Below are 57671 nucleotides of genomic sequence, written 5' to 3' on the forward strand. Positions count from 1 at the left end.
AGCGCTTCCACTATGTGCGCGTCGCCGGCCTGCAGCCTGTGGTGCGCAAGTGCGATGGGGCAATAGAGATCATCTTCCTGTTCCGGCGTCCGGTGCCGGAACTCGCCGATGTGGCGGTGGCCGATTTCGAGCTGTTCGCAACGCCGATCATCAATCTCTTCGAACGCGAGTGCAACGTCATCGAGATCGACCCGCGCCGGACGCGCCAGGTGCTGCATGCCGACCGCACCCGGGCACGGGACTTCGAGATCTTCCGGGTCACCCGGGTGGAAGACGCCGACGCTGAAGGCAGCGAGGCGATCATCCCGGAATTGTTCAGCCTGGGGCAGAACCGCGGCAGCGGCTGGGTCTATTCGACCGAGCGGCGCCCCCGCCGGGCCACGGAGGACGAGCGGCGCGAGGGCCTGACCCGCACCTCCTACACTGGCGACGACGTGTTTCTCGCCGTCTCGCGTCCGGCCGGAAGCCAGCCCAACCGGCCGCTGAAACGGCTCGACGTGATGGCACTCTGCACCAACCGCGACCTGCCGATCCTGGACGATACGCCGGCGCTGACGCTGGAGACCGCCGATCCAGTGGAAGCGGTACGGCTGCTCGGCGCGCTGCGGCCGCCGCAGCCGGCGATCCCGGCAGCGCTGCCGGCCGGCGCCGAAGGCGAATCTCGCGCCGACAATCTCGCCTGGCGGCTGGTGGCGCAGCTCTCGCTCAATTTCCTCAGCCTCGCCAAGGAAGGTCGCGGCGTCGATCCGCTGCATGCCTTGCTCGACCTCTACGCCGATCGCGGCGATCCGAGCCTTGCCCGCAACGTGCATTCGATCACCCGCATCGACTCGCGGCCGGTGATTGAGCGGCTCAAGATCGACGGGCCGATGTGTTTCGGCCGCGGCACCGAGGTGACGCTGCATGTCGACCAGTCGGTGCTGGCGGGCCAGAGCACGCTGCTGCTTTCGGCCCTGCTTGCGCGGTTGTTCGCCCGCCATGCCGGGATAAACGGTTTCGTGCGGACGCGTACGCGGTTGCTGCAGAAGCAGGAGGATGTGCCATGGCCGATGACGCCCGGCAATCGCTACCTGATCTAGCGCGGCTGGCCCCAACTGAAGCGGAGCCGCTGTCGGAGGGGTACGATTTCTTCGAGCTGCTGCGCCGCCTGGAGCAGCGGCGCGGCCTGTTCGGGCATTCCGGAACCGCGGACCGTGAGCCGGCAAGGATCGGCCAGCATGTGCGGCTGAGCTTCTCGGCCCGGGACGTGATCAAATTCCAGGATGTGGGCGAAAAGGCTCCGGCGCGGGTGACCGTCGCCAATCTCGGCCTGCTCGGGCCGGAAGGGCCGATGCCGCTGCATCTGACGCGCTGGGTGCTCGACCGGCTGTCGCAGCGCTGGTTCACCGGCGCCGATGCCGAGCAGACCAGCGACACGACCTTCGTCGACTTCGTCAACATCCTGCAGCATCGCATGATCGCGCTCTATTACCGCGCATGGGCGGACGCGCATCCGGCGGTGCAGGTCGAACGTTCGGTCGGCGGGCGCGTCCGCGCCATGCTGGAAGCCATGGCCGGGATCGGCCTTCCCGGCACGCAGGATCCCGAGCTCGACACGGTGCGGCTACGGCAGGCCGGATCGCTGGCAAACCAGGTCGACGGCGCGGAGCGGCTGACGCTGTTTCTCGCCATCGCCTTCAAGGTGCCGGTGCGGATCAAGGAATTCGTCGCCGCCTGGATCACCATTCCGGCGGCGCTGCAGAGCCGTATCGGCAAGGCCTATGCGACGCTCGGCGGCGGCGCGACGATCGGGCCGCGCGTCTTCAGCCGGCAGAGCCGGATCGAATTGCGCGTCGGACCGCTGAGCCTCGACGACTTCAAGTCCTTCCTGTCCGGAGAACGGCGCCTTGCCCTGTTCAAGAAGGCAGTGCGCGACATGATCGGCGAAGCGCTCGATGTCGATCTCAGGATCGTGCTCGCGCGTGAAGCCGTGCCTTCGCCGAAGATGGGAACCATCCAGCTCGGCCGAACCTCCTGGCTTTCACGCCCCGCCGAAAGGGGGGACGCCGACGATCTCAGGTTGCGCACCATCGTCGGCTGGCGACCGGAAATGGCGGAGGCAGCCGCATGAGCCTGCTGCTGACGCTGGAACAAGGCCCGCGCTCGCAGGCGGTCAGGCAGACCCGGCTGGACGAGGGCGAACTGGTGATCGGCCGCAGCGCCGATGCTGGCTGGCAGATCGACGATCCGGACATGTTCGTTTCACGCGCCCACTGCAAGATCAGCGGCGGCCGCGACGGCTATTACGTCACCGACACGTCGAGCAGCGGATTGTTCATCGACGATTCCGACAGCCCGCTCGGCACCGGCAGGTCGACGCGCCTGCAAAGCGGCATGCGGCTGCGCCTGGGCGACTATGTGCTGCATGTCGAGGTTCAACCCAGCGCTGGCCACACCTCGATCGGTCAGGCGCCGATCTCCAACGCCGCGCCGGCATGGTCGCCGCCGCAATCGCGGACGCCCCCCAGCATCGGCGGCGACGATTTCTTCTCGGCCAAGGTCGAAGAAGAGCCGCAGCGGCCGCGCCCGGCAGGGCTGCCCGATCCGTTCGAACAGCCTGTGCCCGGGGCTTACGATCGCGCCGCGAACCAACGCAGCTCGCCCGCCTTCGACGACCCGTTCAGCCTCGATCCGGTGGCGACGCCGGCCTTGAGCGAAGAACCTGACGCCGCCCGGGCGGACCCCTTCGGCTTCGGCGAGATGCCATCGCGCAACGATATGCCCGAGCCCGCGCCGAAACCGTCCGGCTTCGACGATTTCAGCTTCGGACCAGCCGCGACGCCCGCTTCCGGCAGCAACGCCGACGCAACCGGTCGCGACGGGCGGCCCGCCGAGAAGCCGAAGGCCGCCCGTCCATGGGAGATACCGGCGCAGGCGGCCGACCCCTCAGCGCCACCACCTCGCCCTGTTCCCGTGCCCAAGCCATCGCGTCCGGCGCAACCGGCGTCCAGCGACATGGCGTTGCGCGCCGCGTTCTTGCGCGGCATGGGCGTCGAGGAGGCCGATTTTCCGGGGCGCGATGCGATTGCCGAAATGGAACAGTTCGGGCGGGAATACCGGCTGATGCTCGATGGCCTGATGCAGCTCCTGCGCAAGCGCGCCGAAGAGAAGGGAAGCGCGCGTGTCGCCCAAACCATGGTCGGCGCCTCCGAGGTCAACCCGCTCAAATTCCTGCCGACGGTCGAGGATGTCATCGTCACCATCATCGCGGAACGCAGCCCCGGCTTTCTCTCCGGCGAGGCGGCGATCGGCGACGCGGTCAAGGATCTCGCGCAGCATCACGTGCGCGCCTGGCGCGGCGTGCAGGCGGCGCTGCGGCGCATGATCGACCGTTTCGATCCGGCCGCGATCGAGGAAGAGCTCAAGTCCAATTCCGCGATCGGCAATCTGCTCGCCGGCGGGCGCAATGCCAAGCTGTGGGAACTTTACCAGAAACGCCATCGCGACATCGCCCAGAGCGCGGAATCGAGCTTCCTGGGCGAGATCGGCGCAGACTTCAGGGATGCATATGAAGAGGAGTAGGGACATGATCGACAGACGCGAATTCATCATTGCCATCGGCGCGACGGGGCTGCTTGCAGCTTGCCAGAGCGGCCCGCCGAAACCATCGGTCATCTCCGTCAACGTGACCGGCGGCGCCGGCATGAATCCGGGACCGGGCGGCGGCGACCGGCCGGTGACGGTGCTGGTGATGCGGCTTGCCAGCACCGGCAAGTTCAACTCGGCGGATTATTTCGCGCTGCAGGGCGATGCCGGCTCGGCGCTCGGCGCCGACCTCATCGGCTCGGACGCGATCTCGGTTGCTCCGGGCAAGACGGCGGCAAAAACCATCACGGTCGAACCGAACGCGACCGCGCTCGGTTTCGTGGCGCTGATCCGCGAGCCTGGCGGACGCAACTGGCGCACGACCAAGTCGGTGTCGCCGGGCTCGAAATTCACCATCAACGTCAGCCTCGGCAAGGGCGGCATCTCCGCTTAGCAACGTGGCAACCAGGCGGCAGGGCAGTGCAGAGAGTAATGGCATGAGCGACGCAAACAGGGTGCTGTGGTCGGAGGGCCTGTTTCTCAGGACCCAGCATTTCCAGCAGCAGGACCGGTTCTTCGAGGGGATGGTGCGCGGCGCCTTGCAGGCCGGCCAGCTCCATACGTTCGGCTTCCAGCAGCTGACGCTCGACCAGTCGCTGCTCGATGCCGGCCAGGTCTCGATCGTGTCCGCCCGGGGCATCTTCCCGGACGGCACGTCCTTCTCCATCCCGGAACTGATGGACGCGCCGAAGCCGCTGCCGGTCACGGCCGACACCGGCGCCGGGCCGGTGCTGGTGGCGTTGCCGCTCGAGCCGCCCGGCGGCGTCGGATTCGATCCGGCGCATGCCGCATCGACGGGCGCGCGCTACCACGGAAAGATCGTCCCGGTGCGCGATGCCGTGCAGGGCGGCGCCGATCCCGAGGAAATCGAAATCGCCCGACCGCAAGCGGTGCTGCTGGCGCCCGGCAAATCGGTCGGCGGCTACACCGCGCTGCCGGTCGCCGACATCACGGGCGTGCGCGCTGATGGCGGCGTCTCGCTCGACCAGTCCTTCCTGCCGCCGACGCTGATCACCGGCGCCGTCCACTGGTATCGGCAATTGCTGCAGGAGGTCGTCACCGGCCTCGACCAGATCGCCGAGGCGCATGGCAAGATGGTGATGGGCGGGGCCGGGCGCAGCGTCGAGGACCTTTTGATGCTGCACCTGGCGAACGCCGCGCGGCCACGCCTTGCCCATATGCTGGCCCAGGATGTCTTCCATCCGGCCGAGCTTTATCTTGAGCTTGCCGGCCTCGCCGGCGAGATGGCCACCTACGGCTCGAGCTCGCGGCGGCTCGGCGAACTGCCGGCCTACGACCACATGGCACCCGGCCCCGCCTATATGGCGCTGGCCGACGCCTTGCGTTCGCTCATCCTCAGCCTGCGCTACATCGAGCCGAAATCGCGCGCGCTGCCGGTCATGCGGCACGCGACCAATGTCTGGAAGGTGCGCATCGACAACCCGAAGCTTTTGGTCGCCAGCCGCATCGTCATCCGCGTCGGCTCCGAGCTTTCGGAAGACGCGCTGCGCAAGATCTTCGTCAACCAGGCGACGGTCGGATCCGCCGACCAGTTCGAAGGCCTATGGAAGTCGCGCCTGCCTGGCATTCCGCTGAAACCGCTTCATTCGCAGCCGCGCGAGATCCCTTATGACGGCGACCGGCTGTGCCTGGAGCTCGACCAGAAGAGCGAGCATTGGGCCTCGCTGCTCGACGCCCCCGGCTTCGTCATCGGCGTTTCCGGTGTGCTGCCGAGCGAGCCGCAGGTCGACTGCTATTCGGTGAACAGGTGAGGCCATGAGCCGGGATGATCCTTTCGGACTGTCGGAGGATCGCGAGCGCACCCGCATCCGGCTGACCGGCGCCGCGCCCCGGCCGATGGCGCCGCTGGCGCCGGGCGCGCCGGTCAAACGGGCGCGCTCCCATCCCAATACGCTCATCAACATCTTCGCGCCGCTGCTCGAATTCGCGCCGGAGCTCGAAAGCGCGCTGGCGCCGGAGAACCCGGAAGTCATGCGCACGCGCCTGCTCGACGAGCTGGTGCGGGCCCGCGATGCAACGGTTGCGGCCGGGTCATCGCTGGAGCGCGCCGACCAGGCCGCATGGGCGGTAGCGGCGCTGCTCGACGATCTCGCGCTCAACACGCCATGGGGCGGCGCCAGCGCCTGGCCGCGCCAACCGCTGGTGGTGATGCTGCGCGGCGACGTCGATGCCGGCACACAGTTCTTCACGCGGCTCGACGAGCTGGAGCGCCATCCCAACCGCGACCGGGAAATGCTGGAGCTGCAATATTATTGCCTCGCGCTCGGCTTCCGCGGCAAGTATCGCGTGCCCGGCCGCGCCGGCGACCGTTCGCTCAATGCCGTGCGCGTGGCGGCGGCGCGCTTCCTGCGCAACGCGGACGCGGAGGACGCGCCACTGTCGCCGAACTGGAAAGGCGTGATCGCTTCCGACGAGCCGCAGCGCTTCATCGTTCCGATCTGGGTGATGGCGCTTGCGGCGATCGTCGTCGCCGCGGCCGCCTATATCGGCCTGTCGATGGGCCTGAGCAGCCAGGCGGTCGAGCTCTCGGCGCTGGTGCGCACGCTGCCGCCGGCCTCGCGCGGCGACGTCACCCGCGCCGCGCCACAGCAAGATGCGCCCGAACCGCCGCAGCCCGTCGATTTCGCGCTGCTGCCCGAATTCAAGGCCGAAGCGCCGGACAACCTCAAGGGGGCGCTGAGCGGCACGGAGAGCGTCTCGCTGGCCAAGCTGATCGTCCAGTCCTCCAATCCCGAGCTCTTCCAGTCCTCCCGGCCGACGCTGACGGAAGGGTACGAGCCGCTGATCGCAGCGATCGCCAAGGTGATCCTGGACAACAAGGAGCTGATCGGGAAAATCACCGTCGTCGGCCATACCGACAATGTGCGCCTGCAAAAGTCCAATCCGTTTGCCAGCAATCAGCGTCTGTCGGAAGCGCGCGCCGAAACCATAGCCAAGCTTCTGGTGCAGGCCGGCGTGCCGCAAGAGAGCATCTCTTCCGAGGGTCGCGCCGAAACCGATCCGGTGGCCGACAACTCGACGCGCGAAGGCCGCGCGCTCAACCGCCGCGTCGAGGTTCTGGTCGAGAAGAGGCTCTGAGATGTTCATCCTGCGCTTCCTCTGGGCCGTCATCACCTCGCGATTCCTATGGACGCTGATCGGCATCGCGCTGCTTTCGCTGTTGATCTGGGTGTTCGGCCCGATCGTGCAGGTCGGCCCTTACGCGCCGTTCGAATCCGACAATGTGCGCATCGCCATCATCGCCGGGCTGATCATCCTGTGGCTGATCTGGCTGATCGTCGCGCAACGCCGCGCGATCCGCGCCAACCGCATGTTCGTCGCCGAGATCGCGGCGCCGGTGGCCGAAAAGCAGCTCACACCCGGCGAGGAGAGCGTCGCGGCCGTCGGCGCCAAGTTCGGCGAGGTGATGGCCGAGCTCAAGCGGCGCAAGCTCGGCGGCAGAAAATTCCTGCGCGAGATGCCCTGGTATGTGATCGTCGGGCCGCCGGCGACGGGCAAAACAACGGCATTGCGTCAATCCGGGCTCAATTTCCCGATCGACCTCACCGACGATCTGCAGGGCGTCGGCGGCACGCGCAACTGCGACTGGTTCTTCTCCGAGAACGCGGTGTTGATCGACACGGCGGGCCGCTACGTCCAGCAGGAAAGCCAGCCGGACGTCGACGCGACGGAATGGCTGGGCTTCCTCGACCTCCTGAAGAAGCATCGGGGCCGCCGCGCGCTCAACGGCGTCATCGTCGCGCTGTCGATCGACGCGCTGTCGGAGGGCGACGAGGCGATCAAGGCGCATGGCAGAAAAATCCGCCGCCGGCTGGCGGAGCTCAACGATCGGCTTGAGATCCGCCTGCCCGTCTACCTGATGCTGACCAAGGCCGACCTGATCAAAGGCTTCGAGGCCTTTTTCGGCGGCCTGTCGACGACCGCGCGCGAGCAGGTGTGGGGAACCACTTTTCCGCTCGACGCACGTGTCAACGCCGGCACGATCCAGACGGAACTCGCCAGGCTGGCCTCCGAGCTGGAGCGGCGGCTGGTGCCGCGGCTCGAGGACGAGGACAAGCTCGGCCAGCGCGCCGAGATCTTCCGTTTCCCGGCGCAGCTGGCGAGCCTCTCCGAGCCGATCCAGGTGCTGGTCGAGGCGATGTTCGGCGAAAGCCGCTACGAGGAGGCCGCCTGGCTGCGCGGCCTCTATCTGACCTCGGCGACGCAGGAAGGCGCGCCGATCGACCGGCTGACCGCCGCCCTTTCCTCATCCTTCGGACTGCCGCCGCGCCGCGCCATGCCGGCGGCGCGCGTCGAGAAACGCAGCTTCTTCCTCAGGAACCTGCTCACCGAAGTGATTTTCAAGGAAGCCGGCCTCGGCACGTTCGATCCGCTGGCGCAGCGCCGCCGCGCCTGGATCTGGCGCGGAGCCGCCGCCGCCTGCGCGCTCGCCGCCTTGCTCGCCGGCGGACTGTTCACCTGGTCCTATCTCGACAACCGCAATGCGATCACCGAGCAGGCCGGCCAGTTCGAGGCGTTGCAGCAGCCCCTGACCGACGTCGCCGCCATGCCGGCCGCGGTCGAGCAGCCGACCATGGACGGCGCGCTGGCGGCGATGGACGCGGTGGCGACGGCCCGCACCGCACCGCCGGACGCGATCCACAACCTGCTCGGCCCGACCGCATCGGCCGAGCTGGTGCGCGCGCAGACCGATACCTACGACCATGCGCTGCGCAACGTGCTGGAGCCGCATATGGTCGCGCTGCTGGAAGCCACGATGTGGCGGCAGATCCGCGATCCGGACTTCATGCTCGGCGCGCTGAAGACCTACCGCATGATGACCGGCCTGTCGCAGATGGACACCGATTTCGTCCAGAACTGGTGGGTGAACAGCCTGCCGCAATTCGCACCTGCCGCCCCCTTCCCAACCGCCGACGCCGAAGAGCACCAGCTTGCCGCGATCCGCCGCATGGCGGTCGACGACAGCTACATCGCGCCGGACAAGGAGTTGGTCGCCGAGGCGCTGAAGACGGTGTGCACAATCTCACTGCCGGAGCGCGCCTATAAGCAGCTCCTGGCCGACCCGGAAGTGGCGGCGGTCAAGGAATGGGTGCCGGCCAATTTCGCCGGACCGAACGGCGCCAAGGTGTTCGCGCGCCGCTCCGACAAAACGCTGCGTGTGGGTGTGCCGGGCCCCTACACCTATGCCGGCTTCCACGACGCGATCCTCGACCGGGTCGAGGATGTCGCCGGACAGGCGGCGCTCGACCGCGTCGTGTTTGCCGGCGGCTGCTCGGAGAATTCGGAGACGTCGGTCTCGGCGCTGTCGGAAGACATCCTGAAGCTCTATTACGACGACTATATCGCGCAGTGGGACTCGTTCCTGCGCGACATGCGGCTGGCGCCGCTGACCGACCTCAACGCCGCGAGCGAGAACCTCAAGGATCTTTCCAGCGCCGACTCCGCGCTGAAGCGCCTGCTGACCGCGGTGGTGCAGGAGACCGACCTGACCCGTTCGGACGATGCGGCGGCCGACGACAAGAGCGGCGGCGCCGCCAAGACCGGCTCGAAGCTACTCAGCAAGCTCGGCAAATTGGGCAAGGTGGTAAAGACCGGCGCAAAATTGCTGCCCCGCGCGGGCTCGGCCGACCAGGTCGACATGACCGGCAGCCTGGTCGCCGAACACTTCAAGCCGCTCAAGGGCACGATCGCCCAGGTCGACGGCCAGCCGCCGGCGCTCGACGCCGCCGTCGTGGCGCTGACGGCGCTGTCCAATGTGCTGCAGACCGTGACCGCCAATCCCGATCCGCAGGACGCCATCAAGAAGCAGGGCGGCCTCGCCGAACTGACAGGCGCGGTTGCGAGACAAGCGCAGATCCTGCCCTCGCCGATCAACGACTGGCTGGGCGGGATTGCCGGCGACACCAGCGGCCTGTCGCAGAAGGCCGTCACCAACGAGCTCAACGCCATCTGGCGGGCGGACATCCTGCCCTTCTGCCAGGCCGCGCTCAACAACCGCTATCCGTTCAGTCCGGAGAGCGCGGTCGACGTCAACGTGCGCGACTTCCAGCGCCTGTTCGGGCCGACCGGGCTGATCGACGCCTTCACCAACGACCACCTGATCAACTACGTCGACACCGCCAGCGAGCCATGGAAATGGCGCGCCGATTTCGGCCTGGACCCGGCGGCGCTGGCGGCCTTCGAACAGGCGCGCCACATCCGCGACGATCTCTTCCCCGGCGGCACCGGCCCTGTGATGAATTTTACGCTGGAGCCGAAGGATCTGTCGCCCAACGTGGCGCGGGTGACGCTCAACCTCGATGGCCAGAACCTCGTCTACTACAACAATGCGACCAGGCCGCAGCCGATGACATGGCCCGGCAAGGACGGCACCGGCGTGATCTCGCTCGCCTTCCAGCCGGTCGACGGCTCGCCTGAGCTAATGCTCAACGAGACCGGCAGCTGGGCGTGGCTGAGAATGCTGCGCGGCGGCCGCTTCAACGCGACCAAGCTCACCGACGTCTACAGCCTGCGGCTCGGCACCAAGGGGATGTGGGCCGATTTCGAGCTCAAGGCGGCCAGCGTCGAGAACCCCTACACGCTCGAAATGTTCAAGAAGTTCACATGTCCGCCACAGATCTGATCCTGCCCGGCTTTTACGGCAAGATGCCCGCCGCCGGCGATTTCGTGACGCGGCGGCTGCCGGGCGATTTCGTGCGCGTGTGGGACCGCTGGCTGGCGCAGCACATCGTGCCGCTGTTCGGGATAGAAACTTGGCCGACAGGCACGGCCTTGCGGTTCCTCAGCGGCCCTGGTGCCTTCGGCGGCTCGGCGGGCATCGTGTTGCAGAGCGCCGATCGGGTCGGCCGGCAATTTCCATTGAGCGTCGTCGCAAGGCTCCCGGACGCGCCGCTGAAGCTGGCCTATTGCGATGGCTGGTTCGATGGCATCGAGAGCGCAGCCTTCGCCGCGCAGCGGGGGGAGCTGACGACCGACGAGCTCGACGCGGCCGTGGCCGCCATGCCGGTTCCGCTTGTCGAAGGCGAGGGCGATGTCGTCGATGACCTGGTTATGTGGACCGCGCATACGGATATTTTCGACGTCGATCAGCTAGCGCCGCACACAACGCTGGAGCAGATCTTCACCGCGAGTTGGGAGACCAGTTGATGCAGGTGAAATTGAGCACAGAGGATGTTTTCCAAAACTGGTTCTTTTGAAGGTGCTTGAGGCTCGGTGGCTACCTAGGGACGCGTTGCCTAAATGTGGATACTGTCCAACGATACGCCATTCGCTGCCCAGGAAAGCTGGACCCGTGACGAGCGCGGCCACGAGGTGTGGCTGATTGCGATCAAGGCGTCGTTCGAGATCGATCAGGATGGCAAGCAACGACTCTTGAAGGGCCAGACGCCGGTGAATTTGGCGCCGGTACATGGTGCTGATCCGAACGAGCTTCTAGACGAGACGGATCTTAATCTTGAGAAAAGACATACCGACATTCTGGTTGAAGGACATGTCTATGCCCCTGGTGGCCGCCCGAACGTCGAGAGCGTAGCGCGATTGAAGATCGGCGATGTGGACAAGACCCTGAGGGTCGTGGGTGATCGCGTGTTCATGCCTAGCCCAGCGTCGGTACGAATGAGCCGGGCCGAGCCATTCACGAAAATGCCGATCAGTTGGCGCCGAACGTATGGTGGCACGGATGCGGAGGCTTCAAAGCCTGACTGGGACCAGCGCAATCCTGTCGGCACAGGATTTGCCGTCGACCCGCAGCGCCTGGTCGGTAAGACCGGACCGAACCTCGAATATCCCGACGCTCCCTATCGCGATCACAGAAGCGGCAAGCCAGCCAGCTTCGGCCCAGTGGCCCGGCACTGGCAGCCGCGCATGAAGTATGCCGGCACTTACGGTGAGGAGTGGGAAAAAACGCGCGATCCGCTTCTGCCCCGCGATTTCAGCCCTATGTACTATCAATGCGCGCCTGAGGACCAGCAGACCAAGGCGCCGCTCATCGGCTACGAAGATGTGCGGCTCGGCAATTTCACCTCCGACGGTTTCCTGCAGTTCCTCCTGCCGCGCATCACCTTCGACATGACGACCGAGTTCTACAATCGCCCGGACCGCAAGAACGGTGAAGCCGTTATCCACACGCTGCGCATCAAGCCCGATCTCAGACAATTCTCGATCACCTGGATGTCGACCCTGCCGGTGCCCTACGACGAAGAGCGCCTGAAGATGACGAGCTTGAGCATCAGAAAGCGTATTGGCATTTCGCCAAGAGTCGCGGCGACAGGTGTTTGGCTGGCGGAAGGACAGCAATGATGGCCAGCCGTGACACAATCGTCGTCGTTGGCGTTGGCGCCCGTACTCCGCTGGGTTTTGACGCGTCATCGAGCGCGGCGGCGGTCCGCGCCGGCATCTCTGCAATTCAGAACCACCCCTACATGATCGACCGCTTCGGCGAACCGATGAAGGTGACGCGTGACATCGGCATCGATGTAGCGCTTGCCGGCGCGGAGCGTGCGGTGGAAATCGCCGTTTCGCCGGCACAGGACGCATTGCGGCCATTAATGGCTTCAACGCGGCCGACCGAGGTTTCGCTCATCCTCTCGGCCGGCGAAGCACGGCCGGGACAGCCCAAGGGTTTCGCCGCGCAGGTCAACACCAAATTGCGCAGCCGGCTGTCCCAGAAAGTCGTCCTCGAAGGTGGTGGATCGACGGCCGGCGGTCACGCCGGCGGCCTGCTCGCGATTTATCATGCGTGTAAAACGCTGCGTGAGGGAAAAGCTCAATTCTGTCTGGCAGGCGGGGTCGATACCTATCTTGAGCCGGAGACTCTGGAGTGGCTGGACGAAAACGAGCAACTCCATTCCGAGGGCAACATCTATGGCTTCTGCCCTGGCGAAGCAGCAGGATTCTGTCTGCTGACGAAGTTGACTACAGCAGGCGCGTATGGGTTGAAGCCTTTGCTTGAAATCGTGGGCGTCTCCACGGCAAGCGAAGAAAACAGGATCAAGACCGAGGCCGTCGTGCTTGGCGAAGGGCTGGGTGCGGCCTTCCGCTTTCTGTTCGAAGACGCGCCAGTCGATCCGGTCGATCGTATCATCTGCGACATGAACGGCGAACGCTATCGCGGCAACGAGTATGGTTTCGCTGTTCTGCGCAATCCGGGCCGCTTCAAGGATGCTGCCGATTTCGAGACGCCGGCCGACTGTTGGGGCGATGTCGGCGCCGCGTCAGGGCCGCTCTTCGTCAGCCTCGTCGCCGAGGCAGAAACGCGCGGCTATCAAACCGGACCGCTGTCCCTGATCTGGGCCAGCTCCGAAAATGGCGCGCGGGCAGCAACCTTGTTGGGTGGTCCGAGAAGGAGTACCTGATGCCCACCCACATCGTCGTCAACAGCCTCGGGCTGACCTATAAAGGGACGATCGGCGTGTCGATCGCAACGATACCGGACGTCTGCAAGACGCCCAGCCCCGGCGGACCAATCCCCTTGCCTTACCCCAACATCGCTGACCAGAGCACGCTCAAGGACGGCACAACGACCGTCTTTGCCAAGGGCGGCAAGATGATCGCTATCAAAGGCTCGCAATACGGAATGAGTTCGGGCGACGAGCCAGGCACGGTTGGCGGCGTCAAATCGAATGTCTTCAAGAAGGCGACGGATTGGATCACCTACTCGTTTGACGTCAAAATGGATGGCAAGAACGCTTGCCGCCACACGGATAAGAAATTCCACAATGACAAGAACACCGTGGATCTGGCGGGAGATCTCGACCCGCTGAATCCGGCCTCCGGCCTCAAAGAGATCGCGGAGAAATGCAACAAGGATGTCAACAACGATGAGAAGAAACCGGACGGGACAAAAAAGTTTTGCCCACCTGCGCCAAGCGGCGCCGACTGCACCGCGCTAGGAACCAAAAAGCATAAATGCTGCGAGAACGAGATCAAAAAATGGAAGGAAAAAAACCCAGACGCTGATCCCACGATCGATAGTGAAGTGCCCTATGATCGCAATGGAAGACCGAGCAGTCCCGAGGCCGACGCAAATGCCCGATCGGCGGCGAACAACGCATACAACGCCGCCAAAGATGCAGGCCAAAGCACTGCCGGCGTGTGGAAAAGCACATATTTCTCGGAAGGCGGCGCAGGCTTCAAGGCCGACGTCGTCGTCAGCAGTCCGCCTCCGCCGCCAGGACCGCACAACGCGGTGGAGGCCTATGATTTCAAATTCAACTGCGAGCCCACCTACGACACGCATAAAAGGGGGCCGCAAAGGGGGAAGCCGAAATCTCTCAGTCGGTTTTTGAGCGACGGGCAAGCAGACAAATATATCAATGCCGTTGGATGCGAGCCGAAGGTAATTCACAAGGACGGTAGAGAATGCTGAACGACGTGATGAAGAACCTATCCTCCTCCGAGAACAACGCGGACTATGTTCGGGTGAATCTTGTGTTTTCACTCTTTTGCAAGGGAAATTCCGAAGACTTGATCGACCCAGGTCTCTGGCTTCTGGAAAAATGGAACGACTACGCCAGCAAGGCGCTGGGGTGGGCGCTGGTCGGCAAGAATGCATCTACAATCGCCAAAGTGAACAAATCCACAATGGAAAGGCTTCAGCGGGAAATTCGTTCGACAGCCGAAGTCGGACTTACAGGCTTCCGATATCAAGGGCCGCAACCCTATGCCCCCGATTATAGAATGCGGTGGCTGGTCAATCGTGAGGCGGCCGATCCCACCAACGCCAAGACGAATTTGATTGAGTTGATGGTGCCGGTACCCGGCGATGCGCAGGGCTGGCAGTCCATGGCGCAGACCTTTCGCGAGATTTCCGAACATTTCCCCTACGATACGGGCTACGCATCTCCCGGATTGGTGTTTGGCGACGACGCGGCAAAAGTCGAGGCCGGCGCGATCATTGGTCCGCTGGCGATGCGGCATAAGGGCTTCGATGTGCCCAACAATGCGACAACAAGTTATTTCGTTGGCAAGAGCAGCCGAGGGGCGCGGTGGCTGACGCTCCTAAGCAGAGAAAAAGCCGCCGAAATTGGACTTTCGACGATCGGGAATCTTCCGCAAGGTGCCATAGTCGCGCCTACCAAGAATGGCTGGATGATCGTCGCCTCCGACATACCGGAGGTAGGAGACACCAATAGAGGGGTCGAGGCCACCAATCTTCAGTGGTTAGCCAGGATACTGGAGCCGATAAGTTTCTTCGGCGACAGAAATCTCAAGATGCTTCTTTCGGACCGACTGGATTTTGTCGATCGCTGGGAGCGCCGCTTCCTAAGTGCGGCTGGTCAAACGGGCCCCCTATGATCGCGACCCCATATGCACTGCCATACGCGGTGTACCACAGCCCGCTGCCCGTGATGAGCCTCGGCCAGAACGTCTTTATCACCGTGTCGTTTGCAGGTGGGATCAACGCCGAGGGGACAAAGAATGCCGAGTCCCTGATAACGACGTTTTTTCACCTGGCCGGCTCGGGGGCGTTGTCCGGGGCCGCCATTGCGCCTTGGGACTCGACAGTCTCCGGTGTCGACTTCTTTGGCGGCACAGGTTCGAACGCGACCTGGAGGCTGTCAAACATCCGCGTGGACGAGCGGTCTATCCCCATTATCTCCCAGCTTTTTCTGGTCACACATTCGGATTTTCCGATCGGTATGGTTACAATCAACGGCGGACCCGACGAACGGACACTGATTGCATTGCCCGCTACCAATGAGGATCGAGGCATTTACCCCGCCATATTTGCCAGCCAGGCTTCAAGGGTAGAAATTTCACCGGACTTATCCGATGATATCGTCGTCATTGCACATTTCGCTTCCGACCCAACTGTTGCCCAAAGAGAAGCCATTCGCCTTAAGATCGAAGACTGGATCGCGGCCTCCGCAATAGGTTGCTATCCTGCGCCGCCGCATCGTCCGGATTTCTGCAGTCTCGAATATGATGGAGCGCTGGACTTTTTCGAAGCAGAACTGCAGATCGGGTTTCGCAATTTCTACTGCCATCGCGAAGCGCTGTACGGGCTCTGCAACTCTCTGTTTTCGGTGAACGACAAAGCGCCGGAACTCGCACGTATCATCATTACGTGAGAAGCTCTTTGCCCTTCATCCATTCTTTCACCTTGTCAGCGAATGGCACCTTCGCGACATCGTCCCCGAAGTGATCCTCGAACACCTTGCCCGCTTGGCTCGGCTCCGTGGTGAACAAATCAGCGTCCCGCGCCTCGGGAAACAGTTCCAGCAGCGCCGCACCCGCCGCGACGGCCAGCGCTGGGTTGCGCATCTGATGCAACAACCAATGAAGGATCGTCCGATCACCCAACATCCCCGCCCCACGCACAGCCAAAGGCGCAGTTTCCGGCGATTTGAGCAATCCGCCCATCCAGCCACGCACATCCTTCTCAGGCGCTGCCTTGATTGCTGCGCGGAGCGCAGTGATTGCGTCAGGACCACCGGCGACCGCCATCTTGCGCAGTTCGGAACTGGCCAGATCGCCGGAACCCAATTCTGCCAGCGCCCAGGCTGCCCAAAACCGCGGCCGCTCTTCGCCATCCTCCAGAGCCATCCGTAGCTCCGGCGTAAGGTCTGAGCGCTTCAACCTGCCGGCAAGACGCAGGCTGGTGGCGCGAACGCGGCCATCTGGATCGCGGACAAGCCGCGCCAGCAACTGCTTCGGGTCGACATCGTGGCCAAGACAGGCCGATACACCCAGAAATCGCTTGAACGCATCATCCGCGCCGATCCAATCGCGGACCAACGGGGCAATCGTTTTCGGCTTGTGCCACGCCAGCGCACCGACGAGCCCGCGTGCTTCCTCACTCTGACGTCCGAATGCGACCGCTTCGGCCAGGCGGCGGCCGTTCCCCTGCTCGATCGCCAGCCATGTGTAGAGGAAGAGTTCGCCCTTTTCGGGGAAATCCTCGTACGATGCTACGACGAACGGCCATGCGGCCGAGCCCGCAATACGCAAACCATCCAGGTTCGCCTCCAAACGCCCGTCGACGGCGGCGATCACAGAAAGGTCTGGTGGATCTTCCATAAACAGTGTGTCGCGCTGCGCCCAGAAGAAGGCGGCTTGCTCGGCATGTTGCCTGACGACGTGGGGAACTATTGGCCGTTCCGGCTTCCCGTCCAATCGCTCATTACGGGCCGCGGCCAACATCAATTGAGATCTATTGAGCCGCCGCGGATGCGGTTGGCGGCACTGGCCTGGCTGGTAACATAGGTGCCGCGAATGGTGATGCGGCCATCCTTTTCCATCAGGATCGTCGCCTTGCCGCAGCGCAGTTCGATGCGCTCGTCGCCGACAATGCGAACGCGCTCGCCGTCACGCACGACCTGCGGCGCATTGGTCTTGCGCGCCGGATCGATGATGCGGCCAACAATCAGCGGCTTCATGGGGTCGCCCTCCTGAAACAGCAAAGCCACCTCCGAGCCGATCATATCGGCTGTCAGTTCGGTCATACTGCGCGAAGGCAGGGCCGCTTCTTGTGGATTGCCGGGGAACACCACCAGCGGCGCCGCATCGTCGTCCAAGCCGAGAAAGATACCAATCACCACACCGTCAATGCGTTCGCGAACGTCGCCCATCGCTGCATCCTTAATTCTCACTAATCTTCGAACCCTTCATGGTGATGTCGCTCGAGGCCTTGATGCTGATCTTGCCTGACGCCTTGACTGAGATGTCCTTGCCTTCGATCGCAATCGTGCCGTCCTTCTTCATAATGATCTTCGCCGATCCGGTCTGGATCAGGATCTCGTCACCGGCATTGATCACCAGCTTCTTGCCGACATCGATCGTGCTGTTTTGGCTGATACCTATCGAACTGTCCTTGGCAACACTGAGCGAATGAGCCCCGCCGACTGATGTCGAGTCATCCGTGCCGATGCCTGCGCTGCGCGCAGCACCCACCTTGAATGATTGGGCGCTTCCAATGGTCACGCTCTGGTCGGCGCCGATATTGACGGTCTGCCCGGCTCCGACGTTCCAGCTATCGCCGGCCCCGATGTCATGGCTCTGGCTGATACCGACGCTGACGGCGCGGGTCGCCCCAATCGTATTCGTCTGCGAGGCACCCACGGTCCTCGCTTCGGCGGCGCCCACCGTGTCGACGCGCGCGATACCCACCGTGACCGTCTGGTTCAGCCCCACCGTCTGCGAATGGTTGGCGTCGATGTTCTCCGTCGAGTTGGCGACGACGTGTATGGTCTCGTTTGCCATCACCGTCAGCGAACGATTCTTGCCCACCGTCTCGGTGTCGTTCGACCCGATATTCGTCGTCTGGTCGACGCCGATCTTGACGGTCTTGTTGTTGCCGACGTCCTCGTCGAGGTTGTGGCCGACGGAGTGCTTGGCGTCGTGGTCGATGCGATCGGACTGGTCGTGCTGGACCGTCTTGTTGCGGTCGTGCTTGATCAGCAGATGGTGGTCCTTCTGGGCCTGGAAGTTGACCAGCTCGGAGCCCGCCTTGTCCTCGAACATCAGCTCGTTGTAACCGCCGCCGCCTTTCGAGGAATTCGACTTCCAGCCCGATTGCGTGGCGTTGCCTGGCAGGCCATAGGGTGGCATCTGCGACGCGTTGTAGACGCGGCCGGTGATAATCGGCAGGTCCGGATCGCCTTCGATGAAATCGACGATGACCTCCTGGCCGATGCGCGGGATCTGGATGAAGCCCCAACCGCTGCCTGCCCAGGTTTGCGAGACGCGCACGAAGCATGAGGAGTTCTGGTCCTTCTTGCCGAGCCGGTCCCAGTGGAACTGCACTTTCACGCGCGCATATTTGTCGGTGAAGATTTCCTCGCCCGAAGGTCCGACGACGGTCGCCGTTTGCGGTCCGCGCATGATCGGGCGCGGCGTGATGCGCGGTGGGCGATAGGGCAATTTGGTGGGCGCCACACCGAGCACCACCTTGAAATTCTCGCTGTGGGCCTCGTTCTGGGTCCGGTAGCCCGGATCGAACAACCGGTATTCGGCGCTGACCACCAGATAGTCCTGGTTCTGGTCGTCGCGCGGAAAGCTCTCCAGCGTGAACTTGCACCCGGAAAAAAGGCCGCGCACCGTGCCAACCGCCGTGCTGTGCTGGTGCACCGCCTGGAGTTCCTCGCGGCGGATCCCGGCAATCTTGTCGCCGCGCCCGACATCGAGATGCGCGCCGGGCTGGCGGTAGTTCTCGCCCGAGGCTTCCTTATGAGCGAAGGGCTGGGCGGATTTCGCCATCAGATCGGCGCCGGGCTTCTCGAAATCATAATCCGTATGGACATAGGCGCCCGGCCGCACCGCGCTGCCAGGTATCCATTCGGTGATGTATTCGACATCGCGTCGTGAGGCTTGGCCCTCGAAGTTGTAAAGCACCTTCTCGTAACCGGGCGCCGGCTTAAGTTTGCTCATCGCATCGCAGAGAATGAGCGTGTGCTTGCCCTCGTCATGCTCGAAGAAATAGAAGATGCCTTCGTGCTCGAGCAGCCGCTGCACGAAATCGAGATCGCTCTCGTCGTACTGAACGCAATATTCGCGCGAGGGGTAGGACCCCTGCAGCCGCTTCTCGAATTTGGCGATGCCGTATTTCGAGAAGATCTTCTCGACGATCTCCACCGCCGTCATGTTCTGGAAGATGCGGCAATCGGTGGTGTTGCCGAGGAACCAGAACCACGGCCTGACGGTCGCCTCGTAGAAGGCCAGCCGGTCCTCGATGCGGGTAAGCTTGAAATCCGACACAAGGCCGCTGAACCAGCGCTTCGGATCGGATTCGCCCTCGATCGAAACGACGCCGCCCAGCATCTTCAGTGGATCGACGTCACGATTCTTCGACACGAAGCCGACCGTATAGGCGAAACAACGGCTGATCTCATCGCGGCCGACGAGATGGGTGAAGGTCAGGTCGGCGCCAGCCGGCGTCTGTACAACCGTGGCACGTTCGTTCGGCATGGGTCGTGCCCCTCCTGGACGCGGCCGCCAGTATGATGGATTGAAGCCCCCGCTATGTTAACCGCATCACGTTCGGGAACTTTTCACGCCCACCGCACCGGACCGCTTTCAGCCTAGCATATGTTTGGCGGCGGCCAAATAACAGCTGTGGCTAAACTGCCCATGCGCCGGTGTGAAACGCTCCTCTCCCGCCGCGCTCGCAAGCTGCTAGAATGCCAAGGCAATTCCAGGAAAGGTGCGTTGGCGTTTCCGCCTGGAATTGCGCGGAAAATAAGCATTTGTTGACCAAGTTGGGCGACGCTTCCGGATGTTCATCTCTCTCCAGATCAGCAATGTCGACAGGCTGCCGGCCGGCACCGCCGCCAGCTACGCCGCCCGCGACCGCAGCTTCGAGATCGGTCGCGAGAATTGCGACTGGACGCTGTCCGATCCGGACAAGTTCATCTCGGGCCGGCATTGCGAGGTCCGCTATCAGGCGGGCTCGTTCTGGCTCTACGATGTCTCGCGCAACGGCACTTTCATCAACGGTTCCAGCCAGCGCATGAGCGGGCCGCACCGGCTGGCCCAGGGCGACCGGCTGCTGATCGGCCGTTATGTCGTCGGCGTTTCGATCGAAGACGAACGAGCCGCGACCGGACATCCTCAGGCCAGTGCGGGATCGACGCAACGTGAGCTGTCGTCCTCGACCGGCCGTCCCCTGGATCCCGGCCATGAGCCGTTCTTCAATCCGGCGGAGCAGCGACCAACCGGGGCAGCGCCCGTCTCGACATCCTCGGCGCTGCAGCCCGGCCCGGCGGTTCCGGCCAACCGGCCCGCGGAGGCGGACGCGATATTGCGGGAGATCGCCAAGGCGGCGGGCATCGCGCCGGAGTTGCTGCAAGCGCGTGATCCGCATGACGTCGCGGCCGAGATCGGCGCGGTGCTGAGGACAACTGTCGAGCAACTGTCCCTGCTGCTCAAGGCGCGCGCGGCGGCAAAGGTGCTCGCCAAGAGCTCGAACCGGACGATGATCGGCGCCGAGGACAACAATCCGTTGAAATTCGTGCCGGGCATCGACGACATATTGGAGATCATGTTCGCCAAGCGCAGGGCCGGCTATCTCGACGCCAGGCATAGTGTCGAAGACGCGTTTCGCGACCTGAAGGCGCACGAAATCGCGACATACGCCGCCATGCAGGCCGCGCTGTCGCGGTTGCTCGACGACCTGTCGCCGGAGGCGATCGCCAAGAAAATTCCGCCGGCGTCCTTCTCGTCCAGGAAAAGCCAGGCCTGGGATGCGCTTGTCGCGACATGGCGGACGATGGAAGACAAGCACGAGAACGGCATGCTGGATGTCTTCCTCGCCTATTTCGCCGAAGCCTACGCCAAGGCCGACAAGCAGAAATAGCCTGGATCGCACGGACCGCGCCGGCTGTATGTGACGGTTCTCATAGAAGAAGCCGCCTCTTCGATCATCCTGCTTTCCGATTTCAATCGGCGGCCCCGTTTCAATTGAATGCCCGGGCGATTAGAATGGGCAGGGATGCTTGCCTGGCGGGCAACGCGGCGTGGCTTGGGGCGTGTGCAGCAATGTCATGTTTCGGCGAGATGAGCCTTTCCATGCGGCCCGCCGAGGCTCAGCCTGAAGCGCGCTTTGCCGGGCAAAGACATGCTCGTTGCAATTCGACGGCGGGTTGTCGCCGATGAGCTCGAAGGACGATCCCTCCAGGCCGCTGGACAAAACCGTCATCCGCGCGCCGCGGCCGAAGCAACGACCGCTCGCGGCTGCCGGGAGTTCCGGTCCGGAAGGCGTTCGGCCCGCTCCATCGCTTTCCCGCGAATCGACGGTGTTCGATCCCGGCGGCGGCCGGCAGATGCCAACCGGCTGGTCGTCCGGAACCGTGCTGTTTCAGGGGCCAGCCCCGGGAGCGGAGGACAATGCGACGCCCGGACTGCCGCAGGACACCCTGCTCGCCGCCGCCGAGGGCGTGCAATACGCTGCGACAAATCCGATCCTTGCCGCGGCGGCGCCGCTGCTGATGCTGTTCGGCCAGTTGCGGCTGATGCCGGTCGAACGGCAAGCAGCACCCTTGGCGGAGCGTATCGCTGACGCGATCGAATCCTTCGACCGCGCGATAGCCAAAGCCGGCGTAGCCGAGGAAGACGCGCGAATCGCGAAATTCGCCCTTTGCGGAACCGCCGACGATCTTGTCGGCAATCTGCCATGGCCGAGCAAGGACAGCTGGCTTCAGCACAGCCTTGTGGCGCAGTTCTTCCACACCCAGCCGACGGGCGCCGGCTTCTACGAAGCGCTGAACAACGTCCTCGCCAAGCCGGAAGCGCATTACAACCTGCTCGAACTGATGCATGCGTGCCTTTCGCTGGGTTTCGAGGGCCAGTATCGGGGGCTTGCGAGCGAGCGAAACACGCTCGAACGTGTCCGGCGCGACGTCTACGACACGCTGCGTTACTTCAAGCCGCGCGCCGCCGACGACGTCTCGCCCCGCTGGCAGGGCATGGCTGCGGCATTGCCGAAGTCAAGGGCGCGGCTGCCGCTCTGGGCGGTCGCGGCCGCCGCGGCGACGCTGGTGACGGCGGCCTTCTTCGGACTGCGGGTGCTGATCACCGATGAAGGCGATGCGACGGCCGGCGAGTTGCTGGCGCTCAACCCCTCGACGCCCGTCACCATAGAGCGCGCCAGCGTAGCGGCGCCCACTGAGCCGGCGCAAGCCAGCCCGCCGCCGCCCGCGGTTCCGGACACCACCCAGATCGACCGCATCCGCGCGGCGCTTGCCAAGGAGATCGCCGGCGGCGGACTGAGCGTCGGCGAGAAGGGCGAGTTCATCGTCGTCGAGATCAACAACCAGCTTCTGTTTGCTCCCGGCCAGGCGGAGCTGAAGCCGCAATTCCAGCCGATCGCGGCCGCCATCGCCACGGCGCTCGACGCCGAACCCGGGCCGATCAAGATCGTCGGCCACACCGACAATGTGAAACCAAAGAAGTCGAGCACGTTCAAATCGAATTTCGATCTTTCCGTCGCCCGGGCGAAGGCCGTCCAGGCGCTGGTGGCCACGCAATTGAAGGATCCGTCGCGGCTCAGTGCCGACGGCAAGGGCGAGGACGAGCCGATCGCCGACAATGGCACGGCGGACGGCCGCGCCAAGAACCGCCGCGTCGCCATGATGATCCCGAAACAGGAGACCTTGCAGAACGGCTCCGCGGAGAACGGCAACTGATGCGCTGGACGCCGCGGATCTTCAGCCTGCTTGCGCTTGCCGGTTTCTCGGCGGCGGTCTGGTATGCCGGACCGCTGATCCGCTTCGCCGACACACGCCCGTTTGCGCCTGCGTGGCTCAGGGCCACGATCATCGGCGTCACCATAGTGGCGCTCGCGCTGTTCTACGGGGTCCGCTTCTGGCAGCGGCGCAAGGCACAAAAGGCGCTCGAAACGGCGATCGTGCGCAGCGACGAGCGCAACGACGATTCACAGGTGCTCGAAGCGCGCATGAGCGAAGCGATCGCGACGCTGAAGCGGACGAGCGGCAAGCGCAATTTCCTCTATGACATTCCCTGGTACATCGTCATCGGCCCGCCCGGCGCCGGCAAGACGACGGCGCTGGTCAATTCCGGACTGAAGTTTCCGCTTGCCGGCTCCGGCAGCGCGCAGCCGGTGGCCGGCGTCGGCGGCACGCGGTCCTGCGACTGGTGGTTCACCGACGAGGCGGTGCTGATCGACACGGCCGGCCGCTATACGACGCAGGAGTCGGACCGCGAGCGCGACAAGGCAAGCTGGCTCGCCTTCCTGGGATTGCTCAAGAAACACCGCACCAGGCAACCGATCAACGGCGTGATCCTTGCCATCAGCCTTGCCGACCTGATCGGCTTCGACGACCGGCAGCTCGACGCGCATGTCACCGAGATCCGAAGCCGCCTGCGCGAACTGCACGAGACGCTGAAGATCCAATTCCCGGTCTATCTGCTCTTTACCAAGGCCGATCTCATCCGCGGCTTCATGGATTATTTCGGCGATTTCGACGAGGCGCGCAGGCGCAAGGTCTGGGGCGCGACATTCCAGACGGCCGACCGCACCAGGAACATGGCCGGCGAGGCGCCCGCAGCCTTCGACGAACTGGCGAAGCGGCTCGCCGAAGAGATCGCCGACCGCCTGCAGGAAGAGGCCGACCCGGTGGCGCGGATCACGCTATTCGGCTTCCCGGCGCAGTTCGGCGCGCTGAAGAACCGGATAACACAGTTCGTCGGCAGCCTGTTCGACACCTCGCGGTCACAGGTCAATGTCAGCCTGCGCGGGCTCTATTTCTCCTCGGGCACCCAGGAAGGGACGCCTTTCGACCAGGTGCTGGGCGCGATCGGCCGCAGTTTCGGCAGTGCTTCGCAAGCGCATCTCTCCGGCGCCGGCAAGAGCTTCTTCCTGCATGATCTGCTGGTCAAAGTGATCTTCCCGGAATCGGGCTGGGTCTCGTTCGACAGGGCTTCCGAGCGGCGCGCCAGGCTCGCGAGGTTCGGCGGCCTCGCCGCGATCGCGCTGGCGGCTTTGGCGGCGCTCGGCGTGCTGGGCCTCAGCTTCTTCGCCAACAAGCAGCTGATCGCCTCCACAAGGCAGGCCATGGCGCATTATCGCGACAGCGCCGATACGCTGCTGAAGAGCACGACGGTGACCGATGTCGACCTCGAAAACGTCATCGGTCCGCTCGACCAGTTGCGCAATCTGCCGGCCGGCTTCGAAAACGGCGACCAGGCAAAGCCGATCGAGGAGACGTTCGGGCTCAGCCAGCGCGAGAGGCTGTTGTCGGCCTCCAAGACCGCCTACCGGCAAGCGCTGGAGCGAACCTTCCGCTCGCGGCTGCTGGTGCAGGCGGAGCGGACGATCCAGGCCAGGATGGCCGACCCCGTCGCGCTCTACGAGCCTTTAAAGATCTACCTGATGCTGGGCGGCAAGGCGCCGAAGGTCGACGACGAACTGGTTGTCTCCTGGATGAAGCAGGATTGGGAGGAGAACCGCTACCCTGGCGAGAACAACCGCGAGGGCCGAGCGCAGCTCGAAAAGCACCTGCGCGCCATGCTTGCGCTCGACGACGCCTATGATCCGGTCTTCGAGCTCAACCAGCCGCTGGTGGAAGCCGCGCAGCGCTCGCTCGGACGCATGAGCCTCACCGACCGCGCCTGGGCGCAGATCAAGTCGGCGGTCTACGCCGCAAGGCTCAAGGACTTCTCCATCGCCGCGAGAGCCGGTCCGGAAGCGCAGTTGCTGTTCGAGCGCACGGACGGCAGCGAGCTTGCCGATCTTCAGGTCACCGGCCTCTATACGCGCGGCGGGTTCAATAGCTTCTTCCTGCCGCAGCTGTCGCGCATCGCGCAGATGCTCGTGGACGATCAATGGGTGCTTGGCGGCGGCGGCGAACAGGGCGGCATCGACCAGGACCTGCCCAAGCTCGGCCCCGAGCTCATCGACCGCTACGGCAAGGAATTCGCCGCCGCCTGGAACGGCGTGCTCGACCAGCTGAAGCTCAAGGCGATGCTGAAGGACAAGCCGCAATATCTGGCGCTCTCGGCCGTCGCCGCGCCGGACTCGCCTCTCGACCAGCTCTTCACCGCGATCGCCGATGAAACCGCATTGACGAAGGACAGCGCCGCCGAGGGCGATACCGGCACGGCGCAGCAGGACCCCGCCAGCATGGCCAAGGGCCTCGCCCGCATCGGCCTCCAGATCGCCGGCGGCAAGTCGCAAAGCCGCGCCGGCGCAAGCTCGGCCGTCGCGCAGAATGCCGGCGCGAGCGTCGAGGCGCAGTTCCGCTCGTTCCAGGCGCTGGTCGGCGGAGCCGCCGGACGCCGCCCGCTCGATGCGCTGACGCAGAACTTCCACGACATCTTCCAGAGCCTGAAGCTCGCGGCCGATGTCCCCACACAGACCGAGCGTGTCAACGCCAACCTGCAGCTGCAGATCTCGACGTTACGCGCCAATGTCTCGCGCCTGCCGAAGCCGCTGGCGCGCATGGTCAACGCGGCGGCGGACGAGTTCGAAGGCAATGTCGCCGAGACCTCAGTCGCCAACCTCAACCAGAACCTCGACCAGACGGTGACGCGCGCCTGCGAGGAGGCGGTCAATGGCCGCTATCCTTTCACCCGCGACGGCACAGACGAGATCTCGATGGCGGATTTCACCAAGCTGTTCGCGCCAGGCGGGCTGATGGACCGTTTCTTCGCGCAGAATCTTGCGCCGCTGATCGACATGACCGGCCAGGAATGGACCTGGAAACAGGACGCTCGCTCCAGCCGCGATCTTGCGAAGTCGACCTTGAAGGCGTTCCAGTCGGCCGCGGAAATCCGTAGCGCCTTCTTCCCTTCCGGCGGCTCGGTGCCTTCGGTCTCGATCACCATCACCCCCACGTCGGTGAACAGCGAAGTCGACAGCGTTGTGCTCAACGTCGACGGGCAGACGATCCAGAGCGCCCAGGCCGGCAACGCGCCGAGCATCGTGACATGGCCGAGCGGCGCCGCTTCCGGATCGGCGAGCCTCAGCCTCGTGCCGGAAATGCCCGGCCGCGAATCCGCGCTCAAATTCGAAGGGCCGTGGGCGTTGAAGCGGCTTTTCGACAAGGCGACCATCACCGGCGACGGCGCCAACACGGAAGCGCGCTTCGTGATCGGCGGACGTGATGTCGCCTACACGATCCAGACCGGCTCGGGCGCCAATCCCCTGCTGCTGCCTGCCTTGTCCGGCTTCAACTGTCCGAAGGCGTTCTGACATGGCTGGAGCGAGCCTTCATTTCGGTACTCTAATGTATACGCTTGTGGCAGAGTGGCCTGGGCACGCGGCCCGTGGCTGGTCACAGAGGACGCCTGCTGAGCGCTTGGTGGCAAATTGAGCACTGTCGCCCTCCCCATCGAAAGCTTCGGTGTGAGCCACAAGGGCTGCGTGCGCGATCACAACGAGGACAATTACCTCATCGAACCGCAGACCGGGCTCTGGGTGGTGGCCGACGGCATGGGCGGGCATGAGGCGGGTGAAGTCGCCTCGGCCAGCATCGTCGACCATCTGGCAACGATCGGCATTGCGAGCTCCGCGCCGGACCTTCGCGCCCGCTTCGAGGACCGGCTCAGCCGCGCCAATGCCGAGATCCGCGACATATCGCGATCGCGCGGCATCACCATCGGCTCCACTTTCGCGGCCCTGCTTGCCATGGATGGACGTTTCGCCTGCCTGTGGGCCGGCGACAGCCGCATCTATCTCGTGCGCAACGGCTCGATCTTCCAGGTTTCGAAGGATCACACCGAGGTGCAGGAATTGCTCGACCGCGGCATGATCAGCGCGGAGGAAGCGCGCACCTGGCCGCGCCGCAACGTGATCACGCATGCGGTCGGCGTCAGCGACGAGCTCGAGATCGATTTCCAGCAGGGCGAGCTGATGGCGGGCGACGTTTTCGTCCTGGGCACCGACGGACTGACCGCGCATGTCAGCGACGCCGAAATCGAGGCCGCGGTCAAATCCGCCACGCCGCGGGCGGCCTGCCAGATCCTGCTGGACATGGTGCTGACGCGCGGCGGAACCGACAATGTGACCATTGTACTCGTGAAGATCGGCGGCGGGCGCAACGGCGCGCTCCATCCGGATCGGTCCGCAGTGGAGGGCCAGGCCAGATGAGCGACGACGACAAGACGCGGATTTCGACGAACGTCATCTATACCGGGGTGGGCACGCAGCTCAGCGGCATTTACGAGCTCGACGAGAGGATCGCCTCCGGCGGCATGGGCGAAGTCTATCGCGGCCACAATATCCAGACCGGCGACCACGTGGCGATCAAGATCGTGCTGCCAGAATTCGCGCGCGACCAGACGATCCTGTCGCTGTTCCGCAAGGAGGCGTCGATCCTCAACCATCTGTCGCATGACGCAGTGGTGCGCTACCACGTCTTCACCATCGATACGGGGATCGGCCGTCCCTATCTCGCGATGGAGTTCGTCGACGGCGAGTCGCTGTTCGACGTCATGCGGCGCGGACCCATGCAGGGGAACGATGTGCGCCGGCTTTGCCATCGCCTCGCCTCCGGCTTGAGCGCCGTGCATCAGGCGGGCGCCGTGCACCGCGACCTCTCGCCGGACAACATCATCCTGCCCGGCGGCCGGGTGGAGCGCGCCAAGATCATCGATTTCGGCATCGCGCGCTCGGCGACGGTCGGCGGCGAAACGCTGATCGGCGGAAAATTCGCCGGCAAATACAACTATGTTTCGCCCGAGCAGCTCGGTCTCTATGGCGGCGATGTCAGCGAGCAATCCGATATCTACAGCCTTGGGCTGGTGCTGGCCGCGGCACTGCGCGGAAAGCCGCTCGACATGAGCGGGTCGCAATACGAGGTCATCGAGAAGCGCCGGACCGTGCCGGACCTGTCGGATATCGATCCCGATTTCCACGACCTGATCTCGGCCATGCTGCAGCCGGATCCGCGCGACCGGCCGGCCAGCATGAGCGAGATCGCCCGGGCGACGCGCGGCGAGGATCTCGAGGCGACATTGCCGCCGCCGGTGTCGTTTGGAGCACGCGAACGCTCCGGTTTGCCGCGCGCCGGGTGGACGGCGCCGCCGGACTCCAAGCCCCAGCCGCCGACGCCTCCCGGCGAGCCGCGCTTCGTCGAGCATGTGCGCCCTGCATACCTGTCGGAGCAACGGCCGGCACCGGCTGCCGCTCCGGCGAGCGCACCTGCGACCGCACCGGCTGCGCCGCGAAAGGCTTCACGGATACCCGTCATCGCCGGCGGCGTTGCGGCGCTGGCTGTGCTGATTGGGAGTGGGCTTTATTTCAGCGGCGTCCTGGCGCCCCCGCCGGTGACGGAAAAATCCACACCGCTGACACCGAAGCCGGTCGCCGAAGCCGCCAAACCAGTGGCCGAAGCGCAGCAGCCGGAAGCGCCGAAACCCCAACCGCAGACGCCGTCCGCGCCTCAGCTGGAATCGCCAAAAACTGACGGCGCCGCCACCGTCGAGAAGCCGACGCCACCCGCCGCTCAGCCGAAGAGCGAGACAAAAAGCCAGACGCCTCAGGTCGGGACCAAACCCGTGCAACCCCTGGCGCAGCAGTCGCCGGCTCCCGCACCAACGGCCGCCGAAAGCCGGAAGCCGGCGCAGCCGACGAGCGAACCGATGGTCAAGACGCCGGAACCGAGCCAGGCGGCTGAGAACAAGCCGGCGCAGGAGGTGAATCCGCCGGCAGCCAAGCCCAGCGTAAAAGACCTCGTTGACATGCTTTCCAAGCTGCCAAAGTCGAACGCTTCCCCGCCCCCCGCTCCGGAGAGTCCGGCGCCGGCGCAGGCGACCACCCCGCCGGCCGAGCCGAAGGCGCAGACCCCGACAGCCAACCCGCCGGAAACGCCGACAGCGCCAGCACAGCCGGCCCAGCAACCGCAGCCGCCGGCGACCAAGCAGCCGGACACTGACGTCGCCATCAATGTGCCAAAGCCGGCGCTTCCGTCACTGGAAGAGGACACGGCCAAGTGGAACGACCAGCGCTCCTGGGTTCGCGATTTCAGCGGCGGCAGCTGTTTTTACGCGAACGTGATATCGGGACCCGGCGCTTCCCCCGCGATCGAGGGATACGGGACGGCGGTCCAACCCTTCGAACAATTGCTCAGCGATTTCCAAACGAGGTTCCATATCGAGCCGGACATCAGCGTGCGCCTCATCACGCTCTCCCAGTGCGGAGTGCCCACTTTCCTTCGCTTCCTCGACCGGAGCTCGGCCGCGAAGCCACAGCTTGTCCTGGACCGGACATCGGTCCCGGACGGCTCGCCGGTCAGCGGCGCGCTCTATACGGGCGGCGGGCTCGTCTCGAACATCATGCTGATCGACCACAAGGGCGTGGCGTTCAATCTCGACGACCGCATGGTGCCGCAAACCGACAAGGTGACCTTCAACATCCCGATCGGCCTCGCCGCCGCGGACAAGGCAGCCGGCAAGGCGGTGCCGCAGATCATGCTGGTGATCACCGGGCCCAAGGACATCCAGGCCGCCATGTTCTCCAGGCCGACGCCGGCCTCGGAGCTTTTGCCCAGGATCCTCGAGGAGATCGAGGCCGACGGATCGCAGTTCTCCGCCACGGCCACCTATTTCCGGCTTGGTGGATAGCATGAACGCCGATGAACCTTCGCACCTTGCGTTCTTTGCACCAGCCCCCGCCACGCAAGCAGCGTAGCCGGCTCCGATTGCCGTTTCCGGGCCGCATGACGCTTGCCGCGCTGCTTGGCGCGGCGCTGTTCTCGATCCTTTCGCCCGGCAAGGCGCATGCCGAATTCACCGTCTGCAACCAGACGCTCGACGTCGTCAATCTCGCCGTCGGACAGAAGGTCGACAATGCCGACCAGACGGACGGCTGGTGGACGATCGGCGCCAACCAGTGCGTCAACGTCATCCGCGAGGAACTGACCAACCGTTACGTCTATCTCTACGCGACGGACGTCTTCGGCCACGCGATCCTCAACGGCTCGACCGAGATGTGCATCGACCGGCGGCGCTTCTCGATCCGCGGCATCGACGAGTGCTGGCAGCGCGGCCATATCGCGGCGCGCTTCGTCGAGGTCGACACGCTCGAGCAGGTGCGCTGGACCTATTTCCTGACCGGAAACAGCCCGTGACGCACTCGATCGACACGAGCTTCAGACAGAAGAAGCAGGCGCGCCTGGCCGCGCAACGGCGCAAGCTTTGGCGGCGGGCCCTTGCCGGCCTTGCCACGCTCGCCGTCGTCGCGTTAGCCACCGGCTTCTACCTGACCAGGGACTACTGGTCGTTCGGCGATGAGGACGAAGAGTTGCATCCGGTCGAGGGCATGGAAGACGTGCCGCCCGACGCCTCGGTCTATGTGCCGGCGATCATCGATCTGGCCGGCGATCCGATGTGGATCACGCTAGCGCCCGATGCCGACACCGCGACAAAGGGCAAGACCGTAGCGCGTCCAGCCGAGCTCGACAGTTCCGGGGCTTCGCCGCAGATCGAAATCCTGTCCGACGTGATGCTGAGCGCCAGCGAAAAGTTCATGACGACGATCCCGTCGACGCAGGAGGATTTCGCCTTCTTCCAGGCACAGCGGCAGGCCGCTCCGAAGCCTTCGGCAACGGAGCCGGAAGATGAGCAACCGGCCCCGCCCGCTCCGGCCGCGGCGCCGGACGATCAACAGGGCGATCCGCAGGGCGACCTGCAGAATGATCTCCAGGCGGCGCCGGACGAAAGCGATGCCGGTTCAGCGCCCAAGGCAGACGTCGACGACCCCGAGGCCGGCTGGGGCGAGACCATCGACCAGGGGGAGGCAGCACTCCCGGCTTTCACGAAAACCGCGATCGAGAACAACACGACCGTTGCGACCGTCGCCAGCGAATACCAGCGCTTCGAGGCGACCGAGGACACTTTCGTGAAGATCCTCAACGACCGCAGCCTGGACAGCGTGGCGCTCGACGCGCATTTCTCCGCCGACGACGCGAAGCTCGCTGGCGAAGCGCTGAAGACGCTGTTCAACCGCGACGGGCTGGAGTCCGGCTTTGTCGTGGCCATGCGCGGGTTCCGGCCGAATCGCGAGACGACGACCATGTCGCTGATGCAGGTCTCCATCTACGCGAGGAACGTCTATGTCGGCACGCTGACGCGCAATGCAGCCGGCGCCTTCGTGTCGGGCGTCGACCCCTGGGTGCGCGAGGACCTCTTCAACTATTCCGGCGCTTCCGACCAGGGCGGGCCCAAGCGGCAGTACCGCCTGCTCGACGCGATCTACTCGACCGCGGCGCGCAACAAGGTGCCGACCAGCGTCATCGGCGAGGCGATCATGTATCTGTCGCGGGGACAGGACCTCGACGCCTTCGCCAGCGAGGACCAGCGCCTGGTGCTGATCTATTCGCAGACGCCGCGCGGCCAGGGCGAGATCTCCGGGCGGGTGCTCTATGTCGGTGTCCAGGGCACGGACAAGAGCCTCGACTGTTTCGTCTTCCAGCAGAGCGACGGCCAGTATGCCTGTGTGACCGGCGACGACCAGGTCCGCTCGCTGACCGTCACCAACGGCATGGTCACGCCAGTCGCCGGGGTGATGACCTCGACCTTCGGCCCGCGCAAGCACCCGATCCTCGGCACGGTTCGAATCCACAAGGGCGTCGACTGGGCGGCGCCGGTCGGCACGCCGATCATGGCCGCCTTCGACGGCGAGATCTCGTTCCAGGGCGATGGCGGCAGCTATGGCAATCTGGTGAAGATCACGCATGCCAACGGCCGCGAGACGCGCTACGCGCATATGCAGAAATTCGCCATCGCCAGCGGGGTCGGCACCAAAGTGAAAGCCGGCGACGTCATCGGCTATATCGGCACAACGGGGCTTTCGACCGGCCCGCATCTGCATTTCGAGCTCTACCAGAACGGCGAGGCGATCGACCCGCTGGGGACGGTCACCTCGGTCGCCACCGCCGTGTCCGTCAGTTCGGGCGGCTCCGGCGATGCCGCAGTCGAGACGCTGACCGACCGGATCGTGCATGTCGAAAGCGGCGGCAGCGCGCGAGCCAAGAATCCGCTTTCCTCGGCAACCGGCGCCGGCCAGTTCATCTCCAAGACCTGGATCCGGATGATGAACACCTATCGGCCCGACCTCGCCCGCTCGCTGTCGACCGCCGATCTGCTTGCGCTTCGCTACGACGCCACGCTGTCGCGTGAAATGGTGCGCAACCTGGCGCGCGAAGGGGAAGCCTATCTGCGCGCCCGCGGCCACCAGATCACCGCCGGACGCCTCTATCTTTGCCATTTCCTCGGCATGGAAGGGGCGCATCAGGTGCTGGCGGCGCCGGGTTCGTCGCAATTGACTGCGGTTCTCGGATCAGCCGTCATCCAGGCCAACCCGTTCCTCACCGGCAAGACCGCCAGTTATGTCGTGGACTGGGCCGAGCGGAAAATGGGGCAGAAAGCGCCACGCGTGGTCACCGACCAGGGCCAGCCGACGACAACCACGACCGAGGTCCGGCAGACATCGCCGGAGTTCGAGAAATACAAGCAGGCGATCGCCGCGTTGATAGGTTCGATCCAGAATACGCTCGAGCCCGGCTAGTTCTCGGTTTACCAAGCAACAGCGTTTCGACGCGCGGTGACTAGTTTGACGAACCTGCGCATGGACGGAAACCGCGCTGCCTGCCTGAATTGCGCCGCACCATCCACAAAATCTCCATTAGAATTCACTCATGTTATGGTGATCCGCAGAGCAACAATGTCATTAACGGTTCGGGTAAGTGGCGAGGCTCTCATCTGAGGCTGGAACATTTCAGCGAATTCGACGTTGCCCGCCATGGTCAAAAAGCAATCCAACGACAACGGTTCATACTTCGAATTCGACGTCATGCGCGAAGCGTTCAAGCGCTGGGTCGACGAAGACAAGGTTCCTGAAGATCAATGGCGGCCGCGCGCAACGAAGCTGGTCCGTATCGTGACCGGAGACGATTATGTCGACCCCAACATAGTCGAATGGATCATGCGTAAAAAGCCCCAGCGCTGAAGGATCGGCGCTAATGCATGTCGCGCAAAAGTGAACTCGGTTTTGCGACAACGACATGCATCAAGTAACGACCTAAAGCGCGTCGCGTGAATCCGTTTCGACGCGACGCGCTTTAGGGCTTTTGGCATGTACGCTGTACCAGCATGACCGAATATCAGGTTGCGCTAATATCGTGAATGAGTGGTAAATCGCTGCACGGTCCAATGCCGCGGAGGCTTCGGCTGTGCAAGACCGCCCGGCTATTGCGGTGGGCGGTGCACTCAAGAACCGATCGAAGATGAGAGCTAGCCTGTCGGCAGCGCCCGCATCGGCAATTCGCTATGAGCTGACTGGCCTGGGCCGGCCGCCCTATTGCGTCCTGATCCGCATTTCCACCCGGCGGTTGACCGGATCGTAGGGATTGGCGACGCGCGGATGCGACTTGCCCAGGCCGATCGGCTCGAGCCGGGTAGATTGAACGCCGTTCGCCGCCAGGAAGGCCGCCACCGATTGCGCCCTTCGCTGCGACAGGTCCTGGTTGTAGCGATCCGTACCGGTCGCGTCGGTGTGACCTTCGACGACGAAGCTGAACGTGCTCAGCCGGTTGTCCTTCAGCGCCTTGGCGAACTCGTCCAGTTCCGTGCGCGCGGTCTGGTCGAGCTGGGCCGAATCCAGGGCAAAATTGATCATCATGTCGAGACCGGCCTTTTGAGGCGGCGCCTCGTTCTTCTCGGCCTTGCTCTTGCACTCTTCCTCGGTGCCGACGCAGATGCCGCGTGACGCGCCAAGATTACCCTGGCCGGCGAAGTATTTTACGATGTCTTCCGATTTCTGAAGCGGATCGGCGTAAACGTGCGTTGAAAAAAGCACGGTCGCCAATGCCAAGGCTGAGCTGCCCCACCGCATGACCGTCTCTCCTGTTTGAGCGGGTTTCGCTGGCGCGGACCATATCAAATCTTGAAACGATTGTCTGTGACCAAGCGCACGTTGCCAACGGCCACCACCTGCTAGAAGCTAAGGCTTGACCGGCTCTCGGCTAAAGGCTTGAGTGCTTGTCAGCTGGCTCTCGGGGTGTGGCAGCCATGGCCAACGAACTCGGATACAGAACCGCAAGGGATCTGTTTCTTGCCTGTCCCGCGATCGCCCGGGACATGAAATTGCCTGCCGCCAACCAACCCCCGCTGGAATTCTGCCGCGCCCTGCTCGCCGGACGCGTGCCGGAGGAGGCTGTCACGTTCTGCGCCTATCTCCTGCCCGATCGCGCCGCGGTCTGGTGGGGGCATGAATGCCTGAGCCATCTCTCAGAACTCCTTGCCGATAGGGACCTCGAATTGCTGGCGCTCGTCAACGATTGGGTCGGCGAGCCCGGCAATCCCCGCCATCGAGCGGCGCTCAGCAGTGCCGTCGATCCGTCGCCAGCGACGCCGGCTGCATGGATCGCGCTGTCGGCGGCATGGCGTGACCCGGCCTTCGACATGCTATCGACCGGATTTCCCGCCGCCCACGCCGTCAACGCCGGGATCCTGGCGGGGCTGGCGCGCGTCTCGACCGCGGACCGCTTTGGCGTGCTTTCCGCCTTCGTCGACATGGGCATCCAGATGGTGGAGATGGAGGCGCAGCGGCAATCTGTCGACGCGTATTAGGGGTTTTCCGGGCTCACTGGCAGCCATCTTGCGCCCACCTGGCCAAAGCGACCTTGAAGCGGGTACCAAGCGGATGTTGCAGGCGCAGGACGGAGACGTCATTGGCGGCGAAATTCTTCGCCTGCTCGCAGAGGCGGGTCTCATTCCACTCGTGGCAGCCGTCGCAGTGCTTGCCCTGCCAGACCGACTTGTCGAGGCCTTCGACCGGACTGAAAAGCGGTTCCGCCTTGATCAATTGGGCTATGCTCTTGCCGTCGATCGCCGGGTCGCCGAACTTGACCGGGCGATCGAAAAGGATCGGGCCGTCCGTCTCCAACTTCGGAATCTTTTCGCGCAGCGCATTGAGCGCAAGCTGGTCGTCGGTCTGGCCGGACGCGGTGCCGGTGTTGCGCGTCTCGGAGCCCGCTTCGGCCTGCGGCGCGCTTGCCTCGCCGACGATCAGCGGCGCATTGAGATCGACCCTGTGCAGGACGACCTCGGTGGTCAGCGAGACGTTGATCCAGGGGCGCTGCTTGCCGGCGGTGGCCTTGAAGACGTCGCTGGTCACCCTGTTCATCGCTTCGGTGATGGAGACGTTGGATTCGCCGACATGCTGGAGCAGCGCCGTGGTGAAGGGCGAGTGGTCGCCCGACCCGTCATAGGCAAGCTGGTTCGGGCTGGCGGCGAAGGCGACCAGCGTGCCGGCGCCGCCATTCTCGATCGGGATTTCGGCAAGGCCGCTGCTTGCGCCTTTGATGCCGGCGGCCTTCGCCAGCACCTCGGCGAGCGGGTTGTCCCGGCATGCGTCCAGGAAAACCAGTCTTATGCTCGTTTCGCGCGACATCTGGCGCAGGATGAAATCGACCGAGACGGCCTCGAAATCGAGCGAGGTCTCGTCCTCGAGCGCGGCATCGACGGGAAGCAAATAATTCTTGCCGGAGACCTGCAGGCCATGGCCGGCATAGAAGAAAAGCGCGATGTCGGCGCCCCGCACCTGCTTGGCGAACTGCGCGACCGTAGCCTGTGTCTGCTGCTTGGTGAGGTCGAAGCCGGAGACCACCTCGAAGCCGAGGTCCTTGAGCCGATCGGCCATGGCCTGCGCATCCCGCGCCGGATTGAGGAGCGGCGCCGCGTGCTGGTACTGCGAGTTGCCGAGCACCAACGCAATCCGCCGCTCGGCGTTCGCGGCCGTCAACGTCAGGAACAAGGCCAGCACCACAAGCCCGGCGGCGCGAAGCAGACCACCGCAAAAGGCGATTGGAGCGGAACTCACCGCCACCTCAATTGGCGAGCTTGCTTGCGGAGAATTCGATCCGCCGGTTGAGCGCCTTGTTTTTGGGCGTATCGTTGGCGGCGACAGGCTTGTCCTCGCCATAGCCGGCCGAGCTGATCTGGTTGCGCGGGACGCCGTCCGCAACCAAAGCATCGGCGACCGCCTGGGCGCGCCGTTCGGAGAGCGCCTTGTTCGCCTCGGGTGATCCGTCGGAATCGGTGTAGCCGGACACCTCGACCTTGAGGGCCGGGCATTTGCCGACGACACCTTCCACCTCAGCCAGCAGCGGACGGCTCTTCGCGTCGAGCCTTGCGCTCGCCTGACGGAAATAGATGGCGCCGGTGCGCGAGAGCACGGCAAACCGGTTGAGGCACTCCTCGTCGCTGAAATTGGCTTTCGCGGCATCGGTGGCGACGGGGCCGACCTCGGCGGTGCTGGCCGCGACGGTCTGCACGGCGGCCGGCTTGCCGCCGTCGGCGGTGAAGACGAAATCGAACGACACCGAAGCGGTCGGCACGATGTTGGTCACATTGGCGGCCTGCTGCAATTTGTCGATGTTGGGCAAGAGCCCGAAATCCTCGACATGGACCGCGACGGGCGCCTCCGAACCGACGGAAACCTGGGTATCGCTGATCATGGTGACGACGACGCTTGCCTCTAGATCCTTGTCGACGCCATGCAGGCTGAGGCGGAACGGCAATGTCGTCTTCACCCGGCGCTTGGTCGGCAGGTCGGCGAACGCCGCCGGGTCCACTTTCGCTGTCACCTCGGCCGTTGGATAGGTGAAGGTCTCGAAAAACAGGAAGCGCATGCGGACATTGCGCAGGTCGACGCCCGTGTCGACGGAATTGAGGTCGAAGCTGATCTTCGCGTCGCCGGCGGAACTCAGCGTGCCGGTGATGTTCCTGATCTTGTTGGTCTCGACGATCGTGTTCTTCTTGACCGACTGGTAGGTGAGCACCGAAGCGGATGGATCGAGCGTCCAGTTGGGCGCGGCGCTCGCAGCCTGCGATCCGAAGACCAGCAGCGCGGCAACGATCAAGCCAAAAGCCGCGGCCTTGGTTAGCATTTTTCGCCAGAATGCAACGACTTCGAACATGGAACGCCCCCGCCAGGACAACCCGATCTCGATACCGGCACGTGGCAGGAGCATAGAGCACTTGCCCTTGCTTGGCGAGCGGTTCCATCGGGAAGCGAGAAAGGTGGCGCCAGTCGCCACACGTCGAAAAAAGCATCGCGCGTCGAGGACGCTATCACCACCCGCCACCGCCACCGCCACCGTTGCCGCCACCACCTATTGGCGCAATGACGGGTACGGTTTCGTTCTTGACCGGTTTGACAATCTTCTTGGCGGTCACTTTTTTCTGCTTGACCACCCTCGGGGTCGTCGTCACGCGAACGTGCTTGGTACGATGTTTCGTTGTCGGCGCCGGCTCGACGCTGGGCGCCATAGTCGTGCACCCTGCAACCGCAAAGGATAGGAATGTTGCGATGACCGCCTGCTTCAATGCCCTGCCCACCATTGCCTCCCTTGTTGATCAGAACAGGTCCCGACGCGGATTGGCTTGCTCCCAGACGGCTCTAGCCGTCTTGATCAATTGGTCATCGACCGAGCCGCCGGCAGGGATTTTCGATTTGAGTTCCGAGCGCAGTTGCTTGAGGGCCGCAGCTTTTGGCTTTGCGCCAAACTGCGCCAGCGTCGACTGAGCGCTCGGCAGTTCGTCGCGAAGATCGAGTCCTGCCGCGAACGCCAGATAGCGGACGGCGACCGCCTGATCGGATTTTTCGCCTTTCTGCATTTCGATAGCCGCGCGATCATATGCCGCCGAGTAGTCCCCACGGTCCGTCGCCAGTTCGAACAGCCTCTGCGCCTCGGCAGGATTCCGGTCCACACCATCACCGTCCCGGTACATACGCGCGAGGCTACCGGGTGCGTAAGGTTGGCCAAGATCCATCGCCATATTGAAAAGCGCCTGGGCCTGTTTGGTATCCTTCTCGACGCCGCGTCCGCTAAGATAATTGCGGCCGAGAATGTTCATCGAATACATGTCCTGGCGCTCGACGCCCGCCTTGAGGAAGGCTACGGCGCGAGCCGGGTCGGCGGGCACGCCATTGCGGCCTTCGGTGAAGATCGCGGCGAGATCGTTCATGGCATAGGTGTGGCCCATGGCTGCTGCCTTCAGCAGCAAGTCCAAGCCCTTGCCGGTATCGCGCTCAACGCCGAGACCGTTGAAAAGAGCACGGCCCCAGGCCGTCATGCCATAGGGATCACCCTTGTCGGACGCCTTGGCATAGAAGCCATTGGCTTTCTTGGGATCCACGGCCGTCCCTATGCCGGACGAGGCGATATAGCCAAGCTCGAACACCGCGCGGACATGTCCCTTGTCGGCGGCCTCCTCGATCGCCTTCTTGGCCTCCTCGACCTTGCCGGCGGCGAGCAGAGCGCGCCCTAGCTCGTAATGGAAGCGCGCGACATCGGGATAAGCCTTCACCGCCGCCTGGCAGGCCTCCACGGCTCCGGCGCCGATCTCGTTCGGCAACAGGCCGGGGACGACGCCCTGCAGGTCCAAAGGTTCGCCGGCCCGCGTGTCGCAAGGATCGACGCTCGGCGACAGCTTCATCGTCGCCGGCTTTGACGGTGTGTTGTCGGCTATGATGTCGAAGCCGACGATCAACGGTTTTGCGGCGCCTATCTGCGGTTCGTAGCGCAGTTTATCGACTTCATCGGCCATCAGGCTCGATTGCGGCGACAAGGTGCGATCCGGCAGGGACAGCGTTCCGGTTGCCGGATAGCTCGCGAGCTTCAGGCTGACGCCGGGATCCTTGGTCGGGACATCCAGTTTCAGCGGCACAGGGCCGACGCCGACGGGGATCTTGACGTCGCGGTTGTCGATCGCTTCGGCGGCGCCGGCGATGTGGATGCCCCGCTCCACCACCTCCTGCTTCTGCTCGGACTCCAGCGAGGCCACAAGCTGCTTGCCCGCGGCGCCATCGCCATTCTTGACCCGGAACACCAGGATGCCCTGCGATCCGCCGCCCCATTCGTCATGCGTCGCATAGGCCAGCATATCGACCTGATCCTCGGCGTCGGCGCCCTTCGGCACATCCATCTGAAGCCGCGGCAGATCCTTGCCCTCTATCGGCTCGCCCGTTGCGACCGGCTTGCCGTCCAGGATCAGGCGCCCCAGGGCCGGCGGCCTTTCGATGCTGATGCTGACGGCGCCGCCGTCGACATCGACTGGCACCGGCAGGTCGAGCGCGACCGGTCCGATGCCCGACGGCACGGTCTTTTCCAGCACTGGCGGCAAAGCCGGCCGGTTGGCGCGGCGCATCAGCACCACCTCGTCGATCAGCGAGGAGTTCTCCCAAGGAACCTGCGCGCCCTTGGTGGCTTCGACCACGTCGCGGCGGACAGCCGCCATGACCGAGCGTATCTCCTGGTTCGGCGCCAGCGCGCGGCGGGAGAAGGCGGATGAAAACGGGCTGAGCTCGCCGGACCCGTCATAGGCGACCGCGCCGGGCTCGGTGGCGAAGGCAATCAGCGTGTTCAGCGAACTTTTCACCTGCGCAAGGCCGGTGCCGCCGGCCGCGATCAACTGGTCGCGCAGCCAGTAATCCTTGCGCGGGAACGGGTTGTTGCGGCAGGCATCGAGGATGATCACCTGGATCTTCGATTTGGCGCGCAATTGCTGCAGGACATCGTCGAGCTTGACCGCCTGGACTTCGATGTCGGCCGCAGCCTTGAGCGACGCATCGACCGGGATCAGGAAATTCTCGCCGCCAATCTGAAAGCCGTGTCCCGAATAGTAGACGACCGCCAGATCGGCGCCGTCCGCCGCCGCGAGATAATTGCGGAATTCCTTCTCGAACTGGAGCTTGGTCAGATCCTTGGCGACGAACACATCGAAGCCGGCCAGCCGGAACGTGTTCGACACGTCTTCCGCATCCTTGTCGGGATTCTTGAGGGCCGGGATTTCGCGGTATTCGGAATTGCCGATGACAAGCGCAACCCTTCGATCGGCATGCGCCTGCACCGTCGTGAGGCCCACGAGGATCAAGGCTGCAATCAGCGCGCAGCGTCGCAGCATGGCAAAATCCTTAACCGCTATGACCTGTCGGCCACAAGAACGCAGCTTGCGACGCGGAGGTCTGTTAAAGAGTTCACAATCCGCCCAGGCAGGATGGAACCCTTGCACTAACGACAGGATGCATGCGTATCGTCCAATCCGCCTGAGATTACCGCAGGGGCTTCGGCACCGCAACGGCAGAACGGATTCGCAACAACGAACCGGATCGCGATCATCGACGTGCTCCCAGCCCGACCATTGCCTCCGCGCCGCACTGCGCGTTTATTAAAAGCGCCGAAAGCAGCAACCGAGAACCAGATGCTGATAGAGACGAAGCTCCAGCCGCCTCATTTGCGCGACGCCCTGGTCCGGAGGCCGCGGCTGCTGCGCACGCTGGAGGCCGCGACGGCGGGTAAGCTGACGGTGGTGACGTCGCCTGCCGGTTTCGGCAAATCGACCCTGCTCTCGCAATGGGCGGTCGGCATATCCGGCGGCATCGCCCAGGTCGCCTGGCTGTCGATCGACCGGCTGGACAATGATCTCGCCCGCTTCCTCAAATATCTTGCCGCCGCCTTCCACCGCGTCGACCCCGATATTGCCGGCAACGCGGAATCGCTGATCGACTCCAGCCCGGTGACGCCGGTCGATTCCATCCTCACCGCCGTCATCAACCAGCTGTCGCGCCGCGCCGCGCCGATCTACCTCGTTCTCGACGACGCCCATCTGATCGTCTCCGGCGAGATCGCCGCCTGCATCAACATGCTGGTCGCCTATGCGCCGCCGGCCTTGCGCATCGTGCTCGCGACCCGTGGCGAACTGCCGCTCGAACTCGCCCATATGAAGATGAAGGGGCATGTCGTCAGCCTCGGCGACAGTGACCTGCGCTTTTCGCTCGAGGAGACCGAGGACTATCTTGCCAATGTCTGCGGCCTCGACCTCGCCGTCTCGGCCGTGGTGGCGCTCCACCACAAGACCGAAGGCTGGCCGGCCGGCCTGCAACTGGCCGCATTGGCGCTGGCGCATGAGGGCTCACGAGAAGCCTTCATTGCCGAATTTTCCGGCAGCCAGCGCGACGTGGCGATGTTCCTGACCCACGACGTGCTCGCCCGGCAGGCGCCCGAAATACAGGATTTCCTGCTCAGGACCTCGATCCTCGACCGCTTCTGCCTGGGCCTTGTCGAGGCGGTCTGTCCCGGACGGGACTGCGCCGCGGCATTGGCGACCATCGAGCACTCGAACCTTTTCCTGATCGCGCTCGATTCCACGGGACAATGGTTCCGCTATCACCACCTGTTCTCCGAATTCCTGCGCGACAGGCTGGATGCCTGGGCGCCGGAGGCACGCAGGGACCTGCATCGCGCCGCCGCTGCCTGGCTGGCGGCCCGGGGCCATATCTCCGACGCGGTCGACCACGCGCTTGCCAGCGGCGATGCCGACCATGCGGCGCGCCTGGTTGAGGAATGCGCCATGCCGCTCACCATGCAGGGCCACATCCCCAAGCTGACCGAGTGGCTGAACCAGCTTCCCCCGGACCTCATCGCCGCCCGCCCTCGCCTGCTGCTTGCACGTGTCTGGGCGCAGTTCCACATGAGCCGGCCGCGCCAGGCGGTCCGCATCCTCAAACAGGCCAAAATCCTGGTCGGGCAGCTTTCCGAGCGCGGCGAGATCGACCGCGCGACCACCCGCTCGCTCAAGGCCGAATTGCAGACGCTGACGGCTGGCGTCATCAGCGCCACCGACCGCTCCCGCACCGCGATCCGCGTCGCCTCGCGCTGGCTGGCGGACTTCCCCGAAGACGAGCCTTTCGCGCGCGGCACGCTCGCCAATATCTGCGCCTTCAGCCACTATTCGCTCGGCGAGCTAGACGCCGCGCGGCTGCGCAGCCTCGCGGCGCGCGACCATCACGCGGCCGCCAATTCCGTCTTCGGCATCGTCTATTGCGACCTGTTGCTGGGGCTGGTCGAGATTTCCGCCGGCAACCTCGCCGAGGCCCACCAGTTGCTCGACCGCGCCTGCCGGCTCGCCCGCGAGCGCCTCGGGTCCGGCTCCTACACGGAGGCGATGACGGCGATCTTCCATGTCGAGCTCGCCTATGAATGGAACGACCTGCAGGGTGCCGAGCGCATCCTGCACCAGCACCGGCAGGTCATCGAGGAATGTGGGCTCGTCGTGCACGAGATGGCGTGCAAGCTGCATCTGGCGCGGCTCTCCGCCGCGCATGGGCGGCATGACGAGGCCATCGTCTTCCTTGAACGCGCCGAACGGCTGGGCATCGAAAAGCGCTACCGCCGGCTGACGGCCGCCGCGCTGAACGAGCGGGTGCGGCTGCTGTTGTCGCGCGGCGACGTCCGCGCCGCGCGGCTGGCGCTGCGCTCGCGCGGGATCGAGCCTTCGGCCGAAAGCCGGCCCGCGCCAATCCATCCGCTCGACGAATATGCCCATATCGGCGCCGCGCGCGTGCTGATCGCCGAGGGCCACCCGGCGAAGGCCATCGCCGTGCTCGACCGTATCGCCGAACGCATGCGGCGCGATGGCCGCCTGCGCGGCTTCATGCAGGTGCGGGCACTTGTCGCGATCGCCGCGCACAGCGCGGGCGAAACGCTGCTGGCGCTGGCGGCGGCGGTCGACGTCGTCACCCTGGCGCTGCCACAGAACGCATTGCGCTCGCTGATCGATGAGGGCTTGCCGATGCGCGAGGTGCTCGAATTCGCCCGGGCACGAATTCCAGCCTGGTCGCGCAATTCCAGCACTGCCACCTTTGTCGATACGCTTCTGCGCGAGCTGGGCAAGACCGCGCCCGAACGCGCGCGCCCGATTGCAATCGCTGGCAGGAAGCAGATGCTGAGCAGCAAGGAAACCGATGTCGCCGCCCTGCTTCTGCGCGCCTACACAAACCGCCAGTTGGCCGAGACGCTGTCCATGGCGCCCGACACCGTGAAATGGCACCTGAAGAACATATTCGGCAAGCTCGGCGTCTCAAGCCGGACGGAAGCCGTCCTCAAGCTGAAGGAAATCGGGCTCGACGCCGCCACGGAGCGGCAATTGGCGGGCTAGAGCGGTTCACCGTTTCACGGAAACGGTGAACCGCTCTATCTCTTTAATTTTTACGCAATTCCGTACGGAAAACCGTCCACTTTTCCTGGAATTGCTCTAACCACCCGAAAGGGTGGGCTCAAAAAGACCACCCATTACCCGAAGGTGTCGGGACAGCGCTAATGTAGCGGGCCATCATCCGGTCGAAATACGCTGGGTGGGAGCCGCATGGCGACGGGTTTCGTTTTCCACGAACTTTATCTTTGGCACAACACCTGGAACTGGAACCAGGTCTTTCCGCCGAGCCTGACGGTTCAGCCCGGCACCCATGCCGAAAATCCCGAGACCAAGCGGCGTCTGCGCAACCTGTTGGAAGTGAGCGGCATCCTCGACCATCTGGTCGCCATCAAGCCGCGGCGCGCCACTGTCGAGGAACTGTCGCGGGTCCACACGCCGGCGCATATCGCCAGGATCAGGGAGATCAGCGACCGTGGTTATGGCGACGCGAGCTTGCTGACGCCGCTCGGCGCCGGCAGCTATGAAATCGCACTCCTGGCAGCCGGCGGCGCCATCAAGGCGATTGAGGCCGTCATCACGGGCCAGGTGGACAACGCCTATGCGCTGATCCGTCCGCCGGGCCATCACGCCACCGCCGATGTCGGCATGGGCTTCTGCCTGTTCTCGAATGCGGCGATCGCCATCCGCCATGCGCAGCAGCTGCACGGCCTCACCCGCATCGCCACCGTCGACTGGGACGTGCATCACGGCAACGGCACGCAGGCGATCTTCTACGACGATCCGAGCGTGCTTTCGATCTCGCTGCATCAGGACAATCTGTTCCCGGCCAATTCCGGTGCGATCGGCGAAAATGGCGAGGGCAAGGGCAAGGGCTTCAACATCAACGTCCCGCTGCCCCCGGGGTCTGGTCCCGGCGCTTACGCCGCGGCGTTCGAGCGGGTGGTGATCCCGGCGCTGACGCGCTTCAAGCCGGAGCTGATTGTTGTGCCCTCGGGCTTCGACGCTTCCGGCGTCGATCCGATGGGGCGCATGCTGATGAATTCCAGCGGCTACCGCAGGCTGGCGCGCATGCTGCTCGACGCGGCGCGCGAGCTGTGCGGCGGGCGCCTGGTGATGACGCATGAGGGCGGCTACTCCGAAATGTACGTGCCTTACTGCGGCCTGGCCGTGATCGAGGAGCTTTGCGGGCACCGCACGGGCGTCGAGGACCCGTGGGATCAACTAATGGGACAATGGGGTGGAATGTCGGCGCAGCCGCATCAGACGGCGATCATCGACCAGGCGGCCGAACTGGTCAAAAACATAAACTGACAAAAACCTATAAGGGGAATCGAGATGAAGCGCAGTTCGAAACTCACCACGCCGAATGTGATTGCCGGCTCTCGCCGCAACTTCCTGATCAAGGGCGGACTTGCGACCGCCGCGACGCTGACCGGCATGCCGGCCATGCTGCTTGCGATGAACAACGAGGCGCGCGCCGAAGGCGACCCGATCCCGGTCGGCCAGTGCGGGCCGACCACCGACTTCGCCGCGCCCGACGGGATCGAGTTCAAGAACGGCCTGACGCTCGCCTGCGAGGAGATCAACGCGCTGGGCGGCATCCTCGGCCGGCCGCTCGAACCTTCCTTCGAGGACACCGGGCAGATGGGCGACGCCACCAACGTGCAGGCGGCGCAGCGCCTCGTCGACCGGCATGGCGTGCACGCCATCCTCAACGGCTACAATATCGGCTCGGGCGCCGCGATCCAGGAGGTCGCCGCCGACAACGGCATCATCTACGTCCACTACGACACCACGATCGGCCACAACAATCTGGTGAAGTCCAACCCGGACCGCTACTGGGGCTCGTTCCAGGGCGATCCGGCCGAATACTGGTACGGTCCCGGCTTCCTGAAGTTCCTGCAGGGACTGGAGGAGAACGGCGAGTGGAAGCGCAAGAACAACAAGATGGCGGTGATCCTGTCGGCCGGCGTCTATGCCTCCAACATCGCCAACGCCGTCAAGGAACAGGCCAAGAGCTATGGTTGGGACATAAGCCTGTTCGAGACCGTCAGCGTGCCCGCTTCGGAATGGGGACCGACGCTGGCCAAGATCCGCCAGGATCCGCCAGCGGTGATCTGCATCACCCACTTCCTGCCTGCCGATCTCGGGCAGTTCGCGCTGCAGTTCGCCTCCAACCCGACGCCGAGCCTGGTCTATATGCAATACGGCCCGTCGATCCCGGCCTTCCGCGATATCGCCAAGCAGGCGGCCAACGGCATCATCTACGCGACCGTCGTCGGCGCGCTGCAGGACGAGATCGGCACCGCCTTCGAGAAGCGCTACAAGGAAAAGTTCGGCCCGAACGCAGGCCACAATTCCGGCGCGCAGCCCTATGACGGCGCCTATGTCTGGGCGACTGCCGCGGCGCTTGCCGGCGGCACGGGCGAACCCGGCAACAACGACCAGAACCGCAAGGTCGCGGCCCGGATGAGCGCGATGATATGGCGCGGCGTCACCGGCACGACCCGTTTCATGCCGCTCGAAAACGCCGCCTACACCTATCCGACCCAGGTCAACGATTCATCGCTCGGCATGCCGCATCAATTCCTGCAGATCCAGGACTACACCAAGGGTCCCGGCCTGATCGCGCCGACGCCTTACGGCACGGCCAAGTTCATGATGCCGCCATGGATCAAGGCCTAGCCGGATGACGGGAGACGCCGCCGCGACGCCATTGCTGTCGTGCAGGCATGTCGGCAAGTCCTTCGGCGCGCTTGCGGCGGTCCGCGATCTGTCCTTCGATGTCGGGGCTGGAGAAATCCTCGGCATCGGCGGACCGAACGGCGCCGGCAAGACGACGCTGTTCGAGGTGATATCGGGGCTGAACCCGGCCACCACCGGCGCGATCGTGCTCGACGGCCAGGACATCACCGGGCATGCGCCCGAGCAGATCTGCCATGCCGGCGTTGCCCGAACTTTCCAGCTCAATGCCGGCTTCGACAGCATGACCGCGCGCGAGAACGTGCTGGTCGGCGCCTATTTCGGCCGAAGCAACCGGGCCGTGCCGACGCTGCGCGCCGGCCGCGCGGCGCATGAGGCCGCCGATGCCGCGCTTGAAATGCTGGGCATCGCCGACCGCGCCGACAAGGTCACCGGCAAGCTGCCGGTGCTTGACCGCAAGCTCTTGATGATGGCGAGCGCCATGGCGACGAAGCCGAAACTGCTGCTGATGGACGAGCCCGTCGGCGGCCTGACCGCACGCGAGGTCGACCGTGTGATGGACGCAGTGCGCGCCATCAAGGCGGCGGGCGTCACCATCATCCTCATCGAGCATGTGATGCGCTTCCTGGTACGCCTCTCCGACCGCATCATGATCATGCATCACGGCGAAAAGATTTTCGAAGACCTGCCGACAAAGCTTCTCGACGACCGCACCGTCGTCGACGTCTATCTCGGCCAGGGTGCCTCCGAGCGGCTGCGCTCCTTCATGGAAACCACGCATGGCTGAGGCGGCGCTCGAGATCGTCGACGCCAGCGCCGGCTATGCCGGCCGCATCGTGCTCGATGCCATCAAATTGTCGGCAAGGAAGGGCGAGCTCACCGCCATTGTCGGCCCCAACGGCCATGGCAAGAGCACCCTGCTCAAGGCGATTTCCGGACTGGTGCCGGTGACGTCGGGCGAGATCCGCCTCGACGGCCTGCGCATCGACCGCCTGCGCCCCGACCAGATCGTCGAACGCGGCGTCATCCAGGTTCCGCAGGGCGACCTGCTCTTTCCGGCGATGACCGTGCACGAGAACCTGCTGATGGGCGCCTACGCCAACAGCGGCGGACTGGCCGAGCGGCTCGACTTCGTCTTTGCGCTGCTGCCCAAGCTGAAGGAGCGTCGCAACCAGACCGCCGGCACGCTTTCAGGCGGCGAGCGGCGCATGTGCGGCATCGGCCGCGGCTTGATGGCGGGCGGCGAGGTGCTGATGCTTGACGAGCCCTCGCTGGGACTGGCGCCGATCGTCATCGAGCAGATCTACGAGGTCATCTTCAACCTAAGACGCGAGGGCCGCACCATTCTTCTGGTCGAGGAGAACGCCGAGCGGATCGCCGAGCATGCCGACATGATCCACCTGCTCGACAATGGCCGCATCGCCTGGTCGGGCCTGGGCGCGGAACTGATGGCGCGCCCGGAAATCGTCGAAACCTATCTCGGAGTGTGAGCGATGGACGTCCTGATCCAGATCGTCGCTTCCGGCCTGACGCTCGGCGCCATGTACGCGGTCGCCACCATCGGCCTGTCGCTGGTCTACGGCTCGCTCAACATGCTCAACATGGCGCACGGTGCCATCCTGACGCTCGGCGGCTATGTCTGCTACGCGGCCATCGTCCATGCCGGCCTGCATCCAGCGCTCGCGCTTCTTGCCGCAGCATTCGTCTGCGCGCTGGTCGGGCTGCTGATCTATTTCAGCGCGGCGCTGCCGTTGCTCAGGGCCGAGAATTTCGAGACCAACATCTTCATCGCCACGATCGGCATCGGCAGCGTCATCGAGAACCTGATGCTGAAGGGTTTTGGACCCTATCCGATCCCGCAGCCGCTCGCGGTTGGCGGCCAGGTCGTCATCGGCAATGTGCACATACCGCTGCAGAACGTCTTCATCCTCGGCGTCGCCATCGTGCTGATGGTGGCGGTGGCAATCCTCCTGCAGCGCACCAGCGCCGGCCGCGCCATCCGCGCCACCTCGATGAACCGCGAAGCGGCGCAGCTTATGGGCGTCAGGGTCGGCCGCGTCTACGCGCAGGTGCTGGCGCTCTCGGGCGCGCTCGCCGCCGTTTCCGGCATCTTGATCAGCTCGATCGCCACGCTGACGCCGGTGATGGGCGGCGACCCGATGCTGAAAGCCTTCATCGTCTGCGTGGTCGCGGGGTTGGGCAATGTCTACGGCGCCGTGATCGCGGCGATCGCGCTCGGCCTGCTCGAGGCCGCCACCCAATATGTGCTCGGCGTGCGCTGGAGCTTCGCCACCTTGCTGCTTCTGGTCATCCTCGTGCTCATCTGGCGGCCCTACGGCCTGTTCGGCAAACAGCAGGTTGTGCGCCTATGACATCGATCCGCCGCGACATACTGATCGGTCTCATCTGCCTGGCTCTCGCCATCGCGCTGCCGCTCGCCATGCCCGGGCGCTACGTCATCACCCAGTCGACGCTGTTCTTCATCTGGGCGATCGTCGTGGTGCAGTGGAACCTCGTGCTCGGCATAGGCGGCATCTTCTCGCTGGCGCAGATGGCGCTGTTCGCCACCGGCGCCTACGCCACGGCGATGCTGGGCTTTTACTGGAAGGTGCCCATGCTTGCCGCCATCCCGATGGCGGGTGTCATTACCGTCGCGATGGGCCTGCTGATCGGCCTCGCCTGCCTGCGCCTGCGCGGCCCCTACGTGGCGCTGCTGACGCTGGCGATCGCGCAGGTCATGTATGTGCTCATCGTCAACGACACCGACTGCTTCACCACCGTCGGCGGCTGCATGCCGCTGTTCGGCGGCGTGCGCGGCATCGGCCAGTTCGGCGATATCGGGCTACGCGCGCTGTTCCCGTCGAAATGGTACATCGCCCACTATTATGTCGGGCTGGCGCTGCTGGCGGTCGCGGTGACGATTTCGATCGTCGTCATCCGGGGACCGCTCGGCCTGGCCTTCCGGGCGTTACGCGACAATCCGGGCTACGCCATGTCGCGCGGCATCAGCCGTTTCAAATACCAGCTGTGGATCTTCGCGGTCTCCGCCTTCTTCACCGGCATCGCCGGCGGCTTCTACGCCATCCATTTCCGCGTCGTCGGCCCAACGGTCTTTTCCTTCTCGACGCTGCTGTTCCTGATCGCGATGATCGTCATCGGCGGCCTCGGCTCGATATGGGGCCCCCTGCTCGGCGCCGCCGTGCTGATGCTGGCCGACGAAGGCATGCGGGAGTTGTCCGACTACCGCAACATCGGCCTTGGGCTGCTGCTGGCGGTCTTCGTCATCGCATGGCCGAACGGGTTGAACGGCTGGCTGCAGCGAAGCCGAACCAGCCGCAATTGACGACGGTTTTCATCGCCGCCATCGGTATTCGCGACGGCAAATGCGCGCGATCCCGATGATAACGCCCGGTCTGGACCGGGCATCCTCTGTCACGCTCACCCGCCTGGGCGGCATTTATTTCTCGGCGTAAGTCGGCTTGCCGTCCTCGCCCTTCTTCCATTCGTAGATGACATAGTCGGGGCGCGTGATATCGCCCTTGTCGTCATAGCCGATGTCGCCGATCGCCGTCTTCCAGGGGCCGCCTGCCTTGATGGTCGCGGCGACCTTCTGCGCGTCGTCGGCCGAGCCCGCCTTGTCGATCGCGGCGGCGACGATCTGGACCGCCGCGTAGGAGTAGAGCGTGTAGGCTTCCGGCTCGAAACCCGAGGCACGGAACTTTTCGACGATGTCCTTTGCCGCGGGGTTTTTCCGCGGGTCCGGCGAGAAGGTGTTCAAGGTGCCGATAACCGAATCGCCGGCGATCGAGGCAAGCTCGTTCGAGACCATTCCATCGCCCGAGAACAGCGTCGCCTTCAGACCCTGATCCGCCGACTGGCGCATGATCAGGCCCGCTTCGGTGTGGAGACCGCCGAAATAGATCAGCGTGACACCGGCCGCCTTCATCTTGGCGATGAGCGCGGAGAAATCCTTGTCGCCGACATTGATGCCTTCATACATCACCTCGGTGATGCCGTCGGCGTTCAGATTCTTCTTGGCGACATCGACGAGACCCTGGCCATAGGGCGTCTTGTCGTGGACGATGGCGATCTTGGCGTCCTTGAAATTCGCGGCGATATAGTCGCCCGCGACCTTGCCTTGCTGGTCGTCGCGACCGCAGGTGCGGAAGGTGTTCCAAAGGCCGCGCTCGGTATATTGCGGATTGGTCGATGCCGGCGATACCTCGAGCACGCCGTTCTCGGCATAGACTTCCGAGGCGGGAATCGACACGCCCGAGTTGAAGTGGCCGACCACATATTTCACGCCGTCCGCGACGAATTTGTTGGCGACTGAAATGCCCTGCTTCGGATCGGAGACATCGTCGCCGATCTCGATCCTGATTTTCTGGCCGAGCACGCCGCCGGCCGCGTTGATGTCGGCGGCCGCCTGTTCGGCGCCTTTCTGGAACTGCGCGCCGAAAGCCGCGTTCGGACCGGTGATCGGCCCGGCGACGCCGATGACGATGTCCGCCCAGGCGTTGCCCGCGAAGGCGACAAGCGCGGCCACTGCTACCGCCGACAAAAGATATTTTTTCATATGAGGCTCCCATTTTCGTGGTGGGCACTGGTTGCGGCTTCGATGCGATGCCCACGTCCGACGCATCGAGCTGACTTGAATTGGGCGGGCCGGTTTTTGCCGTCGGGCAAGGTCAGGCCCAGGCGAGCGGGTCAGGACATGAGGCCGGAGCAGGCCCCGTCACCAGAGATGTCTTGCCTTCAATCCGCACCCAAAATGCCCCGTCTTCAGGGCATATTGGCTGCAAGCGAAGTGGCTTACGATGACCGTAAGACCCAGATTTGGTGATCGATTTTGCAATGTTCGGGAATGCGTCGCTCGCCTGCTAATTCGCGGATGCATTGTCGCGCGGATCGGCGTCGGACGAGGCCTCGCGGCGGAACAAGGCCGGGCTCTTGCCGGTCCATTTGTGGAACGCGCGGTGGAATGCGCTCGGCTCGGAAAAGCCGATATCGGCGGCGAGATCGGCGACGCTGCGGCTGCCGTTGAGCAGGGCCTCCATCGCCAGGGCCCTGCGCATCTCGTCCTTGATCGAGCGATAGTTCTGGCCCTCGGACTGAAGCCTGCGACGCAAGGTCGGCGCCTGCATGCGCATGCCGGCGGCAAGCCGCTCGAAGCTCGGCCACGCCGCCGGCGCAGTGGCGTGCAGGCGTCCGCGTATGGCCGCCGAGAGCCCCTCGTCATGACGGTAGCGCACCAGAATGTTGGCCGGCGCCCTGCGCAGGAATTCGCGCAGCGCGCAGGCGTCGCGGATGACCGGCAGCTTCAGGAATTCGGCGTCGAAGACGAGGCGGCTTTCGGGCTGGTCGAAGCGCACCGGCGCGCCGAAGAACAGCCGGTAGTCGCTCCCCGTCGGCGGGATATCGCATTTGAAATCCACCCAGCGGATCGGGAGACGCCGGCCCACCAACCAGCAGTTCACGCCGTGGACGATGATCCAGAAGGTGCGATAGGCGAAGGCCGAGCGCAGCGGCCCGGAATCGCTCAGTCTGATTTCGGCGAGCCCATTGCCGACGGTCAGCTCGCCATGCGGATCGTCGAGCACGGCGCGCAGGAAGCGCAGGCCCCTGCGCAAGGCATGCTCCAGCGTCTCGGTGGTGAGCAGCGCCTGGCAGAGCAGCGCGAAACTGCCGGCCCGCATCGGTCGGGCGCCTTCGCCGAAGAACTCGTCATCCATCTCCTGCGCGACGGCGTGCCAGAGCGCGCCATATTGTTCGGCCGAGATCGGCTCGGAAATCACCGGCGGCAGCCCGACGCGAGCCAGCAGAGGCTCCACCTCGACGTTGTGGCGGCGAAGGCATTCGAGCGTGTCGTCCATGAAACAGGGGGCGATCATCCGGCGCTGCATCGCGTAGGGCTCCGTCCTCCTTGTGCCTGCGTTCGACCTGGCTAGCGCTCGCCCCGATCGAATGTGGCGGCGCCGACACCCTGCTGGCTCAGCGCGGTCCTGGCGATCTTTTCCGTCGGCGTTCGCGGAAGCGGCGTGTCGGTGATCTCGATGTAACGCGGCACCATGTGGCGCGGCGCCATTGCCCTGAAATGGGCCAGCAGTTCGGCCGCCCCCAGCGTGGAGCCAGGCCGCCGCTGGGCCACGACCATGATGTCTTCCTCGGTGAACTCCGATGGGATGCCGAACGCGGCGCTTTCGACGATGTCGGGGTGCTTTTCGGCGACGATCTCGACTTCGTAGGCGGAGATGTTCTCGCCGCGCCGCCTGATCGCCTCGTTCAGCCGGTGCTTGAAATAGAGCCAGCCATCCTCGTCCAGGCAACCGGCGTCGCCGGAGTGATACCAGAGGTTCCGGAGCGTCTGGACCGTCTTGGCGTCCGCCCGGTAATAGCCGGAAAACATGCTCCAGTTCTTGCGCGGGCGCGATACGATCTCGCCGACGGACCCATGCGGCAGGGGCCGGTCCCGCTCATCGACGATCGCCACCTCCCAATCGGGGTGCGGGCGGCCGCAGGAGCCCGCTTTCGTATTCCCCACCGTGTCGAGGGTGACGAAACCTGTCTCCGTCTGCCCATAGCCGGTGACGAGCCGCATGCCGAAGCGCCGCTCGAACGCTTCCTTGTCCGGCACCATGGGAATGCACTGGCATATGCGCACCGGATTGGCGCCGTCGCCATCGGACGGCGGCTGGCGCGACAGGATGACCGCCATGGCGCCAAGCAGGTTCGTCGTCGTGGCGCCGCTTTCGCGCACCTGGTCCCAGAACCGCGACGCGCTGAAACCGTCGACCAATGTCGTGCGGGTGCCGTAGATCAACGGCAGGTAGACGCCGAACATCTGCGCGTCGGTGTGGAACAGCGGCAATGCCGAGAAATAGCTGTCGCCGGCCGTGTAGCCGAGATTGAGAGCCATGGCCGCGGCCCAGGAATAGCAGTGATGATGGGACATCAATGCGCCCTTGGCCGGACCGGTGGTGCCCGAGGTGTAGAGGATCGCCATCGGGTCGGAATAGTGGATGTCGGCGAGGTCGAAATCCGGCTGCCCGGCCATGCATTCCTCGAAGCCGACGATGCGGCCGATCCGGATGCCGGCCGCCCGGGCTTCGCTCGGATCGACGCCGACCAGGATGAGGGTGCGCAGGTCCGGCAGGCGGTCCTGGACCCTGGCGAGCTCGTCCAGCGCGTTGGCGTCGGCGACCAGGACTTCGGCGCCGCAATTGTTCAGGTTGTGGCAAAGCAGGTCGCCCTTCAGGCCCGGATTGCTGGGCACCTCGATGGCGCCCAGGCTCGATACCGCGAACCACGCCGCGACCAGCTCGAAACAATTGGGCAACAGCATCACCACACGATCGGACTTGCCGATGCCGAGGGCGCGAAGACCGCGCGCCAGCCGCCCTGAAGCGATCTGCATCTCCTCGAAACCGGCGGAGCGTCCGCAAATGTCGATGAAAGGGCTGTCGCCCAGGCGCTCCGCCTGCATGCGCAGGATTTTCGGCAGCACCCGGTTCTCCAGATCGTCGTCATGCTGGCCGGGGATGTGGAAAGAAGGGGCGCGTTCGAGCATGGTCATGGATCAAAAATTCTTTGCCCGCGCCTGCGCATCGGGGGAAAGGAAACCGCTCACCGTGGCCCTGGTCTCGAGCGCCATCGCATCGGCCAGGGAAGAGTGGAAGCCGTTGTTGATGGCATGCTTGATGTCTGCCACGGCGCTTTCCGGACGCTCCGCTATCGCCAAGGCGAGTTTTCTCGCCTCGTCCAGCAACTGCGCCTCGGGAAAGAGTTTCCAGGCGATGCCGACCTCGAGCGCCTTCCTGGCATCGTGCTTCTCGCCCAGGATCATCAGTTCCTTGGCGACCTGCGGCCCGGTCTGCTTGGTCAACAGGGCGGTGACGCCACCGGTGACGAACAGCCCGTAGCTGACTTCGGGAAAGAACCAGCGCGCATTGTCGGCGAACAGCGTGAAGTCGCAATTCACGGCCCATTCGAGCGCGCCGCCGACGCACCAGCCATGCACCGCGGCAATGACGATCTTGCGCGACTGCATGATCTGCAAAGTGATGTTCTGGATGGCGTCCACCCAGGCCTGTGTCGTGGCCTCGGAAGTGGTCTGGGAGTCGAGATCCTTGAGGTCGTCGCCGGAGCAGAAGGCGCGCCCTTCGCCGTGCAGGATGACGGCACGGATCGACGGGTCCGCTTCGGCTCGCGCCAGCGCCTCGGACAGGTCGTCGACGAGCTGCCTGTTCATGGCGTTCAGCCGCTCGGGACGGTTGAGCTTGACCCAGGCGATTGCGCCGTCGTGCCTGGAAATGACTGCGCCCATCTTGGCATCGCCCATCTTGGCGTCCTCCTCAAACGATCATCGGTTCGGCGTAAGCGCCCCAGACCTTGCGCAGCGCGGCGCAGATCTCGCCAAGCGTCGCCTTCGCCTTCACGGCCTCGATTGTCTTCGGCAGAAGATTGATGTCGTCGGACCTCGCTTGCTCGGCGAGTTCCTTCAGCAGTTCCCGGACACGGGCGTTGTCACGGTCCGCCCGCACCGCTTGCAGGCGGTCGATCTGCAGCTGCGTGCACTCTTCGTCATAAGGATGGATGTGCACTTCGGCCGATCGGCTGGTCTCGTCGACGTACCGGTTGACGCCAACCGAGATCTTTTCGCCGGCATCGATCTTCTGGAACGTGGCGTAAGCCGAGTCCGCGAGCTTCTGCTGGAACCAGCCTTCCTCGACCAGTTTCACGGCGCCGCCGCGCTCGTCGACTTCGTCCAGCAGCTTCCAGATTTCTGTCTCCATGTCGCGGGTGAGGCGCTCGATGAAATAGGAGCCGCCGAGAGGATCGATCACGGAGGTCACGTTGATCTCGTCGCGGATGATCTGCTGGGTGCGGATGGCCAGCTTCATGGCCTCTTCGGTCGGGATGGCGAAGGCTTCGTCGAGGCCGTTGGTGTGCATGCTCTGGCAGCCACCCAGCACGGCGCCGAGCGCCTGGATGGCCGTGCGCATGAGATTGTTATGGTGCTCGACCTTGGTCAGGCTCATCGCCGCGGTCTGCACATGCACCCGCAGCCGCATGGACTCCGGCTTCCTGGCCTTGAAGCGCTGCGCCATGATCTTGGCGTAGACCCGCCTTGCCGCCCTGAACTTGCAGATCTGCTCGAAGAAGTCCTGATGGCTGATGAAGAAGAAGGACAGCCGGGGTGCGAAGTCGTCGATGTCCATGCCGGCGCCGGTGACCTCCTCGCAATAGGCGATGGTGAAAGCCATGATGAAGGCGATCTCCTGCAGCGCGTTGCCGCCGACATCCGAGAGGTGATAGCCGCTGAGGCTGATCGGATTGATCTTCGGCGTCGCCCTGGCGCTGTACATGATCAAGTCGCGCAGCAGCCTCACCGCGGGACGCACCGGATAGATCCACTCCTTCTGCGCCACATACTCCTTCAGCGGGTCCGCCTGCAGCGTGCCCGCCAGCTTGTGGAGGTCATAGCCGCGCCGTTCAGCGACGGAGACATACATGGCGTAGACCACCCAGGCCGACGGATTGATGGTGAGCGAGACCGAGATCTTTTCGAGGTCTATTCCGTCGAACAGCCGGTCGACATCATCGACCGTGTCGATGGCGACGCCGACGCGCCCGACTTCGCCGAAGGCTCTCGGATCGTCCGAGTCCAGGCCGAGCAGCGTCGGCAGGTCGAAATCGGTGGAGAGCCCGGTCTGACCGGTCTGGATCATGTATTTGTAGCGCTGGTTGGTGGCCTCGGGATTGCCGAAGCCGGCGACCTGCCGGATGGTCCAAGGCCGGCCGCGATACATCGTCGGATAGGCTCCGCGGGTGAAGGGATAAGCGCCGGGAAAACCCAACTCGTCGGCGGGAATGTCGGCGATGTCGGCGGCTGTGTAGACGCGCTTCAGCGGAATGCCGCATTCGGTCTCGTAGGCCGGCTTTTCCTCCGGCCTGCTGCCGAGCGCGGCGGCGAGTTCCTTTTCCTCCCACGCGGCCTGCTTTTCGCGGATGTCCTCGATCGCGGTTTGCGAGAACAGGTTCATGTCGCTTGCGCCTCGTTCGTCCAGCCGAGGAGAAGGCGGGCCGCGCCGCCGGGGTCCATGTCCCTGTTCACGACGGCCTGGATGTGCTCTCCGACCTCGCTGGCCCGCTCATCGAACTTGCGCTGGAAAAGATGTTTGGCCGCGCCGAGGATCCGCGTCCGGCAAATGCCCCGCTGCCGCTCGGCCAGTTCGCCGCTTTCGCGCAGATGCGACCAGTGCCTGGAGATGGCGTCCTTCAGCTCGCCGATCCGCTCGCCCGAGACCGCGCTGACTGGAAGCACGGGCGGAGTCCATTTCGATCCCGCCCTTTCCGAACCAAGGGTCATCATGCCGCGCAGGGTCGAAACGGTCGCCGCCGCCTCCGGCTTGTCGGCCTTGCTGACGACATGGATATCCGCGATTTCGAGAATGCCGGCCTTGATCGCCTGTATGTCGTCGCCGAGGCCAGGCGCCGAAAGAACGACGATGCTGTGCGCCGCCGTCACGACTTCCACCTCATCCTGGCCGACGCCGACGGTCTCGATAATGATGGGCGAGTAGCCGGCGGCATCGAGAACATCGACCGCCTGCAGCGTCGACCGGGCAAGGCCGCCCAGATGGCCGCGCGTCGCCATGCTGCGGACGAAAACCTGCGAGGACGAGGCCACCTCGCTCATGCGCACCCTGTCACCGAGAATCGCGCCGCCGGAGAACGGGCTGCTCGGATCGACGGCGACGACGCCGACCTTGTGCCCCTCCGACGCGAATGCCCGAATGAGAGAAGACACAAGCGTGGACTTGCCGGCTCCCGGAACGCCGGTGATGCCGACGACATGCGCCTTGCCGGTATGTCTGTAGATCTCCGCCAGCGCGGGCGCTGCTTCCGGATAGCCGGCCTCGGCACGCGTGATCATGCGGGCGATGGCCGCGACGTTGCCCGCGAGGATTTCGGGCACGAGCTCGATCGAGGGCCTGTATGCCGCACGCCTCACCGGTCTCGATGGCGTGAAGACGGTCATACCCGGCCACGAGCGGCGATCAGGTTCCTGATCGTCGTCACGATCAGTTCGGCCCGCGCCTCCTGCGGCACGATCGCGTCGACGCCGCTGTCCCACAAAGCGGCATAATCCTGCTCGGGGATGACCCCGCCGGCGACGACGAAGATGTGATCGGCCTTCTGCTCGCGCAGGCAGCGTCCCAATTCACGAAAGAGCGGAACGTGGGAACCGGAAAGGAGGCTGACGCCGACGACGTCGACGTCCTCCTGGACCGCCGCCGCCACGACCTCGTCCGGAGACTTGTAGAGGCCGGTGTAGACGACCTCCATGCCGGCATCGCGCAGGATCCGCGCGACCACCTTGGCGCCCCGGTCGTGCCCGTCCAGCCCGAGCTTGGCGACAAGCACGCGGATGGTGCCGGTCATCGCGTCCCGGTCCGGCGCATCGCCCGGCGCCTGTTCGGTCATGTTCGCTTCGTTCATCGGTCGCTGCCCGTCACTCCGCAGCCATGCGGCCGCCGCTCGCAGACAGCACCGCTTCGATGGCGTCGCGGATCGTGCGCAATCCGAGGTCGAGCTCTTCTTCCGAAATCGTCAGCGGCGGGGCAATGCGGAACACGCCGCCCATGCCGGGGAGCTTGACGATGTTCATGCTCAGTCCGCGCTTGAATGCTTCCGCGGCAATTTTCGCGCCGAGCTCGTGATCGGGCTCGCGGCTCTCTCCGTTCTTGACGATCTCGACCCCCAGCATCAGGCCGCGGCCGCGCACGTCGCCGACGCACTCGAAGCGCTGCTTCAGGTCGGACAGGCCGTCGAAAAGCCTTCTTCCGAGATGGCGCGCGCGCTCGACAAGGCGCTCCTCTTCCACGACATCGAGCACGGTCACGCCAATGGCGGCCGGCAGCGGA

45 protein-coding genes (2 of these 45 cut by a window edge) are annotated in these 57671 nt (G+C 64.5%); 29 read left to right on the top strand and 16 right to left on the bottom strand.

Translation table 11 applies throughout. The features are described from left to right. The 13 genes from tssF to FJ424_RS15040 form a co-directional block, all read left to right on the top strand. Positions 1–1079 carry the 3' portion of a type VI secretion system baseplate subunit TssF gene (tssF, locus tag FJ424_RS14980; protein ID WP_140654752.1) on the top strand. The gene continues 796 nt to the left of window position 1, outside the view, so 1079 of the gene's 1875 nt are visible here — the last part of the coding sequence; its start codon lies beyond the left edge, outside the window; the stop codon is at positions 1077–1079. Beyond that, a complete protein-coding gene (tssG, locus tag FJ424_RS14985) occupies positions 1043–2110 on the top strand; it encodes a type VI secretion system baseplate subunit TssG (RefSeq protein WP_140654750.1) in 1068 nt (355 codons plus the stop codon). Before tssF ends, tssG begins: the two co-directional genes overlap by 37 nt. Further along, positions 2107–3561, top strand: a complete 1455-nt coding sequence (gene tagH, locus FJ424_RS14990) for a type VI secretion system-associated FHA domain protein TagH (RefSeq protein ID WP_140654748.1) — start codon at positions 2107–2109, stop codon at positions 3559–3561. The genes tssG and tagH (FJ424_RS14990) overlap by 4 nt, the downstream gene beginning before the upstream one ends. A gap of 4 nt (positions 3562–3565) precedes the next feature. Continuing rightward, on the top strand, positions 3566–4018 hold the full coding sequence (tssJ, locus tag FJ424_RS14995) for a type VI secretion system lipoprotein TssJ (protein WP_140643168.1): 453 nt from the start codon (positions 3566–3568) through the stop codon (positions 4016–4018). 43 nt (positions 4019–4061) lie between these two features. Then, on the top strand, positions 4062–5396 hold the full coding sequence (gene tssK, locus FJ424_RS15000) for a type VI secretion system baseplate subunit TssK (protein ID WP_140654746.1): 1335 nt from the start codon (positions 4062–4064) through the stop codon (positions 5394–5396). A gap of 4 nt (positions 5397–5400) precedes the next feature. Further along, positions 5401–6723 carry a type VI secretion system protein TssL, long form gene (tssL, locus tag FJ424_RS15005; RefSeq protein ID WP_140654744.1) on the top strand — a complete coding sequence of 441 codons (1323 nt, stop codon included), beginning with the start codon at positions 5401–5403 and terminating at the stop codon, positions 6721–6723. Position 6724: 1 nt separating this feature from the next. Next, positions 6725–10267 (top strand): type VI secretion system membrane subunit TssM, encoded by a 3543-nt coding sequence (tssM, locus tag FJ424_RS15010; RefSeq protein ID WP_140654742.1) that lies wholly within the window; start codon positions 6725–6727, stop codon positions 10265–10267. Further along, positions 10249–10791 (top strand): type VI secretion system-associated protein TagF, encoded by a 543-nt coding sequence (gene tagF, locus FJ424_RS15015; RefSeq protein ID WP_140654740.1) that lies wholly within the window; start codon positions 10249–10251, stop codon positions 10789–10791. Before tssM (FJ424_RS15010) ends, tagF begins: the two co-directional genes overlap by 19 nt. Positions 10792–10884: 93 nt before the next feature. Further along, complete coding sequence (locus tag FJ424_RS15020; RefSeq protein WP_140654738.1) at positions 10885–11943, top strand: DUF2169 domain-containing protein; 1059 nt, start codon at positions 10885–10887, stop codon at positions 11941–11943. Beyond that, positions 11940–12998, top strand: a complete 1059-nt coding sequence (locus tag FJ424_RS15025) for a beta-ketoacyl synthase N-terminal-like domain-containing protein (RefSeq protein ID WP_246677245.1) — start codon at positions 11940–11942, stop codon at positions 12996–12998. The genes FJ424_RS15020 and FJ424_RS15025 overlap by 4 nt, the downstream gene beginning before the upstream one ends. Continuing rightward, complete coding sequence (locus FJ424_RS34015) at positions 12998–14011, top strand: DUF4150 domain-containing protein (protein ID WP_246677246.1); 1014 nt, start codon at positions 12998–13000, stop codon at positions 14009–14011. The genes FJ424_RS15025 and FJ424_RS34015 overlap by 1 nt, the downstream gene beginning before the upstream one ends. Next, entirely contained in the window at positions 14005–14940 is a 936-nt protein-coding gene (locus FJ424_RS15035) for a type VI immunity family protein (RefSeq protein WP_140654736.1), read from the top strand. The genes FJ424_RS34015 and FJ424_RS15035 overlap by 7 nt, the downstream gene beginning before the upstream one ends. After that, positions 14937–15716 (top strand): hypothetical protein, encoded by a 780-nt coding sequence (locus tag FJ424_RS15040; protein WP_140654734.1) that lies wholly within the window; start codon positions 14937–14939, stop codon positions 15714–15716. The genes FJ424_RS15035 and FJ424_RS15040 overlap by 4 nt, the downstream gene beginning before the upstream one ends. Here the strand turns inward: FJ424_RS15040 and FJ424_RS15045 are convergent. The 3 genes from FJ424_RS15045 to tssI are packed head-to-tail and all read right to left on the bottom strand — an operon-like array spanning position 15709 to position 19551. Continuing rightward, entirely contained in the window at positions 15709–16788 is a 1080-nt protein-coding gene (locus FJ424_RS15045; protein ID WP_246677247.1) for a HEAT repeat domain-containing protein, read from the bottom strand. The two genes, FJ424_RS15040 and FJ424_RS15045, sit on opposite strands and share 8 nt — an antisense overlap. Then, positions 16788–17216, bottom strand: a complete 429-nt coding sequence (locus FJ424_RS15050) for a DUF6484 domain-containing protein (RefSeq protein ID WP_140654730.1) — start codon at positions 17214–17216, stop codon at positions 16788–16790. Before FJ424_RS15050 ends, FJ424_RS15045 begins: the two co-directional genes overlap by 1 nt. Before the next feature lie 10 nt (positions 17217–17226). Continuing rightward, positions 17227–19551 carry a type VI secretion system tip protein TssI/VgrG gene (tssI, locus tag FJ424_RS15055; protein WP_140654728.1) on the bottom strand — a complete coding sequence of 775 codons (2325 nt, stop codon included), beginning with the start codon at positions 19549–19551 and terminating at the stop codon, positions 17227–17229. A gap of 307 nt (positions 19552–19858) precedes the next feature. Here tssI and tagH (FJ424_RS15060) point away from each other — a divergent pair, with 307 nt between their 5' ends. The 8 genes from tagH (FJ424_RS15060) (at position 19859) to FJ424_RS15095 (ending at position 33049) form a co-directional block, all read left to right on the top strand. Next, complete coding sequence (gene tagH, locus FJ424_RS15060; RefSeq protein ID WP_140654726.1) at positions 19859–20938, top strand: type VI secretion system-associated FHA domain protein TagH; 1080 nt, start codon at positions 19859–19861, stop codon at positions 20936–20938. A 295-nt stretch (positions 20939–21233) separates the two neighbouring features. Then, positions 21234–22766, top strand: coding sequence for a type VI secretion system protein TssL, long form (gene tssL / locus FJ424_RS15065; RefSeq protein WP_140654724.1), 1533 nt, complete (start codon positions 21234–21236; stop codon positions 22764–22766). Next, complete coding sequence (tssM, locus tag FJ424_RS15070; RefSeq protein WP_181182073.1) at positions 22766–26293, top strand: type VI secretion system membrane subunit TssM; 3528 nt, start codon at positions 22766–22768, stop codon at positions 26291–26293. The genes tssL (FJ424_RS15065) and tssM (FJ424_RS15070) overlap by 1 nt, the downstream gene beginning before the upstream one ends. Positions 26294–26410: 117 nt before the next feature. Next, entirely contained in the window at positions 26411–27190 is a 780-nt protein-coding gene (locus tag FJ424_RS15075) for a PP2C family serine/threonine-protein phosphatase (protein WP_140654721.1), read from the top strand. After that, positions 27187–29664: a serine/threonine-protein kinase gene (locus tag FJ424_RS15080; protein WP_140654720.1), complete on the top strand. Its 2478-nt coding sequence runs from the start codon at positions 27187–27189 to the stop codon at positions 29662–29664. Before FJ424_RS15075 ends, FJ424_RS15080 begins: the two co-directional genes overlap by 4 nt. Before the next feature lie 11 nt (positions 29665–29675). Then, entirely contained in the window at positions 29676–30170 is a 495-nt protein-coding gene (locus FJ424_RS15085) for a DUF1036 domain-containing protein (RefSeq protein WP_181182072.1), read from the top strand. Continuing rightward, the gene (locus tag FJ424_RS15090) at positions 30167–32608 is read left to right on the top strand and encodes a M23 family metallopeptidase (RefSeq protein WP_140654718.1); all 2442 of its coding nucleotides are present in this window, start codon (positions 30167–30169) and stop codon (positions 32606–32608) included. The genes FJ424_RS15085 and FJ424_RS15090 overlap by 4 nt, the downstream gene beginning before the upstream one ends. 225 nt (positions 32609–32833) lie before the next feature. Then, the gene (locus FJ424_RS15095; RefSeq protein WP_140643195.1) at positions 32834–33049 is read left to right on the top strand and encodes a hypothetical protein; all 216 of its coding nucleotides are present in this window, start codon (positions 32834–32836) and stop codon (positions 33047–33049) included. 348 nt (positions 33050–33397) lie between these two features. On the opposite strand, the gene FJ424_RS15100 is transcribed toward FJ424_RS15095, so the two are convergent. Continuing rightward, complete coding sequence (locus FJ424_RS15100) at positions 33398–33934, bottom strand: OmpA family protein (protein WP_181166824.1); 537 nt, start codon at positions 33932–33934, stop codon at positions 33398–33400. A gap of 176 nt (positions 33935–34110) precedes the next feature. Between FJ424_RS15100 and FJ424_RS15105 the strand changes: the two genes are divergently transcribed. Beyond that, entirely contained in the window at positions 34111–34671 is a 561-nt protein-coding gene (locus FJ424_RS15105; protein WP_246677249.1) for a hypothetical protein, read from the top strand. A 13-nt stretch (positions 34672–34684) separates the two neighbouring features. Here FJ424_RS15105 and FJ424_RS15110 read toward each other — a convergent pair whose 3' ends face one another. The 4 genes from FJ424_RS15110 to FJ424_RS15125 all read right to left on the bottom strand — a co-directional run bounded on the left by FJ424_RS15110 (position 34685) and on the right by FJ424_RS15125 (position 40011). After that, entirely contained in the window at positions 34685–35923 is a 1239-nt protein-coding gene (locus FJ424_RS15110; RefSeq protein ID WP_246677250.1) for a caspase domain-containing protein, read from the bottom strand. Between the two features lie 7 nt (positions 35924–35930). Then, on the bottom strand, positions 35931–37022 hold the full coding sequence (locus FJ424_RS15115; protein ID WP_140654712.1) for an OmpA family protein: 1092 nt from the start codon (positions 37020–37022) through the stop codon (positions 35931–35933). A 154-nt stretch (positions 37023–37176) separates the two neighbouring features. Next, positions 37177–37374 (bottom strand): hypothetical protein, encoded by a 198-nt coding sequence (locus FJ424_RS15120; RefSeq protein ID WP_246677251.1) that lies wholly within the window; start codon positions 37372–37374, stop codon positions 37177–37179. An 87-nt stretch (positions 37375–37461) separates the two neighbouring features. Further along, positions 37462–40011, bottom strand: a complete 2550-nt coding sequence (locus FJ424_RS15125; protein ID WP_140654708.1) for a caspase family protein — start codon at positions 40009–40011, stop codon at positions 37462–37464. A 297-nt stretch (positions 40012–40308) separates the two neighbouring features. Between FJ424_RS15125 and FJ424_RS15130 the strand changes: the two genes are divergently transcribed. The 7 genes from FJ424_RS15130 (at position 40309) to FJ424_RS15160 (ending at position 49087) form a co-directional block, all read left to right on the top strand. Further along, positions 40309–43044 carry a LuxR C-terminal-related transcriptional regulator gene (locus tag FJ424_RS15130; protein WP_140654706.1) on the top strand — a complete coding sequence of 912 codons (2736 nt, stop codon included), beginning with the start codon at positions 40309–40311 and terminating at the stop codon, positions 43042–43044. Between the two features lie 207 nt (positions 43045–43251). Beyond that, positions 43252–44352: a class II histone deacetylase gene (locus FJ424_RS15135; protein WP_140654704.1), complete on the top strand. Its 1101-nt coding sequence runs from the start codon at positions 43252–43254 to the stop codon at positions 44350–44352. A gap of 24 nt (positions 44353–44376) precedes the next feature. Next, positions 44377–45726, top strand: coding sequence for an ABC transporter substrate-binding protein (locus tag FJ424_RS15140; RefSeq protein ID WP_246677252.1), 1350 nt, complete (start codon positions 44377–44379; stop codon positions 45724–45726). Between the two features lie 4 nt (positions 45727–45730). Next, entirely contained in the window at positions 45731–46531 is an 801-nt protein-coding gene (locus FJ424_RS15145; protein WP_140654702.1) for an ABC transporter ATP-binding protein, read from the top strand. Further along, complete coding sequence (locus FJ424_RS15150; RefSeq protein WP_140654700.1) at positions 46524–47234, top strand: ABC transporter ATP-binding protein; 711 nt, start codon at positions 46524–46526, stop codon at positions 47232–47234. Before FJ424_RS15145 ends, FJ424_RS15150 begins: the two co-directional genes overlap by 8 nt. A 3-nt stretch (positions 47235–47237) precedes the next feature. Beyond that, positions 47238–48116 (top strand): branched-chain amino acid ABC transporter permease, encoded by an 879-nt coding sequence (locus FJ424_RS15155; RefSeq protein WP_140654698.1) that lies wholly within the window; start codon positions 47238–47240, stop codon positions 48114–48116. Beyond that, positions 48113–49087, top strand: coding sequence for a branched-chain amino acid ABC transporter permease (locus tag FJ424_RS15160; protein WP_140654696.1), 975 nt, complete (start codon positions 48113–48115; stop codon positions 49085–49087). Before FJ424_RS15155 ends, FJ424_RS15160 begins: the two co-directional genes overlap by 4 nt. Positions 49088–49201: 114 nt before the next feature. On the opposite strand, the gene FJ424_RS15165 is transcribed toward FJ424_RS15160, so the two are convergent. The 8 genes from FJ424_RS15165 to FJ424_RS15200 all read right to left on the bottom strand — a co-directional run. Next, positions 49202–50320, bottom strand: a complete 1119-nt coding sequence (locus tag FJ424_RS15165; protein ID WP_140654694.1) for a branched-chain amino acid ABC transporter substrate-binding protein — start codon at positions 50318–50320, stop codon at positions 49202–49204. 304 nt (positions 50321–50624) lie between these two features. After that, positions 50625–51647: an AraC family transcriptional regulator gene (locus FJ424_RS15170; protein ID WP_140654692.1), complete on the bottom strand. Its 1023-nt coding sequence runs from the start codon at positions 51645–51647 to the stop codon at positions 50625–50627. A gap of 41 nt (positions 51648–51688) precedes the next feature. Beyond that, positions 51689–53317, bottom strand: coding sequence for an AMP-binding protein (locus FJ424_RS15175; RefSeq protein ID WP_140654691.1), 1629 nt, complete (start codon positions 53315–53317; stop codon positions 51689–51691). 3 nt (positions 53318–53320) lie between these two features. Next, on the bottom strand, positions 53321–54082 hold the full coding sequence (locus tag FJ424_RS15180; RefSeq protein WP_246677253.1) for an enoyl-CoA hydratase/isomerase family protein: 762 nt from the start codon (positions 54080–54082) through the stop codon (positions 53321–53323). A gap of 13 nt (positions 54083–54095) precedes the next feature. After that, positions 54096–55787, bottom strand: coding sequence for a methylmalonyl-CoA mutase family protein (locus FJ424_RS15185; protein ID WP_140654689.1), 1692 nt, complete (start codon positions 55785–55787; stop codon positions 54096–54098). Next, positions 55784–56758 (bottom strand): methylmalonyl Co-A mutase-associated GTPase MeaB, encoded by a 975-nt coding sequence (meaB, locus tag FJ424_RS15190; RefSeq protein ID WP_246677254.1) that lies wholly within the window; start codon positions 56756–56758, stop codon positions 55784–55786. The genes FJ424_RS15185 and meaB overlap by 4 nt, the downstream gene beginning before the upstream one ends. A 23-nt stretch (positions 56759–56781) precedes the next feature. Further along, entirely contained in the window at positions 56782–57189 is a 408-nt protein-coding gene (locus FJ424_RS15195; RefSeq protein ID WP_181182077.1) for a cobalamin B12-binding domain-containing protein, read from the bottom strand. 70 nt (positions 57190–57259) lie between these two features. Next, positions 57260–57671: the 3' end of an aspartate aminotransferase family protein gene (locus tag FJ424_RS15200; RefSeq protein WP_140654685.1), read on the bottom strand. 920 nt of this gene lie beyond the right edge of the window; 412 of the gene's 1332 nt are visible here — the last part of the coding sequence; its start codon lies beyond the right edge, outside the window — the gene reads right to left on this strand; it ends in the stop codon at positions 57260–57262.

The sequence above is a fragment of the Mesorhizobium sp. B3-1-8 genome, assembly GCF_006439495.1.
GTDB lineage: Bacteria > Pseudomonadota > Alphaproteobacteria > Rhizobiales > Rhizobiaceae > Mesorhizobium.

Excerpts from the sequence above, each read along its gene's own strand:
- tssI (WP_140654728.1), bottom strand. The coding sequence starts at position 19,551 with ATGCCGAACGAACGTGCCACGGTTGTACAGACGCCGGCTGGCGCCGAC.
- FJ424_RS15175 (WP_140654691.1), bottom strand. The coding sequence starts at position 53,317 with ATGACCATGCTCGAACGCGCCCCTTCTTTCCACATCCCCGGCCAGCAT.
- tagH (WP_140654748.1), top strand. The coding sequence starts at position 2,107 with ATGAGCCTGCTGCTGACGCTGGAACAAGGCCCGCGCTCGCAGGCGGTC.
- FJ424_RS34015 (WP_246677246.1), top strand. The coding sequence starts at position 12,998 with ATGCCCACCCACATCGTCGTCAACAGCCTCGGGCTGACCTATAAAGGG.
- FJ424_RS15100 (WP_181166824.1), bottom strand. The coding sequence starts at position 33,934 with ATGCGGTGGGGCAGCTCAGCCTTGGCATTGGCGACCGTGCTTTTTTCA.
- FJ424_RS15150 (WP_140654700.1), top strand. The coding sequence starts at position 46,524 with ATGGCTGAGGCGGCGCTCGAGATCGTCGACGCCAGCGCCGGCTATGCC.
- FJ424_RS15180 (WP_246677253.1), bottom strand. The coding sequence starts at position 54,082 with ATGGGCGATGCCAAGATGGGCGCAGTCATTTCCAGGCACGACGGCGCA.
- FJ424_RS15035 (WP_140654736.1), top strand. The coding sequence starts at position 14,005 with ATGCTGAACGACGTGATGAAGAACCTATCCTCCTCCGAGAACAACGCG.
- FJ424_RS15080 (WP_140654720.1), top strand. The coding sequence starts at position 27,187 with ATGAGCGACGACGACAAGACGCGGATTTCGACGAACGTCATCTATACC.
- FJ424_RS15025 (WP_246677245.1), top strand. The coding sequence starts at position 11,940 with ATGATGGCCAGCCGTGACACAATCGTCGTCGTTGGCGTTGGCGCCCGT.
- tagF (WP_140654740.1), top strand. The coding sequence starts at position 10,249 with ATGTCCGCCACAGATCTGATCCTGCCCGGCTTTTACGGCAAGATGCCC.
- FJ424_RS15050 (WP_140654730.1), bottom strand. The coding sequence starts at position 17,216 with ATGGGCGACGTTCGCGAACGCATTGACGGTGTGGTGATTGGTATCTTT.
- FJ424_RS15115 (WP_140654712.1), bottom strand. The coding sequence starts at position 37,022 with ATGTTCGAAGTCGTTGCATTCTGGCGAAAAATGCTAACCAAGGCCGCG.
- tssM (WP_181182073.1), top strand. The coding sequence starts at position 22,766 with ATGCGCTGGACGCCGCGGATCTTCAGCCTGCTTGCGCTTGCCGGTTTC.
- FJ424_RS15140 (WP_246677252.1), top strand. The coding sequence starts at position 44,377 with ATGAAGCGCAGTTCGAAACTCACCACGCCGAATGTGATTGCCGGCTCT.
- tagH (WP_140654726.1), top strand. The coding sequence starts at position 19,859 with ATGTTCATCTCTCTCCAGATCAGCAATGTCGACAGGCTGCCGGCCGGC.
- FJ424_RS15120 (WP_246677251.1), bottom strand. The coding sequence starts at position 37,374 with ATGGCGCCCAGCGTCGAGCCGGCGCCGACAACGAAACATCGTACCAAG.
- FJ424_RS15130 (WP_140654706.1), top strand. The coding sequence starts at position 40,309 with ATGCTGATAGAGACGAAGCTCCAGCCGCCTCATTTGCGCGACGCCCTG.
- FJ424_RS15020 (WP_140654738.1), top strand. The coding sequence starts at position 10,885 with ATGTGGATACTGTCCAACGATACGCCATTCGCTGCCCAGGAAAGCTGG.
- FJ424_RS15105 (WP_246677249.1), top strand. The coding sequence starts at position 34,111 with ATGGCCAACGAACTCGGATACAGAACCGCAAGGGATCTGTTTCTTGCC.
- FJ424_RS15170 (WP_140654692.1), bottom strand. The coding sequence starts at position 51,647 with ATGCAGCGCCGGATGATCGCCCCCTGTTTCATGGACGACACGCTCGAA.
- FJ424_RS15040 (WP_140654734.1), top strand. The coding sequence starts at position 14,937 with ATGATCGCGACCCCATATGCACTGCCATACGCGGTGTACCACAGCCCG.
- tssG (WP_140654750.1), top strand. The coding sequence starts at position 1,043 with ATGGCCGATGACGCCCGGCAATCGCTACCTGATCTAGCGCGGCTGGCC.
- FJ424_RS15160 (WP_140654696.1), top strand. The coding sequence starts at position 48,113 with ATGACATCGATCCGCCGCGACATACTGATCGGTCTCATCTGCCTGGCT.
- FJ424_RS15185 (WP_140654689.1), bottom strand. The coding sequence starts at position 55,787 with ATGAACCTGTTCTCGCAAACCGCGATCGAGGACATCCGCGAAAAGCAG.
- tssJ (WP_140643168.1), top strand. The coding sequence starts at position 3,566 with ATGATCGACAGACGCGAATTCATCATTGCCATCGGCGCGACGGGGCTG.
- tssL (WP_140654724.1), top strand. The coding sequence starts at position 21,234 with ATGAGCTCGAAGGACGATCCCTCCAGGCCGCTGGACAAAACCGTCATC.
- FJ424_RS15125 (WP_140654708.1), bottom strand. The coding sequence starts at position 40,011 with ATGCTGCGACGCTGCGCGCTGATTGCAGCCTTGATCCTCGTGGGCCTC.
- FJ424_RS15195 (WP_181182077.1), bottom strand. The coding sequence starts at position 57,189 with ATGACCGGCACCATCCGCGTGCTTGTCGCCAAGCTCGGGCTGGACGGG.
- tssK (WP_140654746.1), top strand. The coding sequence starts at position 4,062 with ATGAGCGACGCAAACAGGGTGCTGTGGTCGGAGGGCCTGTTTCTCAGG.
- FJ424_RS15165 (WP_140654694.1), bottom strand. The coding sequence starts at position 50,320 with ATGAAAAAATATCTTTTGTCGGCGGTAGCAGTGGCCGCGCTTGTCGCC.
- tssM (WP_140654742.1), top strand. The coding sequence starts at position 6,725 with ATGTTCATCCTGCGCTTCCTCTGGGCCGTCATCACCTCGCGATTCCTA.
- FJ424_RS15045 (WP_246677247.1), bottom strand. The coding sequence starts at position 16,788 with ATGTTGGCCGCGGCCCGTAATGAGCGATTGGACGGGAAGCCGGAACGG.
- tssL (WP_140654744.1), top strand. The coding sequence starts at position 5,401 with ATGAGCCGGGATGATCCTTTCGGACTGTCGGAGGATCGCGAGCGCACC.
- FJ424_RS15155 (WP_140654698.1), top strand. The coding sequence starts at position 47,238 with ATGGACGTCCTGATCCAGATCGTCGCTTCCGGCCTGACGCTCGGCGCC.
- FJ424_RS15085 (WP_181182072.1), top strand. The coding sequence starts at position 29,676 with ATGAACCTTCGCACCTTGCGTTCTTTGCACCAGCCCCCGCCACGCAAG.
- FJ424_RS15135 (WP_140654704.1), top strand. The coding sequence starts at position 43,252 with ATGGCGACGGGTTTCGTTTTCCACGAACTTTATCTTTGGCACAACACC.
- FJ424_RS15145 (WP_140654702.1), top strand. The coding sequence starts at position 45,731 with ATGACGGGAGACGCCGCCGCGACGCCATTGCTGTCGTGCAGGCATGTC.